This window comes from Bradyrhizobium sp. BTAi1 (assembly GCF_000015165.1).
In the GTDB taxonomy this organism is placed as follows: domain Bacteria; phylum Pseudomonadota; class Alphaproteobacteria; order Rhizobiales; family Xanthobacteraceae; genus Bradyrhizobium; species Bradyrhizobium denitrificans.
The window spans coordinates 1,848,018-1,903,688 of the sequence record NC_009485.1 but is presented as its reverse complement, the minus strand read 5'-3'; the positions used below and the strand labels follow the sequence as shown (position 1 = coordinate 1,903,688).

The window sequence follows — 55,671 nt, the reverse complement described above, 5'->3', positions numbered from 1 at the left end:
CCCGTCCGGCTGCGGCAAGACGACGACTTTGCAGATGATCGCGGGTTTCCTCGATCCGTCCCACGGCACGATTAGGCTCGAAGGCAAGGACCTCGTCGCCATGCCGCCGGCCAAGCGCGGGCTCGGCATCGTGTTTCAGAGCTATGCGCTGTTTCCGCACATGACGGCCGCCGAGAACGTCGCCTTCGGCCTCGAGATGCGCAAAGTGCCGCGCGACGAGCGTGACGAGCGCGTGCGTAAGGCGCTCGCGCTTGTCGGTCTGGCCGGCTACGAAGGCCGGCACCCGCGCCGCATGTCCGGCGGCCAGCAGCAGCGTGTCGCGCTGGCACGCGCGCTGGTCATCCGTCCGTCGGTGCTGCTGCTCGACGAACCCTTGTCCAATCTGGATGCGCGGCTGCGCGAGGACATGCAGATCGAGCTGCGCCAGATCCAGCGCAATCTCGGCACCACGACGATCCTCGTGACCCACGACCAGATCGAGGCGATGTCGCTGTCCGACCGCATCGTCGTGATGAGCAAAGGCAAGATCGAGCAGATCGGCACGCCGCAGCAGGTCTATGAGCAGCCGGCTTCGGCCTTCGTCGCGCAGTTTCTCGGCAAGACCAATGAGTTCGCGGCCGAGGTGGAGCGCACTGCCGGGCTAGCCAGGCTCGTTGCGGGCTCGTGGAGCGCGCCGGCGCCGGCCGGCGCCACCGGGACGGTGACCATCAGCGTGCGCCCCGAGCGCATCAGCTTCGGCAGTTCCGGCCTCGCGGGGCGGATCACCAGCCGCATCTTCCAGGGCAATCACTGGCTGTTCCAGTGCGACACGGAATGCGGCCCCGCGATCGTGATCCGTCAGAATGACGGCCAGCCGCAGCCGGACCAGGGCGAAACAGTGCACCTGATCTGGCAGGACTCCGACATGAGCCTGCGGGCGAGCGTGGCCGCATGAGCACGACCGTCTCCGCGAACCCGTCCGACGCGCGAACCGGGCTGACGCTGGCGCTGCCGGCATTGATGCTGTTCACCGGGGTCGTCGTGATTCCGTTGGCGATGACCGTGCTGCTGTCGTTCCATGATTGGGGCCAGTACAAGGGCATCGAGCCGGTCTTCATCCTGAAGAACTGGATCGAGATCGTCAGCGATCCCTATTACGCCGAGATGTTCTGGCGCACCTTCCGCGTCGCCGTCCTCGCCACCCTGATCACGGCGGTGTTCGGCGTGCCCGAGGCCTACATTCTCAACCGCATGCAGGGACCATGGAAAGGTCTCTTCCTGCTCATCATCATAGGGCCGCTGCTGATCTCGGTGGTCGCGCGGACGCTCGGCTGGGCGCTGTTGTTCGGCGGCAACAACGGCCTCGTCAACAAGCTCTTGATGACCTCCGGACTGATCGCCTCGCCGCTCCGCTTCATGTTCACCGAGACCGGCATGGTGATCGCGCTGGCCCATGCGATGATGCCGTTCATGGTGCTCGCGGTGTGGACCGCGCTGCAGCGGCTCGATCCGCAGGTCGAGAACGCCGCGCTGTCGCTCGGCGCCGGCTCGTTCACCGTGATCCGCCGCATCGTCCTGCCGCAGATCATGCCCGGCGTGCTGTCGGGCGCCATCATCGTGTTCTCGCTGTCGGCGAGTGCCTTCGCCACGCCCGCGATCATCGGCGGACGCCGGCTCAAGGTCGCGGCGACCCTCGCTTATGACGAATTCCTCAACACGTTGAACTGGCCGCTCGGCGCGGCGGTCGCCGTGCTGCTGCTGATCGCGCTGGTGCTGATCGTGGTCGGATCGAATGCGCTGATCGAGCGCCGCTATCAGGAGATGTTCCGATGAGCCGGAATGGTCCCGCCGCGCTGGTCTTCCACACACTGTTCGTGGTGTTCATGGTGGCGCCGATCGTCGTCGTCTGCTGGGTCGCGTTCACACCCGAGGGCTTCCTGTCGATTCCGACGACGAACTTCTCGCTGCGCTGGTTCAAGGCGCTCGCCAATTATCCGGAATTCGTCCATGCCTTCGCCGTGAGCCTGTGGCTCGGGGCGCTGTCGTCCTGTGTCGCGCTGCTGTTTGCGGTGCCGGCCGCGCTCGCGCTCAGCCGGTATCAGTTCCGCGGCCGCGACGCCCTGTCGGCGCTGTTTCTCTCGCCCTTGATGATTCCCCATGTCGTGCTCGGCATCGCCTTTCTGCGCTTCTTCACGTCGGCCGGCATCGGCGGCACATTTCTGGCGCTGGTGATCGCGCATGTGGTGGTCGTGTTTCCCTTTGCACTGCGGCTGACGCTGGCGGCGGCCACCGGCATGGATCGCTCGGTCGAGATGGCAGCGATCTCGCTCGGCGCCGACGGCTGGACCATGTTCCGCCGCGTCACCCTGCCGGCGATCCTGCCCGGCATCGTCTCGGGCTGGATGCTCGCCTTCATTCAATCATTCGACGATCTGACCATGACCATCTTCCTGGCAACGCCCGGCACCGAGACGCTGCCGGTGCGGATGTTCCTGTACATCCAGGACAACATCGATCCGCTGGTGACATCGGTGTCCGCCAGCGTCATCGCCATCACCATGACCGTCCTGATCCTGCTCGATCGCTGCTACGGACTCGACCGGGTGCTCACCGCCAAGGGCGGCGACGCAGGGCGATAGGAGAGACCATGATGAGAGATTACGACGTCGCCATCGTCGGCGGCGGCCTGCTCGGCTCTGCCATCGCCTGGGGGCTGGGCCGGCTCGGCCAGCGCGTCGCGGTGCTCGACGAGGGCGACATCGCCAAGCGGGCGTCCCGCGCCAATTTCGCGCTGGTCTGGGTGCAGAGCAAGGGACTGGGCATGCCGGCCTATACAGGCTGGACCGTGCGCGGCGCCAAGGCGTGGCCGAAGCTCGCGGAGGAGCTGAAGGCGCAGACCGGGCTCGACGTCGTGCTGCAGCAGAATGGCGGCTTTCATCTCTGCCTGGGAGAGGCCGAATACGAGCAGCGCAGCCAGCTCGTCGCGCGCATGCACAACCAGGTCGGTGCGGCCGACTACCACATGGAGATGCTGACCGCCGCAGCGGTGAAGAAGATGTTGCCGCTGATCGGGCCCGACGTGTCCGGCGGTAGCTTCTGTCCGTTCGACGGCCATGTGAACTCGCTGCGCACCTTCCGCGCGCTGCATGCCGGCATGAAGCAGTTCGGGGTCGACTATCTGCCCGAGCGCGCCGTCAGCGCCATTGCGCGCGAGGGCAACGAGTTCAGGCTGACCACGGCGCAAGGCGAGCTGCGGGCCGCCAAGGTCGTGCTCGCGGCAGGCAACGCCAACCAGACGCTGGCGCCGATGGTCGGGCTGTCGGCGCCGATGGGACCGACTCGCGGCCAGATCGTCGTGACCGAGCGCACGATGCCGTTCCTGCCGCATCCGCTGACGACGATCCGCCAGACCGATGAGGGCACGGTGATGATCGGCGACAGCAAGGAGGACGAGCTCGACGATCGCGTCCAGAACCATCCGATCAACGCCGTGATGGCCGACCGGGCCCAGCGCATGTTCCCGCATCTGGCGCGCCTCAATGTCGTCAGGAGCTGGACCGGCATCCGGGTGATGCCGAAGGACGGCTTCCCGATCTACGAGCAGTCCGAGACCCATCCGGGGGCCTTCGTCGCCTGCTGCCATTCCGGCGTGACCTTGGCCGCCAACCACGCCTTCGAGATCGCCCGCATGGTGAAGGACGGCGCGTTGGCGCCCGAACTGGTCGGCGCCTTCACAGCCAAGCGCTTCGCCGACGAAATCGGCGCGGGCGGCAGTGGCTATTACTGAGATCGCGGCGAACGCCGCCACGGAGACGATGATGTTCAAACGAGCTGAGGATGATGGCAGGCGAGCGCTGACCATCCATGTCGAGGGCCAGGCGATCTCGGCGCGCGAAGGCGACACGGTGTCGGCCGCGCTGCTCGCCTCGGGTCTCGACGTCAGGCGCGACACCGCGGTGAGCGGCGCCAAGCGACTGCCCTACTGTATGATGGGCGTATGCTTCGACTGCCTCGTCACCATCGACGGCGTCGGCAACCGCCAGGGCTGCCTCGTGCCCGTGGCCGAGGGCATGCAAATCGAAATCCAGAAGGGCAAGCGGGAGATCGGCAAATGAGCGCCGCGCCGAAGCATGAACAATACGACGTCGTCGTGATCGGCGCCGGTCCGGCCGGACTCGCCGCGACAACCGCAACGGCCCGCGCCGGCCTGTCGACGCTGCTGCTCGACGAGAACGCCGGTCCCGGCGGCCAGGTCTGGCGCGCGATCGGCGCAACGCCGGTCAAGAATGAAGCGCTGCTCGGCGCCGATTACTGGTCGGGCGCCGAGATCGCCAGGGCCGCCCGCGACAGCGGCGCCGAGATCATCCATCGCGCGACGGTGTGGAGTCTCGACCGCAATCTCGAGCTCGGCGTCTCCGTCGGCGGCGGCTCGGCCTTCATCAAGGCCAAGCGGGTCATCATCGCGACCGGCGCCCAGGAGCGGCCGTTTCCGATTCCAGGCTGGACCCTGCCCGGCGTGATGACGGCCGGCGCGGCGCAGACGATGCTGAAATCGTCCGGCCTGGTGCCGGATGGCCCGACGGTCCTCGCCGGCCAGGGACCGCTGCTGTGGCTGCTCGCCGCGCAGATCCTGCGCCTCGGCGGCCGCATCGACCGCGTGCTCGACACCACGCCGCGCGCCAACTACCTGGCCGCGCTGCCCCATGCCTTCGCCTTCATGACCTCGCTTTATTTCGTGAAGGGGCTGGCGATGATGCGTGAGGTCCGCGCCAAGGTGAAAGTCACCACCGGCGTGACGGAGCTGGCGGCGGCGGGCACGGACCGGCTGGAGTCGGTCAGCTATGTCACGGCCGGCGGCCGGCGCGAGAGGCTGCCGGTCGAGCTGCTGCTGCTGCATCACGGCGTGGTACCAAACGTCAACCTGGCGATGGCCGCCGGTGTCGAGCATCGCTGGAACGAGCTGCAATTGTGCTGGACGCCCGTGCTCGATGCCGACGGCAACAGCTCGATTCCGGGCATCACGATCGCCGGCGATGGCGCCGGCATCGGCGGCGCGCAGGCGGCGCTGTGGCGCGGGCGCATTGCGGCAGAACGCGCGATCAAGGCGCTTCGCCCGACCGCCAAGGTCTCCGATCTTTCACCGCAGTTGAAGCGCGCCGAGCGCGGCCGCACTTTTCTCGACGTCCTGTTCCGGCCGGCGAAGCAATTCCGCATTCCGGACGGAGACACCATCGTCTGCCGCTGCGAGGAGATCACCGCCAAAGACGTGCTCGATTCCGTCGCAATCGGCGCGACTGGGCCGAACCAGCTCAAGGCCTATCGCCGCACCGGCATGGGCCCCTGCCAGGGCCGGCTGTGCGGCCTCACCGTCACCGAGCTGATGGCGGAAGCGCGCGGCAAGAGCCCGCAGGAGATCGGCTATTATCGGCTGCGCGCGCCGGTGAAGCCGATCATGCTGTCGGAGCTCGCAAGCCTGCCCAAGAGCGACGAGGCCACCAAGGCGGTGGTGCGCGGATGACGATCAACACGGATGCCATCATCGTGGGTGGCGGCATCCACGGCTGCTCGACCGCGCTGCATCTCTGTCTCGCCGGCTTGAAGCCGGTGCTGATCGAAAAGGACTATGCGGGCCGCCACGCCTCCGGCGTCAATGCCGGCGGCGTGCGCCAGCTCGCGCGCGACGTCGCCGAGATTCCGTTGTCGATCCGGTCGATGGGAATCTGGGAGAGCATCGCCGCACTGGTCGACGATGATTGCGGCTTCGAAAGCCATGGCCAGGTGCTTGTCGCGGAGAACGCGGCCGAGCTCGCCGCCTGCCGTGAGCGGGTCGCCGATCTCAACGCGCGCGGCTTCAGCCATGAGGAGCTGATCGACAGCGCCGAGCTGCGCCGGCTGGTGCCGGCGGTGGCAGAGAGCTGTCCTGGCGGGATCGTCTCGCGCCGTGACGGTGCGGCACAGCCCGCCAGGACCACGACGGCGTTTCGCCGCAAGGCCGAGCAGCTCGGCGCCATCATCCGCGAGGGCGTGACCGCCAGCAACATCCGCAAGGAGGATCGGCTCTGGCGCGTCGATGTCGGCGATGACACCTATGCCGCCCCCATTCTGGTCAATGCCGCCGGCGCCTGGGGCGGCCGCATCGCCGCCGGGCTCGGCGAGCCCGTGCCGGTCACGACCGTGGCGCCGATGCTGATGATCACCTCGCCGGTCCCGCACTTCATCGATCCCGTGGTGATCCTGCGCGGCCGCAAACTGTCATTCAAGCAGTTCAAGAACGGCACCGTACTGATCGGAGGCGGCCATCTCGCGGCGCCGGATCAGGATCGCAACGAGACGGTGCTCGACTGGCGCAGCCTCGCCATCAGCGCGCGCACCGTGTTCGAGCTATTCCCGGTGATGCGCAGCGCCACCATCATGCGGGCCTGGGCCGGCATCGAGGCGCGCATGCAGGACGACATCCCGGTGTTCGGGCCAAGCGCCGTGCATGAGGGCCTGTTTCACCAATTCGGCTTTTCGCTGCATGGCTTCCAGCTCGGCCCCGGCGCGGGCGCCGTGATGGCCGAACTGATCGTGCATGGCGGCACGCAGACCCGGATCGGAGAGCTCAGCATCGAGCGCTTCCGCAACGCTTCCCCTTCAGCAACAGCATGAGGACAGCATGACCATCACCCGCAAGATCCGCTCGGCCATCCATCACCGCATCGTCGAAGCCAATGGCTTCGTCTTCATCGGCGGCACCATCGCCGACGACACATCGGTGTCGATGGGCGAGCAGACCCGCAACATCCTCGGCAAGATCGACGGCTTTCTGAAAGAGGCCGGCACCGACCGGTCGCGTGTCGTCTCCGGCCAGATCTTCGTGACGGACTTGTCGAAGAAGAAGGAGATGGATGCTGCCTGGACCGAATTTTTCGGCGAGGATCTGCCGACCCGTGCCACCGTCGGCGTTGCCGATCTCGGCGGTGGCGCGCTGATCGAAATCGTGGTGACCGCGGTCAAGGGCTGATCGCGCCGCGGCCGTTGCCGGCCCGGCGGTTCGGATCGGCGCAGACGCATTGGGATGACGGGCCGCCCGGCCCGTCCCCCAGACTCATTCCAGATCGATCGGCTGATAGACGCCCGTCTTGTCGAGCTGGGTGCCCCAGACCTTGTGCAGGGCCTGGTGATCGCCGCGGCTCAGATTGAGCGCGGCGCCGAGCCCCATGTCGAGATTCCGCGTGCTCTCCAGCGTCTCCACCAGGCGTTCGGTGTCGAGCTGCGGTCCGCAGCGCTTCAGCGCGTCGATCAGCAGGTTCGCCGCGATATAGCCTTCGAGCGAGATGTAGTCCGGCACCTCGCCGGGCGCCACCTGGGCCAGCGCCGTTTTGAATTCGAGCACGGTGCTCGAATAGCCGGAGACGGCCGGCACGGCCTGCGTCACGATGACATTCTCGGTGAAGCGCGGTCCCAGCAGCATCAATTCCTGCGCCAGCGCCGTGGCGCCGACGATCGACATGTTGGTGTAGATCATGCCGGGAAACAGATCGCGCGTCTTCTCGATGAATTTCGCCGCCGGGCGCGTGGTGCCGACCATCACGATCGCCTTGATCGGCACCCTCTGCTGCTTCAACTGGGCGACCGCCTCGTCCATGTCGATGGAGTTGCGGTTATAGACCAGCCGCAGGATCGTCGAGTCGTTGAGACCGGCGGCACGATAGGCCTTGGCGACACCGGCGAAGCCCTGCTCGCCCAGATCGTCATTCTGGCCAAACACGGCGATCTGGTTCGGCCTGATCTTGCGCATCTTCAGGAGATAGCGCACCGCGGCGTCGGCTTCCTCGACGAAGCTCGGCCGGTAGTTGAAGACATAACGGTCCGGCGGATCGTGCCGCACCACGCTGCCGCCGGTGAACGGCGCGAAGAACAGCACCTTGCGCTCGAGCGCAAATGGCACGGCGACCGCCGCGGTCGGCGTGCCCAAATTGCCGAGAAAGCCGAACACCTGCTCCTTGTCCCAAAGCAGCTTCATCGCGTCCAAGGTCCGCGTCGGTTCGAAACCATCGTCGGCGGCAATCAGCTTGAGCGTCCGGCCATGGACGCCGCCGCCGGCATTGGCCCGCGCGAACGCCACCTCGATACCGCGCTTGTAGCTCTGCCCGTTCTCCTTGGCGCTTCCCGTGTAGGGGATCACCATTCCGAAGCGGATTTCCTGATCGGTCACGCCTCGCACTTGGCCAGCAGCGGCCGGCCGTGCAGGGCTGGCCGCATTGCCGGCGAGCGGCGCGGCGGTCGGCGCCGGCGGCGCGCCGACGCTTCCTTCGAGATCGGCGAGCTGGCGTTCGACCAGCCTGCAATCGGCCCGTCCACGATTCACCGCAGTCCGGCCATCGGCGATGTTCTTCTCGAACTCGCGGGCCAGCTCGTTGCGGTCGTTCGGGTTGGCCGAGGCCTCGCGGATCGCCTGCTGAAACTTGCCGAGCATCACTTGAACGCGGCGTGTCGCGATGCTGGTGCAGGCCTGGGCAGAACCGAGGATCGGGCCGACACGGCCGGCCAGCTCGCGGACCACGTTCACACTGTCGGCCGCGGCGGCCCCACTCGCATGTGCGGCGATGATGACGGCGGACAACACCGCCGGTCGAAGCGAATGCCGCGTGATGCACGAGGCGAAAGACAGATATTGCATCTGGTAGACCGAGACCTCCGTTGCTCTCCGCCGCGCGTCTCGCATAGACCGAACGCAAGGATGAGGCCAACCGGGATGACCATCGATTGCGGTAATTCGGATATCGTCATGACGATGGGGAATGCCGGAAACATCGGGAAGAAAATTCTGCTAGCCGGCCCCGACAGTCGGAGCCGGTCAATTCTTCCTGCCGCCGCTTGGATCGCGCGAAAGCTATTGTTTTCCCGTATCCCGCAGCGTTGATGTCCGAATACCGCCGATTGTGACTTGCGTCCGTGTCTGGGCAAAGACACGACATTCCCGGCATCTACGACCGCTTTGAGTTCAGATGAGGGCAAGCGCGACGCAATGATGCCGCAGCTGCATTGGCCCGGATCGAACTAACACCTCGGGTTTCAACGACAGCTGCGGCCTGATCTCGAGTTGATGAAAGGCGCGCACTCGACGGACCGTCTGACCAGGCGGTCCGTCGAATGATAGGCTCTGAATATCAGTTAGCCTGACGGATTGAGCACGATGGTCTTGTCCTTCGGCCAGCGCACCCGCCACGCAAACGAGATGTCCTTCGTCTCGCCGGGCTTGGCATCGACGATCCATTCGGTCACCCCGCGCCGGTCGCGAACATTGAGCGATGTCGGCGGCGTCGTGGAGGGCAGCATCTCGACCGCGATCTCCTCATTCTCGCTGACCGGCAGCTGATCCTGGATCGCGACCTTCACCGGGAAATCATGCGCGTTCCGAATCGTGGTCTTGAAGGCGCGCTCATCGATCTTCGCGGTCGTCACGATCAGGCCCGCCGAGCCTTCATTGCGTTTGATCACGCTGCGCTCGATCTTGACCTTGTCATCGGCGCCGAAGCCGACGCGAACCGGCTCGCCCTTGCCGGCATGGGCCATGTTCGAGGTGCCGACGAACATGCCGTCCCGATAGATCGAGACCTTGCCCGGCAGCAGCGGCGCGTCCTCGGTCTGCGGGAAGCTCGCTTCGAGATAGGCGGTGGGATCGACGATGGGCGCCGAACGGATGATCAAATCGGGCGTGATCGTCGCGGTCGAGATGCGCAGATTCTTGGCGCCCTCATTCGCCCCGACAGTGACGCGGCCGGGAAGACGGAAGACGGTCTGGAACGCGCTGATCTCCGCGACCGTCTCCTGCTCAAGGGCCTTGTCCGCGACGTCGCCAAAGCTCGTCCCGCCGTTGAACCGGAATTCCTGCCGGATCTCCGGGAATCCGCGTGCCGCGCTGGGAACCGCCGGCCTCGGCGGCGGCGGATATTGCGCGATCACCGTCTTGAGCTCGGGCGCGCTGCCGCCCCGTCCCGTTCGCACCGTCGAGACCGAGAGTGCGACATCGGACCAATCCTCGCCGGTGGCCTGAAGGACCTCCGCGCGTCGCACCAGTTCCAGCGCCGGCTTGCGGTCCTTCGCCGACGTCTCGAGACGCGCGTCGTAAAGCGGCATCCAATGGGCGTTGCGGACCGTGTAGGTCACACGCAAGACAGCCTTGGTCGCGGCCGCGGCCGAGAGCTCGATCTGAACCTCCAGCTTGCTCGGCGGCTTGTCCGCGCGATCCGCCTGCAGCCGCGCAATCTCGCGGTCAATGTCGCGCTGCTTGCGCTCGGCGTCGCGGATCGCGGCATCGGCCTGGCCGACCTCCTCGCCGACCGCGGCAAAGGCGTTGCGCCACTCCGCGACAGGCCGTGCCTCGCCCTTCTCGCCGAGACCGGCCGGCGACGCCGCGGCGAACCGCTCGGCAAACTTCTTGCGCGCAAGGGCGGCAGCAATGGCACCGTCGAGATTGGCACGCTCGTCCTTCAAGCTCTCGATGCGCTTGTCGATCTCCGGCACGTTGGCCGACGGAGCTGCGCGCGGCGGCTTGGCATCGACGGTGCCGATGACGAGTTTTGCACCGGCCTCGCCCTCGACGCGCAGCGAGGACGCATCGAGCCCGAGCGGAAAATCCTTGGCGATCGCCGTCGTATCACCGGCGGGAAGGTCGAGCGCGATGACTCGCGTGACGCTGGCGCCGTCGGGATAGACGGTGACGGCATCGACGGTCGAGGTCACGTCGCGGTTGGCAGCATGGCCGGGCGCAGCACTCAGCGCTGCGCCGAGAACGAGCCCCGTGGCCGTCAGGCCTCTGTGTCGCATGATCATCACTTTCTCCGCAGCCCAGCGCCCACGAGACCGGATCAGCCGGCCCTTCATCGGGCTTTTAGACGTGGGGAAAGTGAAGCGGGTTCAATCAGGTCCGAAGACGATCATTCGAGCGTCGTCGAGAATGAAAAAAGGCAGCGCGGCGATCTTCCGCGCTGCCTTTTTCGGGACGTCGGGATCCCGCCTTGCGGTCAGAACGTCAGCGCCTTGGCCTGCTTGACCTGCGGCAGCGCCTGGATCTTGGCAAGCAGTTCGGCCGGCACGGCGCCGTCGATCTCGACCAGCGCGATGGCGTCGCTGCCGGCGGCGACGCGGCCGAGATGGAAGGTCGCGATGTTGATCTTGGCGTCGCCCAAGAGGCTTGCGAACTTGCCGATGAAGCCCGGCTTGTCCTCGTTGGTGACATAGATCATCGACTTGCCGAACTCGGCGTCGACGCGGATGCCCTTGATGTCCACGAGGCGCGGCTTGCCGTCGGCATAGACCGTGCCGGACACCGCGCGCTCCTGCTGCTCAGTCGTCACCGCGACCGTGATCAGGCTCTCATAGTCGCTCTCGCCGGCACGCAGCACCTCGTCGACGATCATGCCGCGCTCCTTGGCGATGACCGGCGCCGACACCACGTTGACCTCGCCCAGCATCGGCCGCAGCAGGCCTGCCAGCACCGCCGAGGTCAGCGCCTTGGTCTTCATCTCCGCGACCTGGCCCTCATAGGTGATCTGGATCTTGGTGATGCTGCTCTCGGTGAGCTGTCCGGCGAACGAGCCGAGCTTCTCGGCGAGCGCGATGAACGGCTTCAGCTTCGGCGCTTCCTCCGCGGTGATCGAGGGGAAGTTGATCGCATTCGAGATCGCGCCGGTCAGCAGATAGTCGGACATCTGCTCGGCGATCTGCAGCGCGACGTTCTCCTGCGCTTCCGTGGTCGAGGCGCCGAGATGCGGCGTGCAGATGACGGAGGGATGGCCGAACAATGGATTGCTGGTGGCGGGCTCTTCGGCGAACACATCGAGGGCGGCGCCCGCGACATGCTTGCTGTTGAGCGCCGCGAGCAGCGCCTGCTCGTCGATCAGGCCGCCGCGCGCGCAATTGATGATACGCACGCCCTGCTTCATCTTGGCGATCGCGGCGGCGTCGATGATGTTGCGGGTCTTGTCGGTCAGCGGCGTGTGCAAGGTGATGAAGTCGGCGCGCTTCAGCAGCTCGTCGAGCTCGACCTTCTCGACGCCGAGATCGCGCGCACGCTCCTCGGTCAGGAACGGATCGAAGCCGATCACCTTCATGCGCAGGCCCTGGGCACGGTCGCAGACGATCGAGCCGATATTGCCGCAGCCGATCACGCCCAGCGTCTTGCCGGTGATCTCGACGCCCATGAAGCGGTTCTTCTCCCACTTGCCGGCCTGCGTCGAGGCGTCGGCCTGCGGGATCTCGCGGGCCAGCGACAGCATCATGGTGATCGCATGCTCGGCGGTGGTGATCGAATTGCCGAACGGCGTGTTCATCACGATGATGCCCTTGGCGGTCGCCGCGGGAATCTCGACATTGTCGACGCCGATGCCGGCGCGGCCGATCACCTTGAGCCGCTTGGCGCGCTCGATGATCTTGGCCGTCGCCTTGGTGGCCGAGCGAATGGCAAGGCCGTCATAATCGCCGATGATGTCGGCGAGCTTATCCTTGTCCTTGCCGAGATTGGGCTGGAAGTCGACCTCGACGCCGCGATCTTTGAAGATCTGCACGGCGGCCGGGGACAGAGCATCGGAGATGAGAACCTTGGGCTTTGACATGACGATGGTCCTTCACGCCTTCCATCGAGGAGGGCGGCGCAGCGCGCCGGGATGAGGGGAAAGCTCGTGGGGTGGGCAAAGCAAAGCGTGCCCACCGCTCTCTCGCGTCAGGTTACATAGATGTTGGGCACAGCGCGCTACGCTTAGCTCAACTCTCGCAACTTATTTCGTCATTGCGAGGAGCACTTGCGACGAGGCAATCCAGACGTCCTGTTCGGCCCTGGATTGCTTCGCTGCGCTCGCAATGGCGGCGTCGCGCGAACCTCAGGCGGCCTTCGGCAGCGCGGCCTTGGCTTCCGCGAACGCCCAGTCGATCCACTGCGTCAGCAGCGCGACGTCGCTGGCTTCCACGGTCGCGCCGCACCAGATGCGCAGGCCGGCCGGCGCGTCGCGGTAATGCGCGAAATCGAAGCCGGCGTTTTCCTTCTCGACCAGCGACACCAGCTTCTTGGCAAACTCGGCCTGGGCATCGGCCGACAGCGCCGTGATGGCGGGATCGACCACCTTCAAGCACACCGAGGTGTTGGAGCGGATCGCCGGATCCTGGGCGAGGAAATCGATCCAGGGCGTGCGCGCCTTCCAGTCCGCTAGCACCTTGGTGTTGGCGTCGGCGCGCGCGATCAGCGCCTTGAGGCCGCCGATCGACTTGCCCCAGTTGAGCGCATCCAGATAGTCCTCGACGCACAGCATCGACGGCGTGTTGATGGTCTCGCCCTCGAAGATGCCGGCATTGAGCTTGCCGCCTTTGGTGAGGCGGAAGATCTTCGGCAGCGGCCAGGCCGGCTTGTAGGTCTCGAGCCGCTCGACTGCGCGCGGCGAAAGGATGAGCATGCCATGCGCGGCCTCGCCGCCGAGCGCCTTCTGCCAGGAGAAGGTGACGACGTCGAGCTTCGGCCAATCCAGGGCTTGCGCGAAGGCGGCCGAGGTGGCGTCGCAGATCGTCAGGCCTTCACGGCTCGCGCTGATCCAGTCGGCATTCGGCACGCGCACGCCGGAGGTCGTGCCGTTCCAGGTGAAGACGATGTCGGTGGCCGGATCGGCCTTCGACAGATCCGGAATCTCGCCATAGCCCGCATGCAGCTTGGTGACGTCCTTGAGCTTCAGCTCCTTGACGATGTCGCTGACCCAGCCTTCGCCGAAGGATTCCCAGGCGATCGTCGTGACCGGCCGCGCGCCGAGCAGCGACCACAGCGCCATCTCGACCGCGCCGGTGTCGGACGCCGGCACGATGCCGATCTTGTAGTCGGCCGGCACTTCGAGCACGTCGCGCGTCAGCTCGATGGCCTGCTTGAGCTTGGCTTTGCCGATCTTCGCGCGATGCGAGCGGCCGAGCGGGGCGTCCTTGAGATTTTCGGCGGTCCATCCGGGGCGCTTGGCGCAGGGGCCGGAGGAGAAATGCGGCACGGCAGGCCGCTGCGAAGGCTTCGCTGCAGTCATCGTCTATCCTTCCAGATAGTAAGCCTCCCGTTGGGGGGAGGTGTCCCGCTGGCGTGATTAAGGGAACGGCCGTTCCGCGTCAAGGAACTTCGCGGGCTGTTGGTCGCGCGTTCACGCAGAATTGGCTGGCATGCAAACAACCTCATTCCGGCGCCGCGCCGACGGGCGCCTGCCCGCTGGGTGGCCGATGCAGGAAGGTCATCGAGGCGTAGGCGCCGATCCACGAGCCGATGGCCGCAAAGCCAACATAGATCCAGTTCTCGGTGTAGCTGATCACCGCGAATGACGAGAGCATGTACCAGATCGAGCTCCACGTCGCGGCCGAAAGGCGCCGCCGCGCAACGACCGCCGAGGTGAACATGACATAGACTGCGTCGGTGGCCGCAGTCGCCAGCACGACGCCGAGCGCCGTGATTGGATTGATCGCCGACATCTCTGCTTCATCCTCCCCGCTGCCGTGCCGCACAATGCGACGACGTTGTCTCCTCGGGCGATCCATGCAGAATGACGCGAAGCTGCACGCGCCCACACAACAAGAAGGATACAGATATGGAACGCGTCCGTCTCGGCAGGAGCTCGCTCGAGGTCACCCGCCTCGGCCTCGGCACGGCGCCGCTCGGCGGCCTGTTCGAGCCGGTCAGCGACAGCGATGCCGAAGCCACCATCGCAACCGCCTGGTCGCATGGAGTCCGTTTCTTCGACACCGCCCCGCTCTATGGCTTCGGCCTCGCCGAGCAGCGGCTCGGCGCGTTCCTTCGCAAGCAGCCGCGCGACAACTATGTGCTCTCGACCAAGGTGGGGCGGCTGCTGCGACCCGATGTGGGCGCACCGCGCGAGGATCCGCACTACAAGGGCACCCCGCCGCTGAGACCACGGTTCGATTACTCCTATGATGGCGTGATGCGTTCCGTGGAAGAGAGCCTGGTCCGGCTCGGCCTCGACCGGATCGATATTCTGCTGGTGCATGATCCCGACGATCATTACGACGAGGCGGTTGCCGGCGCGTTCCGGGCGCTGCAGCGCCTGCGCGACGACGGCAGCATCAAGGCGATCGGCGCCGGAATGAACCAATCCGAGATGCTGGCGCGCTTCGCGGACGCCGCTCCGGTGGACTGCTTCCTGCTCGCCGGCCGCTACACGCTGCTCGATCAGGGCGCGCTGACGACGCTGTTTCCGATCTGCACGAGGAAGAACATCGCCATCCTGCTCGGCGGCATCTACAACAGCGGCATCCTGGCGAACCCTCATGGCCAGGCGAAGTTCAACTATGAGGATGCCGATGCCAGCCTGGTGGCCCGTGCGCGCGCGCTCGATGCCTTGTGCAAACAGCATGGCATCGCGCTGAAGGCGGCTGCGATCCAGTTCTGCCTCGCCCATCCTGCCGTCACCATCGGCCTGCAGGGGGCTCGCACGGCGCAGGAGGCGGCCGACAATATCGCGATGGCCCATGCCCCGATCCCTGCGGCGTTCTGGCACGCGCTGCGTGCCAGCCAGCTGATCGATGCGCATGCACCGCTACCGGGAGAGGCACGATGAGCCGCACCATCGACGCGCATCAGCATTTCTGGGATCCCGGCCGCGCCGACTATCCGTGGATGGCGGGCGATGCGCTGGCGCCGATCCGTCGCCCATTCGGCCCTGCGGATCTCGCCCCGCTGCTCGCTGAAAACGGTCTCGACGCCTCCATCCTGGTGCAGACCAGGTCATCGCTCGACGAGACCGAGGAGTTCCTGCGCATTGCACAGGAGACGCCGTTCGTTGCCGGTGTCGTCGGCTGGGTCGACCTGACCGATCCGCAGCTCGACGCCACGATCGATCGGCTGCGCCGCCTGCCGGGCGGCGACAGGCTGGTCGGCATCCGCCATCAGGTTCATGACGAAGCCGATCCGGCGTGGATCTATCGCGGCGATGTCAGGCGCGGCCTCGAGCGGGTCTTCGCTCACGACCTGACCTACGATCTCCTGGTCCGCACGCGCGAGCTGCCGGCCGCGATCGCGACGGCGCGCGCCTTTCCGCAGGCGCACTTTGTGCTGGACCACGCCGCCAAACCGCCGATCGCGAACGGGTTCGATCAGAATTGGGCCGATCGCATCGCGGAGCTCGCGGCCTGCGGCAACGTCTGGTGCAAGATCTCAGGGCTGGCGACCGAGGCGATCTGGCGCGATTGGAACGCCGAGCGGCTTTCGCCCTATGTGGCGCATGTGGCGCGCTGCTTCGGCCCCGACAAACTGATCTTCGGTTCGGACTGGCCGGTCTGTCTGCTCGCCGGCCACTATGGTGCCATCAAGCAGGCGCTGGAGCACTGCCTGACGCAGCTCGGCTCCGATATCCGCAACAAGGCGTTCGGCCCCAACACGATCGCTGCCTACCGGCTGCCGGCCTGATCGATCTCAGAACCGCATCACCATGCCGAAATGGCTCTTGGCGAAGCCAAGCCGCTCGTAGAAGCGCTGCGCATCTGTGCGGCTCTGATGCGTCATCAGCTCGACCAGGTTGCAGCCCCGGCCGCGCGCCTCGTCGATCGCCCATTGCAGAAGCAGTTCGCCAATGCCGCGGCTGCGCCGGTCCGCCGCGACGCGGACATCCTCGACCAGCGCGCGCGACGCGCCCTGCGAACTCAGGCCAGGCAGGATGCAGAGCTGCAGGCAGCCGACCACCTTGCCCGCGTCCTCGGCCACCACCAGACTGATATTGGCATCGCCCGAGATCGCCTCGAACGCCACATAGTATGACGCGGGCAACGGATCCTCGACGCGCTCCCGTGCCCGGCCGAGGTGATCGTCGGCGAGCATGGCAACGATGGCGCCGACATCGTCGCGCCGCGCCGCTCGAATGGTGACCGCCATGCGCCCTGTCATTCCCCTGTCATCTCCATGTCGCTCAGCCGGCCGGCCGCAGGCCAAGCGCCTGCTCGGCGTCGCCGATCCAGCGCCTGACCGCATCACGGCCCGACAAATCGAAACCGCCCTCGTGCGCCACGCGCGTATAGGCCAGCAGCGCGATATCGGCCAAGGTCAGGGTTTCACCGACGAGAAAGCGCGAACGCGCGAGCTGACGCTGCAGATGATCGAGCGCCGCATAGCCGCGCTTCACCTTCTCCGGATCGAGCTCGGAGGCCGGCTTGCCGAGATAGACCATGTGGAAGCGGCAGGTCGCGACGTAAGGCTCGTGGCTGTACTGCTCCCAGAACAGCCACTCGTCCATCCGTCCCTGTGCATAGGCGTCCGACGGAATGAGCCGGCTGCCGCGGGCAAGAAAGCGGATGATCGCGTTCGACTGCGCCAGTGGACGGCCGTCATCCAGCACGATCGTGGGGACCTGGCCCCACGGGTTCAGCGCCAGGAAATCCGGGGTGCGGCTCCCGCCGGTCATGATATCGACGTCACCCCAGTCATAGGGCAGCGCCAGATGATCGCACACCCATTTGACCTTCAGACAATTGCCCGATTTGAGATCGCCCAGGATCCGCATTCCATCCTCCGTTGCCGTCGAATGGAGAGCATCAGGCGCAGCCGGCGCTGTCAATCGCCCGGCGATCCGCAGGGCGAAGCAGCCTAGAATTTGTAGCCGACGCCGGCGCGGAACGAGTTGAGCGTCACCGCCGTATCCTTCACCGTCATGAACTTGACGTATTCCCATTCGCCGCGCGCAAACAGCCCGCCCCACATCATGTATTCAAATCCGAGACCGCCCGTCCAGCCGCCGACGAAGCTGTTGGTGCGGCTCTCGCCATAGGTCCTGGAAACGCTTGGCAGATAGGACGGCCCGGTCTGCGAAATGATCGCCCCGGTCGTCTGATTAACAAACGTATCCGTCAGATATACGTTCGTGGTCGCCACTCTCGACGTCTCCATTCGGCCGACGGCCAAGCCGCCAAAGACGTACGGCAGGAAGTTGTCAGCGGCCCAGCCGACCCGCCCGCGCAGTGTCACCACGTCCTTGATCTGTAGCGCAGCCGCGGCCTGGACCGAAGTACTGTAGGTCCGCGTCTCGTTGGCCGCCACCGTCTCGCCCGACGGATTGACGATATTGAGCGCCATCGAGCTTCCGGAGGAGCTCACCATCCGATTCATGTAGTTGTAGTTGACCTCGATGCCCCAGACCGTGTCTTCCCACTGGAAATTGCGGCCGACATAGACGCCGAAGCTCGATCCCTGGACATGGTTCTTGTTGAGGACCGACCATGTCGACGTTGGCGTCTGCAGAACACTGTTGCGGAAGATGAAATTTGTCAGCGACGCCGCGCTGCGGCTGAAATCCATGTCCGATGTCCCGTAGCCGAATTGGCCACCGACATAGTATCCGTCCCAATTGGCGCGTGCGCCGTTGAGCCCTTCGGTCAAGCCACCGCGCAGGACCGGGAGATCCGGCATGTCGGCCGCCTGCGCAGCCGAGACCATGCCAAACACCGAGACCGCCATCACCAGGCTACGCATCGCAACGCTCCAAATCAGCCACTTCACTCTGGAGCGATCATCGCGCGTTAACCTTAATCATTGGTTGCCGCGGCACGCGGACTGACAATTCTTTTACCAAACCTGCCCGCGACTCGGAAAAAGCAAAACGGCGCGGGGGGGCCCCGCGCCGTCAGACCAACTGATGGAGTCGCGCGTCTCTCAGCCCTTGCGGATCAGGGGCATCATCGGCGGAGGCGGCGGCGGCGGATTGTCGAAATTCCAGCGCAGGCCGAGCTTCAGGTCGTGCGAGGTGATGTCCTTGAACTTGAAGATGTTGCCGGTGGTCTGGCCATCATAGGTCGTCAGCACGCCAGTTCGTCCCTCGCCCATATCGACATAGCTGTACGCCAGTTCGAGCACCAGGTTCGGATTGACATTGTAGGCCAAGCCCGCATGTGCGGCCCAGGCGAAATTCCACTTCGAGGAGGTCGGCGCGCTGGCGAGGCTGGGCGCGTTCGTGAAGCTGTTGATGCCCGTGTCGGTGAAGTTCGCGATCGTGACCCGCGCACCGCCGACGCCCGCACCGACGAACGGCGTGATGCACCACCAGGTCCCGAGATCGACATAGGCATTGGCGAGCACAAGCCATTCGGACTTGCTGGCGCTGTAATTGTCGATGCCGCTGTAGGGCACGCCGTTCGCAGTGGCGTTGAAGCGATCGGTGCCCTTGAAGTTCGAATTGCCGCGATACTGGCCGGTGATATCGGCACGGAACCAGCTGTTGAAGCGATAGCCGACGCCGACGCCGTAGATGCCGGCGGTGTCAAACGCGGAGGTCTGATTGAACGACGTCATCGGCGTATAGGCCGATTCGCGCGTGTAATGAACGTCTTTGACCTTCTGATTGCTGAAGCCGATGTCGCCGCGCAGGTACCAGCCGCCAAAGTCCGCCGCCGGTGGCGGCGCATAGACCGGAGGAGGAGCAATCGGCATGTCGGCCGCGAAGGCCAAAGTGGAAAACAGAGAGGCCGCTCCTGCGGCGATCAAAGACTTAACGCTACGCATTGGCTTCGTCCCTTCGGCCGGTGAGGCCATCGGAAAGCGCGGCCCCACATCAAAACTGACCTCCGTACAATCGCAGCAAATGCTTAAGCAGCGCTTAACCCTAATAATTAAGGTTGACGTTTCCTGATCGATCTACAGCTATTCATCGCCCGTCAACGCATCCTAACAAATCGTTAGCGACGCTTCGCGTCAGGCTTGCGGCACACCAACTAATTAGTTGCTGCCGGCGAACCGATCAGGATCCGAAGCGAGCGGAGCGCGCTACGGACGAAGCAACCACGGCGCGATGGAACGAAGCCGACCACACGTCTGCTCCTCGCATGCCGATGCACTGCCGGCTGCGGCAGACGCGAGCCGATCACGGCCTCGGTCATGGACAGATGCGAAAAAGGCCTGCCACCCGATCGGGATGGCAGGCCTCGATTGCCAATCTGGCTGCGGCTGATCAGGCTGCGGCTGCGGCGTTGCCGACGGCGGTGACGATATCGTCGACCACCTCCTCGACCAGATCACGATCATCGCCCTCGCCCATCACGCGGATCACGGGCTCAGTTCCGGAGGAGCGCACCAGCAGGCGGCCATGGCCGTTGAGGCGCTTCTGCCCGGTGTCGATAGCCGATTTCACCGCGTCGGCGTCGAGCGGCTTGCCGCTGCGATAGCGCACGTTCTTCAGGATCTGCGGCAGCGGGTCAAACTTGTGGCAGACCTCGGAGACCGGACGGCGCAGCCGCTGCACGGTCGCAAGCACCTGCAACGCGGCAACGAAGCCGTCGCCCGTCGTCGCATAGTCCGACAGGATGATGTGGCCGGACTGCTCGCCGCCGAGATTGTAGCCGTCGGCCAGCATGCGCTCGAGCACGTAGCGGTCGCCGACCGGGGTGCGTACCAGTTCGAGCCCCTGCCCCTGCAGGAAGCGCTCCAGGCCGAGATTGGACATCACGGTCGCGACGATGCCGGGCCGCGCCAGGCGGCCGTCTTCCTTCCAGCTCTGCGCGATGACGGCGAGCAGCTGATCGCCGTCGACGATATGGCCGCGCTCGTCGACCAGGATGACGCGATCGGCGTCACCGTCGAGCGCGATGCCGATGTCGGCGCGCATTTCACGGACCTTCCGACAAAGAGCCTCCGGCGAGGTCGAGCCGCATTCCTTGTTGATGTTGAAGCCGTCCGGCTCCACGCCGATCGAGATCACGTCGGCGCCGAGCTCCCACAGCGCCTCGGGCACCACCTTGTAGGCGGCGCCGTTGGCGCAATCGACGACCACGCGCAGGCCGTCGAGCGAGAGGTCACGCGGCAAAGTGCGCTTGGCGAATTCGATGTAGCGATCATGCACGCCATCGATGCGGCGGGCGCGGCCGAGGCTCGCGCTCTGCGCCAGCTTCTTGTCGAGCGACTCGTCGAGCAGCTGCTCGATCTGCTTCTCGACATCATCGGACAACTTGAAGCCCTGAGGGCCGAACAGCTTGATGCCGTTGTCCTCGAACAGATTGTGCGAGGCCGAAATCATGACGCCGAGATCGGCGCGCATCGACTTGGTCAGCATCGCCACGGCCGGCGTCGGCATCGGACCGACCAGCAGCACATCCATGCCCACCGAGGTAAAGCCGGCGACCATCGCATATTCGATCATGTAGCCGGACAGGCGCGTGTCCTTGCCGATCACGACCCGATGGCGGTGCTCGCCGCGCTGGAACAGAAGACCCGCGGCCTGTCCGACCTTGAGCGCGAGTTCCGGCGTGATCAGGCCATTGGCGCGGCCACGAATCCCATCGGTCCCGAAATAGTTACGGCTCATACGACCCCCAGCAACAGCTCTCGATAGTCCGGGCCGACCGCGCCGAATCACGGCATCCGGCCGCCCGTTTAGTCCGCGGGTTATAGTCGCCTTAAAGCTAAGATGGCTTCAAAAAATGTGATGAATCATTACCACGAAACCGCCGTCACGTCCATAAGACATTGTTAAGACTAATTTTTCCCTGATGCCGCGACGGCATAGGACGGCGCCTTGACGGCGGCGGCCCGCACTGCGGCAGCTCGCTGGAGGTGCTTATATGCCGCACAACATCCAGAGGTTTGCTGGTTGGGCGCGGTTGCGGCGGATCGCCCGCGCCGGATTTGGCAGCCGCCGCAAAGATGCTAGAGGACTGGCAAGCTGAGCAAGACTGTCGGTGGGGAGCCGAAGACCGCGATGAAACACATTACCTGTATCGAAGACCTGCGTCTGCTGCACAAGCGCCGCGTTCCCAAAGCCTTCTTCGACTATGCTGATCGCGGCTCCTATGCGGAGGAGACGCTGCGCGCCAACCGCGACGATCTGCAGAAGATCAAGTTTCGCCAGCGCATCCTGGTCGACGTCTCCAAGCGCGATCTCTCGACGACGATCCTCGGCGAGCCCTCGTCGATGCCGCTGATCCTCGCCCCGGTGGGCCTGCTCGGCATGCAACATGGCGACGGCGAGATCCACGCCTGCCGCGCCGCGCAGGCCGCCGGCATTCCCTTCACCCAGAGCACGATGTCGATCTGCTCGATCGAGGACATCGCGGGCAGCGTCGAGAAGCCGTTCTGGTTCCAGCTCTACGTCATGAAGGACCGCGGCTTCATCAAGGCGCTAGTCGAGCGCGCCATCGCCGCCAAGTGCACCGCGTTGTGCCTGACGGTCGACCTGCAGGTGATCGGCCAGCGCCATCAGGACATCAAGAATGGCATGAGCGTGCCGCCGGAATGGTCGCTGTCGAAGCTGTTCGACTTCGCCACCAAGCCGGCCTGGGTGCAGGGCGTGCTGCAGGGCAAGCGCCGCACCTTCGGCAACATCGCCGGGCACGTGAAGAACACCGAGGATCTCACCAAGCTCTCGGCCTGGACCGCCTCGCAGTTCGACACCTCGCTGAACTGGAAGGATGTCGACTGGATCCGCTCGATCTGGCCGGGCAAGCTGATCATCAAGGGCATCCATGACATCGAGGACGCCAAGCTCGCGGTCGAAACCGGCGCGCAGGCGATGGTCGTCTCCAACCATGGCGGCCGCCAGCTCGACGGTGCCCCGTCCTCGATCCACGTGCTGCCGGGCATCGCGGACGCGGTCGGCGACAAGATCGAGATCATGTTCGATGGCGGCATCCGCTCCGGACAGGACGTGATGCGCGCGCTCGCGCTCGGCGCCAAGTCCTGCATGATCGGCCGCGCCTATGCCCACGGTCTCGGCGCCGGCGGCCAGGCCGGTGTCGCCAAGGCCATCGACATCATCCGCAACGAGCTGCTGACCACGATGGGCCTGTGCGGCGTCAACACGGTGGCCGAGATCGACCGCAAGGTGCTGGCGGACTAGATCATGATGCGTTTCCACGGAAACGCATCATGATCTTTCCTCTTTGTTTGAGCATGATCTTTTCGGAAAACCGGTTTCCACTTTTCCGGATCATGCTCTAGCAGGCCGTTGAAGAAGTCTGCTTTCGGTCGGATTTGAGTGTCCGGGTCGGCTGGTAAGCGCCGAGTGTCGGCTTTTTGCGGCGCTTGGGCCCTGAGCCGAGGTGCCTCATGCGGTTGCCTCCAACAGTCTTGGCAGGCGGATCAGATTGTAGGCCGCCAGCGCCAGCTTGAAGGCGGCATCGACGCGGGCGCGGCCTCGGAACTTGACCTTGGCAAGGCCGGCCGAGGCCTTGATCCAGCCGAACACCTCCTCGATGCGCTTGCGGCAGCGTTGGCTGACCGCGTAGCCGGCGTGACGCAGCGTTCTCCGGTCGATCGCGGTCTTGCGTGGCTTGCCGGTCTTGCTCAAATGCCCGTCGATGGCGATGTGCGGCGTCACCGAACGGCTTCTCAGCTCTCCGACAAAGTCGGTGACGTCGTAAGCCTTGTCCGCCCCCAGCGTGATCCGGCGCGTGCGATCGCCGCGATGGCGGTCGATCAGTTCCAGCGCCTGATCCCGCTCCGCGGTGCCGGTTGCCTGGCTGACGCCGCCCAGCACGGCGAGGCCATTGCGGTTCTCCATTAAGGTATGAGCCATATAGCAGAGCTTCGCCGGCTGGCCCTCGCCCTTCTTGTACAGCCGCGCCTCGGGATCGGTCGTGCTCTGATGCGTGTCGTTGCTGCGCTTTTCCTTGTGGAAGCTGCGCTCGGCGTTGCGCCCCGGCCCGTCATTGTCCTGATCGCCGCCGTCCTTGCGGCGGAAGCTTTTGATCGACGCCCCACGCCTCGATCAGCGTGCCGTCGACCGAGAAGTGGTCGCTCGACAGCAGCCGCTTCACCTCGGGCCGAGCCAACAGCGCCGTCAGAAACTTCGCCGCGATCTCGCCCTCGAGCAGCCGGTCACGGTTCTTGGAGAAGGTCGAATGATCCCATACCGCGTCGTCCACGCCCAGGCCGACAAACCAGCGGAACAGCAGGTCGAAGTCCAGCCGCTCCATCAATTGCCGCTCCGAGCGAATGCCGTAAAACGCCTGCAGCAGCATCGCCCGCAGCAGTTTCTCCGGCGCGATCGACGGCCGGCCGAACGCGGTGTAGAGCGCTTCGAAGTCCCTTGAAAGGTCAGCCAGCGCCGCATTGGCGAGCCGCCGGATCGTGCGCAGCGGATGGTCGGGCCGAACCCGAGCCTCCAGGTCCACATAGCTGAACAGCGCCCCAGATCGTTCGTCACTTCCCCGCATCGTCTTCCCCACGAAGCATCCGCATCCAAGAGAATCACGATCAGAAGCTTGTGGCCAGCGCCTTTTTCAACAGCCTGCTAGACGGCCGATTCCAAAGTCTGTGTCCTGTTGATAGGGACATTGAGACCCCCGCTGTCATCGTCCGCGAAGGACGATCCAGTACGCCGTGACGGTTCAGCTCGATATCGTCTGCCGCGAATACTGGATGCTCCGCCTTCGCGGAGCATGACAGCGTCGCTCGTCCGCTCGGACATTCGTCAGGATGCGGCGTCGGCAAAGATGAGCTGGATCACATCGGCGGTGTGATGCCGTCGCGGCCGACGCTGACGCGGCTGGTCTCGAAGGAGCCGTCGGGCAGTTGCTTGATCGTGGCCATCACCTTGGCACCGGCCTTCAGCTCGGACTTGTCGCCGGGCACGAAGGTAACGATCGGGGTCTCGGGCGCGATATCGATGCGCTTCTCGCCGCCTTTGTATTTGACCAGCAGCGTATGGCCGTCGGTCGACACCGAGCTTTCGGACACTGTGGCGTTGGTCATGCTCGAATTCGGCTTCAGGTCCCACGACCGCGAGCCTTCGCCGGTGCCGCGCATCTCCTCCGGGAAGATGTGAATCTCGACCGCCTTCGGCGCGCCGTCCGGCCCGGGCACAGTGGTGGCGCCGATGAACGAGCCGGGCTTGATGTCGGCGAGGTCGGCCTTGACGACGCCGGACACGCGCAGATCGCCCGCCATGCGCAGCTTGAAGATCTCGCCGCTGCGCGCTTTGACCGTCATCGTTTCCGCGTCCACGCTTTCGACGGCGCCGCGGACGCGCGTCGGCACGGGGGCCTGCTGCGCGATGGCAAGCATGGAGGTCGTTGCGACCATGGCAAATGCAACAGCGGGGCGTATCAGGGCGAAACGGAAGGACATGCAGGGGACTCCAGGGGCTGTCTGGCTAGGCCTCTCATGCGGGGCCGCACGCGATCCCGCTCGAGAATACGTGGAATGAGACGCTTGTCGGCGGCGCTTATTCCATTCTCAAGTCATTGTGAGAATGACTGCCCCACCGACCGAGCCTTCGCGGACGCCCCTCAACGCGGGCAGACGCTCAGCGCGGCTGCGCCGGCAGCAGCTCCGGCCGATACTCGAAATGCATCGTGTCGTAGTGATACCACCGGCCGCCCCAGATGAATCCGTGCCGCTCGAAGATCTCGACGATCTGCTGCGGAAAACGATTCTTGTAGGGAATGGACACGGACGATCTGGCGTTCCACAGCCAATAGTCGGAATAGTCCAGGTTCAGATCGATCGCCGCCGCGTAGCCGTGCATGCTCATCCGGCCCGTATCGGCCACCGGACGGCAGGACAGAACGCCCGCGATCGGAAAGGCGGCGCGCTTGATCTTGGGGTCGAGATCGTCGATCTCGCTGGATATCTCCGTCAGCCGCTCGGCAATGCCATTGATGCGCGTCACCTTGACTGTCTTGCCAAAACTCTTCGGCAGCCAGGTGATCGAGACGAGATGCCCGGCTACGCCGCCTGCGTTGCAGTCGCCATACATCTTCTTGAAGAAGGCCTCGTTCCTGAAGCGCCCGGGATCGGCGTTGACGGCGGGCGGCGATGGCGCGCCGAGTGGATAGGACAGGCTGAGCTGATCGAGGATGGTCGCGTTGCGGAGCTTGTCGGCGAAGGGGCGCTCCGGATCGAGTTGGCCGACCGGCATGCGCGTGCCGTCGCGCCAGATGACGACCTCGTCGTCATGTCCGGCCAGCGCTTGCGGATAGGCCTGCACCAGCCGGTCCAGCATGCTGCCGATCGTTTCGCAGCGCACGGCCGACGCGGACAGCCACTGCAGGCAGACGCCGATCGCCAGGAGGCGCAGAGCCGAGGGACGGGTCACGGCCGCCTGCTCATCTGATCAATCAGCTTGACGTTGGTCTCCTCGACCCCAGTCAGGGTCGGATTCCAGGTCGACGGCACATACCAGGCGAAGCGACCGAAATAGGCCTTGAGGTCCGGCGCATCGAAGAAGCGCCCGCGCCGGGCAAAGATTTCGTTCTTGGCCAGCCGCAACTCGGCCTTGGACAGCCGCGCCAGTTCGGCCGCGGTCAACAGGCGGCGGTCGGAGTCGGGAAAGATGAATCCGCTGGTCCCGCCATTTTCGGCGCGATCGAGCAAATCGACATTGGCGGCCTCGACCGGGTTCAAGACCGGATCCCAGGTGCGCGGCACGTACCAGGAGAACCTGCCGAAATAGGCCGTCAGCTCGGGCGAGGAGAAATAGCGTCCGCGGCGCGCGAAGATTTCATTGCGGGCAATGCGAAGCTCGTCCTTCGTACGTCCCTGCAGGTCGGCGGCGGACAGCAAGCGCTGGTCGGAGTCCGGGAATACGAACTCGGCCGATCGCGGCGCGCTGGCCATGGCCGGCGCCTGTGCTGGTGGCGGTGAGACGGCTGCAGCGACCGGTGCAGCAGCCAACTGCCCGTCCGCAGGCCCCGCGAAGTAGAAGGAGCCATCGATCGGGGACGAAGCGACCCAGGGCTGCTGCGCGCTGGCCGTGGCCTTCTTCACGGAAAGGCCGACCTGGTTGAAGGCCTGCAGCACGTCCAGCCCTGGCCGCTGCACCGCATCGACCAGCGCGCGCGTGTACGGGCTGTGTCCATCATCGCCATCGAGCGCCACATTGCCGGGCTGCGTCGCGTAGGACAGGATCGTGCCTTCAGGTGCGCGGATCTGCGCCAAGCCGCCATCGCTCGATCGCAGGCCGCGTCCCCCGAACGGATTGTTACGGCAAGCATCGAGGATGACGATGTTCAGCTTGGTGCCGGCCGCTTCCATCTGGCGCAGCACGAGGCCGACATCGACCATCATGAAATCGACATCGGCTTCGCGCGCCGGATTGGCGCTGATCGGCACGAGGTAGTTGGTGCCGCGCACCTGGATGCCGTGGCCCGCGTAGTAGAACACGGCGACCTCAGCACCGAGCAGTTGCTTGCTGAAGGTCTGGATCACCTGGTCGAAACGCGACTTGTCGAGATCGAGCTGTGCAGCTCCGCCGACCAGGGTGAAGCCCAGGCGTTGAAAGGTCTCGGCGACGAGGCGCGCATCATTGGCCGGATTGGCAAGCTTGCCGACACTTTGATAGTCCGAATTGCCGACCACCAGAGCGATCCGGCTCGCGGCCCTGCAGGGCGCCACGCCGAGCAGCACCAAGACCAAAATACCGATCGCCAATCGCCGCATCATCCGTCCTCAAAATCCGGACGTCGTTCTAGCTCGCCGGATCGACCAAATCGACCGTGGCATTGCGGCGATATTGCATCGCGGGCCGATCTCGACAGCCGGGAGACCGCTATCTGTTGCGGAGATCGGCCTCGACGAGTGCGCGCAGCTCAGGCGTCACCTGGGGACGCTCGCCGAACCACAATTCAAAGCCGCGCACGGCCTGATGCAGCAGCATGCCGAGGCCGTCCGCCGTGCGCAGTCCGCGCGCGCGGGCAGCCACGAGCAACTGCGTCTCCAACGGCACATAGACGATGTCGACCACGACGGCCTGCTCCGGCAACCGACCGATCTCGATCGCCAGCGGCGGCTGGCCATGCATCCCGAGCGAGGTCGTGTTGACGAGCAGCCCGGCCTGCGGCAGCAGCGCGCTGACCTGCTCCCAGCCGCCGGCGACGACGCGGGGGCCGAACTGATCGGCCAGCGCCTGCGCGCGCGCGGCGGTGCGATTGATGACGTGAACACGGCCGATGCCGCGCTCGAGCAGGCCGAACACGACGGCCCGGGCGGAGCCGCCCGAGCCGAGCACCAGCGCCACATCGGTGCGGTCCCAGCCAGGCGCCGCGGCATCGAGATTGCCGACGAAGCCTTCGACATCGGTGTTGGTCGCACGCAAGATCCCGTGCTCGTACCACAGCGTGTTGGCCGCGCCGACCGCGCGGGCACGGGAGTCCGGCTTGGTCAGCTCCAGCACCCGCTCCTTGTGCGGAATCGTGACATTGGCGCCGACAAAGCCGCGGCCGTGGAGATGCGTCACGAAGTCAGCCAGCTCTTCCGGCGGCACGGCCTCGATCGTGTAGCCGCCGGCGATGCCGAGCTTGTGCAGCCAATGATGATGGATCAGCGGCGAGCGCGAATGCGCGGCAGGCCACCCGATCAGGCACGCGGCGCGGGGTTTGGCAGCGAGGGTCATGGCGCTGACATCGGACAAGCTCCGGCCGGAGTCAATGCTCGCCGGCCCAGCCCGCCGGCCAAGTGGCGCTGGTGACAATTGCCCGAGACCGCGTCGGTCAGCTCGCCGCCAGCCCGTCGGCGATCTCCTCGCCCGCCGTCTCCCGGCCCTTGATGTCGGCCACGGCGCGCTCGATGGTCTCGCGGTAGCGCACCAGCGGCGGCCGCACGCCGTGGGTCAGCAAGGCCCGGCGCACCGTCGGCGAGGCCCCGGTGATGAACAGCCGGATGCCCTGGCGCTTGGCTTTGGCGGCGACGCGGCTCATGGCATTGGCCGCCGTCGAATCGAGGAACGGCACCGCGGCGAAATCGACCACGAAGGCCTTGCGCCGGTCGGCGATGGAATCGAGCACGGTGCCGACCGTCGAGGCGGCGCCGAAGAAGAACGCGCCGGTGATGCGATAGACCAGCACATCCTTGTCGGCGCTGAGCTTGGCATCATACGGCACACGCGCGCCATCCTCGAAATCGGCGCGGTCCTGCGCGACCAGCGGCGTGCCGTCCTCGACCCCGGTCATCTGCGCCATGCGGTTGATGAACAGCACGGCGCCGAGCGCGAAGCCGACCAGGATGCCTTCGGTGAGGTCGCGAAAGATCGTCAGCCCGAAGGTGGCGAGCAGCACCGTGGCATCGCCCCAGGACGAGCGGATCAGGGTCAGGAATTCGTGCTTCTCGGCCATGTTCCAGGCCACCACGACCAGCACGGCGGCGAGCGCCGACAGCGGGATGTAGCTCGCCAAGGGGGCGGCGATCAGCATGAACACCAGCAGGAACAGCGAATGCAGCATGCCCGAAACGGGCCCACGCGCGCCGGCGCGGACATTGGTCGCGGTGCGCGCGATGGTGCCGGTGACGCAGATGCCGCCGAACAGCGCCGATCCGATATTGGCGAAGCCCTGCGCCACCAGCTCGCAATTGGAGCGATGGCGCCGGCCGGTCATGCCGTCGGCGACGACGGCCGACAGCAGCGACTCGATCGCCCCGAGCAGCGTGAAGGCGATCGCATCGGGAAACACCGCCTGGACCTTGGCCAGCGAAAATGCCGGCAGCGCCGGCGCCGGCAGCTCGCGCGGAATGCCGCCGAAGCGCGTGCCGATGGTCTCCACGGGCAGCTGCAGCGCAAAGGTGATGATGGCGGCAATGACGACCGCGATGAGGATGCCGGGCCAGGTCGGCCGCAGTTGCTTCAGCCAGACGATGATGACGATGGACATCACGGCGAGCGCAACCGCCGGGATGTTCGCGGTCGGCGCGCCATGCGCGAGCGCGACCAGCTTGGGGATCAGCTCGCCCGGCTCCTTGCCGGGCAGCGTGATGCCGAACAGATCCTTCAGCTGGCTGGCGAAGATGATGACCGCGATGCCCGCGGTGAAGCCGACCGTGACCGGATAGGGAATGAACTTGATGTAGGTGCCGAGCCGCAAATAGCCGGCGATCACCAGCATCACCCCGGACATCATGGTGGCGACCAGCAGGCCGTCGAGGCCCTGGCGGTCGACGGTCGCGGCGACCAGCACGATGAAGGCGCCGGCCGGGCCGCCGATCTGGAAGCGGCTGCCGCCGAGCAGCGAGATCAGGAAGCCGCCGACGACGGCCGTGTAGAGGCCACGGCCGGGCGAAACACCGGAGGCGATGGCGATGGCCATCGACAGCGGCAAAGCGACGATCGCGACCGTCAAGCCCGCCAGCGCATCGGCGCGCAGATCGGCCAGGCCATAGCCTTCGCGCAGGACCGTCAAAAGTTTCGGTGAATACAGCTCCGCGAAGGTCGGCTGATGACGTCCGACCGATCCCCGCGCATTATGCTCGCTTGCGATGCTCATGCCCATCACGCTCCCGTCGCGCCATCGGGGCGGACGACCACCGACGATGCGTCTCACACGGAGCTTCAGACCCCCGTGCCGCGCGACAGGCCTCAACCCGCGCTATCGCGCGCAATGTCAGTTTGACGGCCCAAGCGGCGGGGCGATCCCGGGTCCTTCAGGCGAACACCACGCCCGCCATCCTCGCTGCGGGCATGCTCGCCGATCAGATCCACGCCCGCACGATTGAGCGCATCGACGACCTTGGTCAGCGAGTCCACCACGCCGCGGACGTTGCCTGTGGAGGCTTCCATCCGCTGGATCGTCGGCAGCGACACGCCGGCCAGCTCGGCCAAGGTTTTCTGATCTATCCCGAGCAGCGCCCGGGCTGCTCGCATCTGGAACGACGTGATCACGATGGCCTCACGTAGCACACACCATAATTGATGCATGAGACAAAGACAATGATGTAAAATACATCACATCGATCCAAAAGCAAGCGCCGGGCCGGGGATCGCCCGCGGCTGCCGTGCCGTCACGCCGGCTCAGGTCGGACCCCATCGGGGGAATTCGAGCCGGACCGTCGTCCCGCCATCGCTGCTGTAGGTCAACCTGCCGTTGAGCTGGGCCGCCAAGCCCTGACAGATCCGCCAGCCGAGGCTGTCGCCCGCGCCGGGATCGGCATCCGCCGACATGCCCTGGCCGTCGTCCGAGATCGTCAAGGCGTAATGCGTGGCATCGAGCGGCCGCATGTTGACCCGGATGGTCCCCGCTTGTCCCGGGCCAAAGGCGTGTTTCAACGCATTGGTGACCAACTCCACAACCAGCAGCGACAACGCCGTCAGGCGTGTCAGATCGAGTTTCGCCGGCACGAAATCGACCACGCAGGTCACCTCGCGCGCACCGCTCGAGTCCAGGACATCGTTGCAGATCTCCTGCAGATAGGGGCCGATGTCCACGTCCATCCGGCCGGGATCGTGCAGCATGCGGTGGATCCGGGAGATGGTCTGCAGCCGCGCCTGCGCCTCGTCGAGGATCCCGATCGCGCGGCTGGGATCGGCGATCGCCTGCCGCTTCTGCATCATCAGCAGCCCGGCGATGAACTGGATGTTGTTGGCGACCCGGTGCTGCAACTCCTGGAACAGCACACGCTGGTTGTCGTAAAGGCTTTCGGAAACCGCCCGCTCCTGCCGCAGCCGCTGGGCCGCCTCATGCATGATGTGGATCAGCGTGATGTCGACCGCGACGATGATCGCGTAGAAGCCGAGCGCGAGCGCAGTCTGATAGCCGGAGCCCGGAATGAAAACGGACCAGGCGAGCAGGCCGGACAGCACGGCGCAGAGCACGCCCGGCCCGAAGCCGCAGAAGAACGCCGTCAGAATGACGGCCGGGAAGAAGGTCAGATAGGGAAACCCGTCCGGAAGCGTATCGACGAGAGCGAGCCGCAGCACGAAGGCAATGAATGTCGCACCGATGGCGATCGCGTAACCGAGCAGAGCACGCCGGCGGAGCTTTTCAGTGGCGTCGGCGGCGCGCAGATAGAATGGAGCGTGCGGGAGCTTTTTGGTCACGGGACACTTGAGCGGGGACGGACAACCGCGCGGGATAACGCGGGGCCCTCCCGGCCGGGAACCCGCCGCACACGCATGGGATGAGCTGCTGACCTGCATCAGCGGATGGCGGCGGAATATCAGCTCCGCTGCCCTGCATCATAGCACCAACTCGCGGCCGCTGAAGGTGCAGAAGTGCACATTTTGCCGCATTGCGGCCGGCTCCGGCCCGCCCCGATGCCGATCGGAGCCCTGCCCATCACAAGCCGTGGCCGAGCCGCAAAGGCTCGGCCAGCTTCAGGCTTGGTTGCGGCGATGCCGCTACGCCGCGTCGCGGTGCGAAGCAATGATGTGGTCGGCGGCGCGGCCCGTCACCTCGGCCATGTGGTCGAACTGTCGGGTGAAGCTGCCGGCGCCGGCGGTGGCCGAGCGTAGTTCGACGATCAATTCGCCGATCTCCGCCTCCGGCATCATGGCGCGGACGCAGTCCCAGCCCGGCCAGCCGTCGCGGGTGTCGAACGACAGGATCTGGCCGCGCCGTGCCGACAGAATCGCGTTGATCCTGGCGGTCGCCTCGGTCGGACAGACGATCTCGACGGTGTGGATCGGCTCCAACAGCACCGGCTGGCACTGCGGCAGTCCTTCGCTGACACCGACCCTTGCAGCGGTCCGGAACGCAAGATCGGACGAGTCGACGCTGTGATAGGAGCCGTCGGTGAGCGTGACCGCCACATCGATCACGGGAAAGCCCAGCGGCCCCCGTGCCAAGGCGTCGACCACGCCCTCTTCCACCGCCGGGATGTAGTTGCGCGGCACCGCGCCGCCGACCACCTTCTCGGTGAACTGGAAACCTTCGCCGCGCGGCAGTGGCTTGATATCGAGCACGACGTCGCCGAACTGGCCATGGCCGCCGGACTGCTTCTTGTGCCGGCCGCGCTGGGTGATCGGCTTGCGGATGGTCTCCTGATAGCCGATCGCAGGCGCCTGCGATTTGACATGGACGCCGAAACGGTCGCGCAGCCGCTCCAGCGCGACGCGGAGATGCATCTCGCCCTGCCCCCACAGCACCGTGTCATGGGTGCGCGGGTTCTGCACCATGGTCAGCGACGGATCCTCCTCGTGCAGCCGCTGCAGGGCCTGGCCGAGCTTGACGTCGTCCTTGCGGTCGAGGGCGGCGATCGAGAGCGCCAGCACCGGCGGGCATGGATCGATCTTGACCAATGCCTGCGGCGCCGTCTTGCCGGTCGCGATCGTGTCGCCAGTCTTGACCACGTCGAGCTTGCCGAGCGCGACCGTATCGCCGGCCTCCGCAGCGGCGCGCTTGCTTTCATAGGCACCGGTCGCGGCGAGGATGCCGGAGACGCGCGCGGCCTCGCCGGAGGCGGCATGCAGCGTGGCGCCGTCGTCGAGATGGCCGGACAGCACCCGCGTCAGGGACAGCTTGCCGCCGTGCTGCAGATGCAGCGTCTTGAAGACGTAGCCGAGCGCCTCCTTGGTCTCCGTCACGCCGAGCCGCTTTGCAGTCTCCGCGATGCCGGGCGCCTCGTGGCGCAGCGCCTTCATCAGCCGGAGCACCCCGTTTTCGCGCAAGGCCGAGCCGAGCAGCACCGGGCAGATCAGGCCATCGCGCAATTCGCGCGCGAGATCATCGAACACCGCATCACGCGGCGGCGGGATGTCCTCCAGCAGCTGCTCCATCAGCGAATCGTCGTGATCGGCGAGCTTCTCCAGCATCGAGAACCGCGCCTCCTTCTCGCGGTCGAGATTGCCGCCCTCGAGCGCAATCACCTCGGACGCCTTGTGCTCGCGATAGATGAAGGCGCGTTCCAGCGCGAGATCGACGAAGCCCTCGATCAGTTCGCCGTTCCAGATCGGGATCTGGCGCAGCACCAGCGGCACGCGCGACGCCGGCTGCAGGGTTGCGAGCGTCTCTCTGATGCGCGCATTGGCGCGGTCGATCTTGTTGAGAAACAGGAAGCGCGGAATCCGCAGCTCCTCGAGCTCGCGCAGGATGATCTGCAATTGCGGCAGCTTCTTCTCATCCGCCTCGCAGACCACGATCGCGGCATCGACCGCTGGCAGCGCCGCGCGCATGTCGTGCGCGAATTCGATCGAGCCGGGACAGTCGAGGAATGTGTAGCTGTCGCCCATGAAGGTGGTCGTCGCCGCCGTCATTGCGACGCTCATCTTGTGATGACGCGCCTCCGCGCTGGCATCGCCGACGGATGTGCCGGCATCGACGCTGCCGGCGCGCGGAATCGCGCCCGTCCGTGCCAGGATCGCCTCCAACAGGGTGGTTTTACCGCTTTGGAAAGGGCCCACCAGCGCAATGCACCGTGGACCTCGGGGACTTCTCAGGTCTTGTCCCATTCGCCGCCTCCTCGTTGTGGAGCTCGGCCCTTGATTGGGTCGGCAAAGCCGAATGCTCTGCCTGGTCTGCCGCTTTGGCAAGCAGGAGACCCGCGAAAAACGTTGCTGCACTGCGGAGAACGCACCGTTCTTCCCGCACGATAGCGGGAAGAGCGGTGGTCACGGCAAAGGCAGGATCAACGTCCCGGGCGCAATTCGAGACTTTCCAGACCGGCTGATACCGCCAGCCCCACTTGTCCCTGGACGCTCAGCGGCTGCAGCGCGATCGAATTGGCCGAGCCGCCGATCAGCACGTTGCCGCCGAGCCCGACGCCGACCGAGGCCGATCCCTGCGCGCCTGCATAGTCCCCCGAGAGATCGCCCGCCCCGAGCCGCGCCACCGGCGCATAGACCACCCAGGCCAGCAGCGATTCCTGGGTGATGCCGAGATCGACGCCCACCTTGCGGATGGTCGCGACGTAGCGATCCTCCGGCAGCCCGTCGGCGCGCAGCACGCAGCCGAGATGGGTGACCGAACCGACGATGAAGCCGATGCTGGCGCCACCGCGGCATTCGAGCACGCCGACGCGTACGCGATCTTGCGCCTGGGCGGCGCCGGCCATGCAGAGAACCGCAGCAGTGAGCCCGGCGAGGAGGGTCGAGCGCATGAAGAAACTCCGGCTGAGATGAAGGTGTGATGCAGACCCGTCGACCGAACCATGATCACGAGCTGTCACATCTATGGCACAAGCCGTACCGCCGCACCAGATTTGCCACTGAGGCTCAGGCGCCGCGGCCGTTGTCGCGAACGCTGTTGCGACGGGTTCGCTGCAGACGGGCCGTATGCATGCTCAGCGATAGAAGCGCGAGAAGTAGGACGATGAACGGCTCGGGCTCGGATGCATCGGCAGCAGCGGCATGAGCTCGACTTCGGTAACGCCCGCCGCCAGATTGATGCCGGTTTGCCCCTGGAGACTGATCGGCTGCAATGCGGTCGCGCGGCCGGAATCACGAAACAGCAGGCTGCCGCCAAAGCCGACCAGAGCGGCAGCGTTGGCCGTCAGCCCGCCATAGCGGCCGCGCAGCTCACTGCGACCGAAATCGTTGACGGGTGCGTTGACCGCCCACGCCATCTTGGTCTCGTCGGTCAGCCCGAGATCAAGACCATAGCGGCGGACCTTGGCGACATAGCGCTCCGGCTGGCGGCCCTCGCTGCGAAACACGCAGCGCAGTCGAGCCTGGGACATCACGAGCTTGCCCGAGGTCCTGCGCCCCTCGCATTCGAGCACGCCGGCCCGCATGGGCCGGGCTGCATGGGCCTGCGCGAGCGGGGCGAGCACCCCGAGCAACACGATCGACAGCACGAGCAGCCGCATCCCACTCCAACCCCAAGCCAGCACACTTGCCGCCCGACAAGAGAAAGGCGCCATGTTGAAAACATGGCGCCTTTTGGTGCGGAACTTGGCTGCAGGAGAATCGAGAGCGGCTGTTGCCGGATTACCTCAGATTACCGCAGAACCTCTGGATGCGCTTGCAGGCCTCCTCGAGATCCGACGTCTTGGTGGCGTAGGAGATGCGGAACGCCGGGCCGAGGCCGAAGGCCGAGCCGTGCACCACGGCCACGCCCTCGGTTTCCAGCAACTCGGTGACGAATGTCTCGTCATTGTCGATGACCTTGCCGGACGGCGCGGTCTTGCCGATCGTGCCGGCGCAGGACGGATAGACATAGAACGCGCCTTCGGGCCGCGGGCATTCGATTCCGCTCGCCTGGTTCAACATCGACACCGCCAGATCGCGGCGCTCCTTGAACACCTTGTTGTTCGCCGGGATGAAATCCTGCGGACCGTTCAAGGCCTCCACGGCCGCCCATTGCGCGATCGAGCACGGATTCGAGGTCGACTGCGACTGGATCGTCGCCATGGCCTTGATGAGGTTGGCCGGGCCGCCGGCATAGCCGATGCGCCAGCCGGTCATGCAATAGGCCTTGGAGACGCCGTTCACGGTCAGCGTACGGTCGAACAGCGACGGCTCGACCTGCGCCGGAGTCGTGAAGACGAAGTCGTCATAGACGAGGTGCTCATACATGTCGTCGGTCATGATCCAGACATGCGGATGCTTGACCAGCACCTCGGTGAGCGCCTTCAGCTCGGCCTTGGTATAGGCGGCGCCGGTCGGGTTCGACGGCGAGCACAGGATCAGCCATTTGGTCTTCGGCGTGATCGCCTTCTCCAGCGCCTCCGGCTGCAGCTTGAAACCATGCGCGGCCGTGCAGACCACCGGCACGGGCTCGCCGCCGGCGAGCGCCACCATCTCCGGATAGCTGACCCAATACGGCGCCGGGATGATCACCTGGTCGCCCGGATTGATGGTCGCCATCAGTGCATTATAAAGCACCTGCTTGCCGCCGACGCCGACGATCACCTGGTTCGGCTTGTAGGTGAGCCCGTTCTCGCGCTGGAACTTGCCGATGATGGCTTCCTTCAGCTCAGGGATGCCGTCGACCGCGGTGTACTTGGTCTTGCCAGCCTGGATCGCCTTGATGGCGGCGTCCTTGATGTTATCAGGCGTGTCGAAATCCGGCTCGCCGGCGCCGAGGCCGATAACATTGCGCCCCGCCGCTTTGAGGACACGCGCTTTATCCGTGACCGCGATGGTCGCGGACGGCTTCACACGGTCGAGCGCAGCGGCGAGAAAGGACATCATCAGCTCCTATGCAGGCGTCGTGGATCACCCCATTCGGGCCACGACCGGTCATGTCAGGGAAACGCCTGCTTTTAAGGCCCGCAGCGCGGCATCGCAAGAAGCTTGGGCACATGGCTCCCAAGACTTTAGAGAACGTTAAAGCCGCCCCGCTAGGCTGCCTGAACGATTGTCCATTTCTTCAGGCCGAGATGACCGATATCGGGTGCGCCCTGCGATCCGGCGACTGGCTGACGGCCGCGCGGATCAAGTCCTACAGCTGGATCCTGCTGGCCTTCACCATGGCCACGATCGCCGGCTGGATCGCGCTGTCCGACGGACTGATCGACCGTCACGGCAAGCCGATCGGCACGGACTTCTCCAACGTCTATGCGGCAGGCGTGCTGACCCTTCAGGGCAAGGCGGCTGACGCCTACGATCCGCCGCTGCAGCACGCGACGGAAAAGGCCGTCTTCCATGGCCGGGACGTGCCGTTCTTCGGCTGGCACTATCCGCCGTTCTTCTTCGCCGTCGCCGCCATCACCGCCATGCTGCCCTATGCCGGCGGGCTCGCGCTGTGGGTGGTGTCGAGCCTGCTTGCCTACCTTGCCGTCATGCGCGCGATCCTGCCGCGCCCCGAGACGCTGCTGGTTTCAGCCGCGTTCCCGGCGGTGTTCGTAAACATCGGCCACGGGCAGAACGCCTTCTTCACGGCGGCACTGCTCGGTGGTGCGCTGCTGCTGATCGAACGCAGGCCGTGGGTGGCCGGAATTCTGATCGGGCTTCTCGCCTACAAGCCGCAATTCGGCATGCTCATCCCTGTGGCTCTCGTCGCAGGCGGACGCTGGTCGACGATCGCGGCAGCCGGCATCACCGTCTCCGCCCTGGTTGTGATCAGCTTTGCTGCGCTCGGCGGCGATGTCTGGCACGCCTTCTTTCAGTCCATGACGTTCACACAGAACGTGGTGCTCGAACAAGGCGGCACGGGCTGGGAAAAGATCCAGTCGGCGTTCTCAGCCGCGCGCCATTGGGGCGCCGATGTCAAGACCGCCTATACGGTGCAGACCATCATGGCCCTGTCGCTCGCGACCGGCCTCGCCTGGCTATGGCGGAGCGAAGCGGCCTTCGATCTCAAGGCTTCGGCGCTGGCAAGCGCAAGCCTGCTGGCAACCCCCTATGTGCTCGACTACGACCTCGTGGTCACGGCGGTCGCGATCATCTTCTTCGTTCGTCACGGCCTTGCATGCGGCTTTCGCGACTATGAGATCAGCGCGCTCGGCGCAGCCTGGATCGTGCCGCTGCTGTCGCGCAGCGTCGCCGGGCTGACCACGGTGCCGCTCGGCCTCATGGTGCTGATCGCGCTGTTCGCCCTCACTCTGCTCCGCGCGCAGGCTGATCGCGCCTCCGAGATCAGCGGACACGCGCGCATCGCACAAGCGTGATCTCGATTGTTTGACGCTGTTGGAAAGTTGTTGTCTGCGCGTGCACTGCAGTAGCGCTTTTCGACTTTTTCCATCCGCCGGCTCTTGCGGCCTCGGCCCTTCGGCATCATTGTCTGGCCGCATTGCGGGACGATCTGGCGTCCGAATGCATGATTCTGCGACTGAACGATTCCTCGAACTCGATATTGGCCGGATGTACAAGCTCTATTCCATGCAGCGCTCAGGCAATAGCTACAAGGTTCGCCTTGCGCTGGCGTTGCTGAACGCGCCCTATCAGGCGATCGAGATCGACATTCTGCGCGGGGAGAGCCGCACACCTGAATTCCTCGCCAAGAATCCCAGTGGCCAGGTGCCCCTGCTCGAGGTCGGAGAGGATCGTTACATCGCCGAGTCCAATGCGATCCTGTGGTACGTCGCCGGCGGCACGCCGCTGGTGCCGGAATCGCGCATCGAGCGCGCCGAGGCGCTGCAATGGATGTTCTTCGAGCAGCACGCGCTGGAGCCCAACATCGGGGCTGCCTATTTCTGGCTGCTGCTGGTGAAGGGCGGGCGCGACCTGCAGACACATGCGCTGGAGGACTGGATGGAGCGCGGCTATGCAGCGCTGCAGGTGATGGAGAATCATCTCAAGACCAACGACTACTTCGCAGCCAGGCAGCTGACCGTCGCCGACATCGCTCTCTACGGCTACACGCATGTGGCCGACCGCTGCGACTTCGATCTGTCGACCTTTCCAAGAATCCGCAGCTGGCTGCGGCGGGTCGAGCAGGCGCCGGGCTTCGTCGCCATGGATTGGCAACCGGCGATGATCGACTCCGCCGGCATCGCCGCCGATTACGATTGAGCGGACACCGATCGCGCGAGATCCGTAAGACTACCGACCGCCCGTAGAATAGCGGAGAAAACACACGGAATGGTGGGAACAAATACCGCCAGCGCCATTGTTTTGCCGCTTTTGGCCCGCCACCGCCGCATTCCTGCCTGTCATTACTGCAGAATTTACCTCCGCGAGTGATTCGCTCGCGCATGTAGGGGTGAGGGATTCGAGGTCATGTATGGGTGGCATCGTGCTTCCGTTCCGAGTCTGTCAGGGATCCGAGGTCATTCCTCGCTGTCCCTGCTTGAACGTCCCGACGGCTCGTTTCGCGCCGGCGGCTTTCACGGCAATGCAACGCTGACTCTGTCGCCGCGGCTGACCAGCATCGTCGCCGCCTGCATCGCAGCTGGCACGCTATCGCTGGGCATAAGCATCGTCACCATCGCGACGCTCTCCATCCGCGCCCTGATGTCGACTTAGCCGCAGACATTTTTGAAAACCCTTCGCAGTTTTCGCGACAACAGGCGATGATTGTCTCGCGCTCCAAATGGCGATGAAATCAACGGTCGTAATCGTTGCCGTGACCCTGGCACTCGCGATCCTGCTGGCGGCGTCACTGCTGATCCTGATCGAGCGGAAGGGCGAGCTTTCGCTCTCTCCGCTCAGTGAAGGCGGCGGAACGGTTCAAGCGCAACTGACGCAGTTTCCAACAGAGAACGGACTTACTGATTGATCATGGATTGATCACAAGCGATGCAGGACGTATCGAGAGAGCCTTTGGCATAGCAACCGATGGCGGCTCATTGATGCATTCCTCTCCCATGATACGTGCCATCGCGCACGAGGACTATGATCGCTGGCTGCCTTTGTGGGACGGCTATAACAGCTTCTATGGCCGTTCGGGACCGACCGCGTTGCCGCCTGAGGTGACCGCGACAACATGGGCGCGCTTCTTCGATGCTGATGAGCCGGTGCATGCGCTGGTGGCCGAGCAGGACGGCAAGCTGATCGGTCTCGTTCATTACCTGTTTCACCGCACCACCACGACGATCGCACCGATCTGCTATCTCAACGACCTGTTCACGAGCGAAGCCGCACGCGGCAAGGGCGTCGGTCGCGCGCTGATCGAAGCGGTCTACACAGAGGCGCGGCGGGCAGGCTCTCCGCGGGTGTATTGGCAGACGCACGAGACCAACACCACAGCCCAGTCGCTCTACAACAAGGTCGCCGAGCGCTCGGGCTTCATCGTCTATCGCAAGACCTTGTAGACCCGCTGTCACGCAATGGTCACGTCACAGGCCTACGCTTCACGGGGCGCCTGATCACCCCCCGTCACCGATCACGCGTTCAGCGGTCCCCGTCAGTCGCCGTCTCTGACCGGGGCCGCATTTTTTTTGGTGAGAGGGATTGCCTCAGCCGAATGCGATCCCGAGCGACGTCCTACTTCTTTCCGCCGACCGTCTGGCGCACCTCGAAGCCTTCGAACTGCGGCGGTCCGAGATAAAGCGGCTTGTTGTCCCCGGCCCCTTTATGGGCAGCACGGAAGGCTTCCGACTTGGTCCAGTCCTCGAAGGCGGCTTTCGACGCCCAGATCGTGTGCGAGGCATAGAGCGTGTGGTCCTCGGCCTCCGGTCCCTTCAGCAGATGAAACTCGACAAAGCCGGGCACCTTGTCGAGATGGCTGTCGCGCGACAGCCAGACCTGCTCGAAGGCAGACTCCGAGCCCTTGGCGACGCGAAAACGATTCATGGCGATGAACATGCTGATCTCCTGGATGATGTGCCGCTGCGTTCAGGAATAGCAGACTTCGCCGCGCGATGCGCCTGCGGCGATCGTCGGCCATTGCGAGAGGCTCGGATGGGGCGTCCCGCTTTACGCCACCAGCCCCTTGATCGGCTTCACGGCAGCACTGTCCGGAAACACGCTCTCGCCGAGCGCGCGCTCGCCGAGGCCGAGATGATCGGCGAGCATGCCCTTGAAAACCGCGCGCAGATCCGTCGTCGGCGCGAGGTCGCGGCCCTGATAGAGGCTCGCGGTCTTGAGTGTCGGCCAATCGGCGATCACCCGGCCGCCCTTGACTGCGCCGCCGGCCAGCAGCGCGATGGTGCCGGTGCCGTGATCGGTGCCCTGGGTGCCGTTGATCTTCGCGGTGCGCCCGAATTCGGTGGCGACGACGACCACCGTATCGCGCCAGCGCGCGCCCAGCCCGCTCTCGAATTCGGCGAGCGCGCCATCGAGGCCCGACAGCAATTGCGCCAGCCGGCCGACCGCGCCGCCTTCATTGGCATGGGTGTCCCAACCGTCGAACGCCAGCGCCGCGATGCGCGGACCATCATCCGCGGCCATCAGCTTCGCCGCGCCGCGCGCCACCTGGCGCATCGCCGCGATCTGGTTGCCGCCCGGCTTCGGCTTCATGTCGTCGCCGAACGCGACCTTCTCCAGCTTCAGCCCTTGCGACAGCGCCGCCGCCAGCGCGGGATCACGATGCGTATAGAGCTCGACCAGCCGCATCGCGGTGTCGTCGTCGGCTTGCGGCAACGTCACCGGCGCCCAGCCGACGGTCGGCGCGGCACCGCGCAGCACCAGCGGCGCGGTCGGCCCGACCGCGAGCGCGCTCGACACCCGCACGCCACGCGGCAATGCCTCCAGGGCGCGGTTGAGCCAGCCGGACTGCACCCGGCCGGGCCCTGCGAAGCCGCTTTCGAGCACATCCTGGCCATCGAAATGCGAGCGCTCGCGATAGGGCGTCGCGACCGCATGGATCACCGCGGCCTGCTGGTCGCGATACATGCGCGCAAATTCCGGCATCGACGGATGCAGCGCGAAGAACGCATCCAGCGGCAGCGCCGGATGCGGCCCGTCGGCGGTCAGCGCGATCGCGCCATGCAGCCCGGCATAATCGGGATCGCCGATCGGCGCGACGGTAGCGAGCCCGTCGAGCGCGCCGCGCAGGATCACCACGATCAGCCGCGGATCGCGCTGATCGGCGGCGCGGGCGAATTTCGGCAGATAGGCCCAGGCCGCAAAGGAGGCGCCGGCCAGCAGCACGTGGCGGCGCGAGGTCAACAGCGTCGTCCTGATCTGCTCCATCGTCATCTCCTCTGGAATTCCGGCGACATCAGCAGCAGCGCCAGCGCCTGCTGGCGCTGCTCGGCGCGCTCGATCGTGCGTCTTGTATCGGCGGAGGCGGCGTCGCCCGCGACGAGCTCCAGCATGTCGCGCGGATCGAGATTGTTGCCGAGACGCGACGCGAGCTGCGCCGAGAGGTCGAGCCGCAGCTTCATGCCTTCGGGCGCCGCCCACATCGCATTGGTGTCGGCAAATCCGTTCGGCCCCGCCGGCGCCCACAAGGGCTGGCCGAGCGTATTCAAAGCGTTGAGATAGAAGCCGGGATCTTCAGGCACGCGCGACAGCAGCCGGCCGCCTGCGATCAGGAACTCATAAGGCGAGCGGATCTTGGTCAGCGGTGCCGACCAGGCTTCGTCGGCATCGATCAACGCCGATGTCACCGCCCTGAGATCGCCGTCGTGGGTCTTGAACACCGCTTCGAGGCGCGCCACCAGCGCAGGCGGCGGATCGTCGGCCACAAAGTGGCGCGCGAGCTTGGTGGCGATGAACTTCGCGGTCGAGGGATGACGCGCGATGTCGGCGAGCGCCGCCTCGCCCTGGGCCAGGCCGTCATCCGGATAGACCTTGCCGAGCAGGGTCTGCGGCCCCGGCTGATGCGCATTGGCGTTGAAGACGAAACTGCCGGGGGCTGCGTTGCGGCTGTTGCGCCCGGCAAAGCTCCAGCCGGTGATGATGCGCGCCAGCGATGTCACGTCTTCCTGGGTGTAGCCGCCGCCGACGCCGAGCGTATGCAGCTCCATGATCTCGCGCGCGAGATTTTCGTTCAGACCGCGCTTGCGGTTCTGCCCGGCGCGCGACTCCGGTCCGAGCGATTCCTGGTTGTCGAGGAAGAACAGCATCGCCGGATGCTGCTCGACCGCCTTGAGCATGTCGGCGAAGCGCCCGAGCACATGCGGCCGAATCGCCTCGCGCTCGAACGCGCCCGCCCACATCCGCGCCAGCTCGCCCTTGCCAGCCGAGATGCAGAAATGGTTCGACCAGAACGCCACCAGGCGTTCCGTCACGCCGCAATCGGCCAGCACCGCGCGCTGCAGCCGCGCCAGCGCCTCGGCCCGGAAGGTCTTCTGGACGACGTTGGGCGGCTGCTGCGGCTGCGGCTTGGCTTGGACCGCCTGCATCGCCGGCGCGGCCTCGCCAGCCTGAGGCGACAGGCTTGCCGCCTGCGGGGCGGCGGGCGATGGCGACGCCATCGGCAGATCGGCGCCCGTGGCCGGCGGGTTGCGCGTCTGGCCCGGCTGCTCCGGCGACGCATCTGACTTGGCGGCGGCTTCGCGCGCCCGCTTGACCTCGTCCTGATAGGCAAACACGGCCTCGGCGAGGACAGGCGTCGCCTGCAGGCCGGGCAGTTCCAGGAGCGCGCCATTCGGACGGGCCAGCTCGGCCTTGACGAAGCCGCGCGGATCGGACGCCGCATTCATCAGATCGCCGGAGGCGCCGCCGCGCGCGCCGAAGCCGAAGCGGTTCAGGGCGATCAGAGCGCCTTGTGGATCACGCGCCATGGCAAATCCTCATCAGCGAGCCCCCTTGCGCAGATCATCGCGGGGAGCGTGCTCATGCCGCATCCAGACTGCGATAGCGCGGCAGATTGTCACGGACTATACTTGCCGGAGCAGATGAACCGGACATGAAAAGGACTGCCGGGACGTGGTTCCGAACATGACAAATCGTTTAGCAAAGGTTACCGCGCGGCAATTGAGCTGCGAGTCGTGTGGCGCGGAATTCACCTGCGATCCCGGCGGCGCGTGCTGGTGCTTCGAGGAAACCGTGCGCCTGCCGCTGCCGGCCGGCGGACAGAGCCGGTTCAAGGACTGCCTGTGCGCGCGCTGCCTGGCCAGGTTGGCGGGCGAAGCGGAGCCGCGCTCATGACGCGCTGGCACGTCGAAGCCGTTTTGCTCGACATGGACGGAACACTGCTCGACACCGAGCAGGTCTACCTCGAGGCATCGATCGCAGCGCTGAATGCGCTCGGCTATCACGACGGCGTTGTCGAGCTCTGTCACGCGATGATCGGAATTCCCGGGCCTGACAACGAGCGCACCTTGCGCGACCATTTCGGCGACAACTTTCCGCTCGTCGAAGTCAACCGCCTGTTTGCCGCCAAGACCGCCGAGATCCTGCAGGCCGGCATGCCGCTGAAGCGCGGCGTCATCGATCTGCTCGATGCGATCGACGCCGCCGGCCTGCCCAAGGCGGTCGTGACCTCGTCGTCGCGCAACACGGCCGCCGAGCATCTTCGCCTGGCCGGCATCGATCATCGGTTCGATGCGGTATTGACCCGGGACGATGTCAGTCGCGCCAAGCCGCATCCGGATCTGTATCTGCTCGCCGCGCAACGCCTCGGCACGCGCGCGCCAGCCTGCGTGGCGATCGAGGATTCCAATCCCGGCGTCGCTGCGGCGCATGCCGCGGGCGCAATCACGCTGATGGTGCCGGACATCGTGCCGCCGACTGATCGCTCCCGCGCGACATGCGTGGCGGTGCTTCCGCATCTCGACGCCGTCCGCGAACTGCTCGGAGAGCGGCTGCAGCTGGCATCGCCGACGTGACCATCGTCTAGCGGCTGCGGTGTGCAGCGGCCCGCTTGCGCGCCGGACCGGATCTCGAACGCCGCGTCAGCGCCGCCGCCGCCAGCGACCGCGCCGCCTCGCCGGCACTCTCCATGTAGCTGGCGTCCCGGTGCAGCAGCACGACCGCGAACGATCCGTCGAGCAGCAGCAGCATCTGCCGCGCGAGCTCGGCGGCGCCGCTGATCCCTTCGGCTTCGAACACTGCCTGCAGCCAGGCCTCGAACTTCTTCTTGTGCGCGGCGCCGATTCGGATCGCGGGATGACCGGGCAGATTGGCCAGCTCCGCCGTCGTGCGCAGGAAGCCGCAGCCGCGCCATTTGGGATGCCGCGCGGCGCGCGCAAGCTGCCGGAAGAGACCGGCCAGCTTGTCGGGCAGCGCTCCCGGGGTCTCCTCGAACCAGCGCTTGAACAGCTCCAGATTGGGCTGGTCGCGCGCCGCCAGATAGGCCGCGACCAGATCGTCCTTGCTGCGGAAATGATAGTACAGCGTCTTCTTGGTGATCGCTGCCTTCTCCGCCACCGCATCGACGCTGACGGCGCGGATGCCTTCGGCATAGAACAGCCGGCTCGCGGCGGCGAGGATGCGCGTCCGGGTCGCCTCGGAGGAACGGGTCATGACGGCACCTTAAGTATACTGACCAGTGAATATACGTTGAGCGTCACGGCGCCTAGTCTCCCGGCGTTCGCTGCCAGCGCGCGAGGAGCCGCCATGACCGACACCGTTCTGCTCGACATCACCGACCGCATCGCCCTGCTCACCCTCAATCGTCCGGAGCGCCTCAACGCGCTCAGCTACCGATTGATCGACGCGCTGATGGCCATGCTCGACCGCATCGAGACCGACGCCGGCGTCAGGGCGATCATCCTCACCGGCGCCGGCGACCGGGCGTTCTCGGCCGGCGCCGACATCCACGAATTCGCCGCGAGCGTCGGCGATGGCCGCAGCGTCGCCTTGCGCGACTTCGTCCGCCGCGGCCAGGCCATGACATCGCGATTGGAGGCCTTCCCGAAGCCGATCATTGCCGCGGTCAACGGGCTCGCCTTCGGCGGCGGCTGCGAGATCACGGAGGCCGTGCATCTGGCGGTCGCGAGCACGCGCGCCAGCTTTGCCAAGTCGGAAATCCGCCTCGGCATGCCTCCGACCTTCGGCGGCACGCAGCGGCTGCCGCGGCTGGTGGGCCGCAAGCGCGGCCTGGAACTGCTGCTGACCGGCGACGCGATCCCGGCGCAGCGCGCAGCGGAGATCGGCCTCGTCAACGCGGTCGTGCCACACGACCAGATGTTGCCGGCCGCGCGCGAACTGGCAAAGCGCATCATCCGCCATGGCCCCGAGGCCGTCACGAGCGTCATCACCGCCGCGACCCGCGGGCTCAACATGGCCATCGGCGAGGGGCTTCAGGTCGAAGGCGAGCAGTTCGGGCGTCTCGTCGGCGGTCGCGAACTGGAGCATGGATTGGCGGCGTGGCGCGAACGAAGGCCGCGCGCGTCGCTCTAGACCGGATAGCCCGGCGAGTTGCGGGCCAATCCGTCGAGCGCGTCGAGCAGCCGCTCGCGCCAGGCGTAGACGCTGTCGGTCTCCTCCAGCAGCCGGAACGGGCTTACCACTCGCGCCCATTGGAAGCCGCCGAACACGATGTAATCGGCATAATTGGGCGCGTCGCCGCCGAGGAAGGGCTGCGTCTTCAGCGTCTGGCGCAGCGGCTCCAGCGACTTGCGGAACCCCACGACCGCCTGGTCGCGCGGCGCCATGATCTCTTCGAGACGCTTGCCGAACCGCGCCTCGCGCGACTGACGGAAATAAGCGGCGTCGACGGCGGCCAGGTTGTTCGGAATATCGGCGATGATGAGCGGGAAAATGCCGCCGACGATGGCGATGTCGCCCCACGCGTTGAGGAACCGCGCCATCGCGCGGCCGCCGGCGCCACCGAACAGCGACGGCCGGTCCGGATAGGTGTCCTCCAGATAGGTCGCGATGATCCAGGAATCGGCCACCGCGCGATCGCGGTCGAGCATCACCGGCACCTTCTCCGATCCGTACGGCGCCAGCGCGCTCTTCTCGGTGAAGCGCCAGGGGATCGACTCCACGCTCAAGCCCTTATGGGCCAGGGCCAGTCGCGAGCGCCAGCAGAACGGACTGAATGGGCGGCCAGCATCGGTGCCGACAAGTTCGAACAGCTTCAGTGCCATGTCTTCGGTACCATGTCCCGGCCTCTCCCCGTGTCACGGCGTTTTCTAGCCGATGCAGCGGCCATTGTCGCGCAACAGCTGCGCGCCCGCCGCGGTGACCGCGACGACCAGCCCTGCGCCGCCGATGGCCGTGCGGGTCACATAGCCGGCGTCGGCCGCATCCTCCCAGATTGTCAGCCGGGGACAGCTTGTGCGCCAGGTCTCGATCACCTCGGCATGGCGGCGCGGCGCGCGCGCGACCCATTCGACGAAGTCCAGCACCAGGGGATCCACATTCGTGCTCATGCTGTCCTCATTCGGCTGCGATGGATCGCTGGGCGATCAGCATCAGCCAGCCGGCATAAAGAATGTAGTAGCTCGCCACGACCGTGATGATGCGGTTCGCCCAGGTCCTGAACTGCTGCTCGCTCATCGACTCCAACAGCTGCCGCGCCAGTGTCGTGCCGAGCATCGAGGCCATCACCGCGATCATCGCGAGCATGGGGTCGAGACTGGCGGCCTGATCGATGATGCCGCCGAAATAGATCAGCTTGGTCAGGTGGCTTGCGACCTGGCACGTGGCCTTCGTCGCAACGATCGACCTGCGGTCGAAGCGCGCGCCGAGAAAGAAGGTATCGAGCAGCGGACCGGACACGCCGGTCATCAGCATCAGCCCCATGCAGATCGTGCCATAGATCGCGCCCTGCCAGACACTGTCCGGATCGGGCCTGAGTCCGGCCGGCAACAGCCGCGCCATGAATGGCGTGACGCCGAGCAGCAGCAGCGCCACCGGCTTGTCCGGCACGTAGCGCACCAGCGCCCAGAGGCCGAGCGCCAGCGCGCAGCCGATCAGATACACCGCGACCGGCCGCCAGCGGATATGGCGGCGCCACAGCACCGCGCGCCAGCCATTGGACGCCATCTGGGTGATCGCATGCAGGACCATGGCCGCCGGCAGCGGCAGGATCGCGAGCAGAACACCGATCAGGATCAGCCCGCCGGCCATGCCGAACAGACCCGACAGAAAGGCCGTTGCCACCATCAGTAATCCGAGCGCTGCAATCAGGACGGGCGACATGGCTGATCTCCTCTGCAAGCGAGGATGTCGCACTGGCGGCCGCGGCACAAACCGAGTTATCTTGCCCTCCATCAGTTTTCCTGAGGGCTGGCATGCGGCGGCTTCTGTTTCTGAACGGCATCAAGGCATTCGAGGCGGCAGCCCGCACCGGCAGCTTCGCCGCGGCGGGCACCGAGCTCAACGTCTCGGCCGCCGCGATCAGCCGCATGGTCAACCTGCTGGAGCAGCGCCTCGGCGTCGTCCTGTTCGAGCGCAAGGCCAACCGGCTGGCGCTCACCGCGGCCGGCCGCGCCTATCAGAGCGGGCTCACCCCGATCTTCGACGCGTTGTCCAGCCTGACCGCGCAGATCATGGCGCCGTCGTCGATGCGCGTGCTGACGCTGGGCGTCGGACCGACCTTCGCGATGAAATGGCTGATCCCGCGGCTCGCCGATTTCAGCGAGGAGGAGCCCGACATCGAGGTGCGCATCACCACCGGCGGCGCGGCCGTGCCGTTCGGCGACGATTGGAGCTGCGGCATCCGACTGGGCGATGGCGCCTGGCCGGGGCTCGTCGCCGAACCGCTGTTTGCCGCCGACCTCGTGCCGGTATGCACGCCGCGGCTGGCTGCAACCCTGAAGCGACCGAGTGACCTCAAAGGACCAAGCCTGCTGCGGGTGTCCCATGCCGCCGAGGACTGGTCACTTTGGTTGAAGGCTGCCGGAGTCTCGCGCATCACAGCACGAGGTACGGAGTTTCAGTATTACGGCCATGCGCTGCAAGCGGCTATCGACGGGCTTGGCGTCGCGATGGGCATCCGCCCCTACATCGATGACGATCTCGCCGCCGGACGTTTGGTCGCACCCTTTGCTCTGACGGTGCCAAAAGGCGAGCGTTGGTATCTCGTCTATCGCAGCTTTCAAGCTGGCCAGCGCGACTTCACCGCCTTCCGGCGCTGGATCATGCAGGCGGCGGCACTGTCCGCGACACGGAATTCTCAGCGCAAGGAGGCCAGCAAAAAAGATGCAGCGGTGTGAACCCGTTCACATGTAGTTCGACGTATTAATGCTGTCATCGCCGTTCATCATATCCAGGGCTGGACAATGACGAACTTGTACGAAGATTTTGCCATAGAATCCTTCGAAGCAGGGCGCGGCTTGTGGCACGCACGAATCCGCCGCGTCGATATGTCTCCTGTGGTGATTAATGGTGTTTCGTTTCCCTCGGTCGAGGTCGGCTTTGCATGGTCGGATGCAGATAGGGCCGTGGCCGACGCCAAGAGTCATATCGACCGGTTCCGCACGCGGTGGTCATAGTGCGGCGGATTTGCAGCCGATCCAAGATATCGACCAAACCCCGTGAAAAGACGGATAGCGCGGTACGGAGCAATCTCCGACAGTAGGAGCTTACCGAAGCCACGTCGATCCGAGCATTCATACCCATCATTCGAAATGCCAAGCGTATTGGTAATGCGGACTGCAATTCATGGCTGAGCCTGCCCTCAAACACCTGACCTACTCCGTTCGAACGCGATGCCCTGATTGCGATGGGGAACTGAGCATTCTGAGCGTCATCAATGGCCGCGGCGGTTCCGAGTATTGGGCGCTGCAATGCGTCGCCTGCCAGGGCGTCCATCTCGACATCGTCGAGCCTCCGACCCGTCATTAGCGTCGTCGTGGCGGCGCCCTGCGGCGCCGCCACTCCGTCCGGGGATGATCCGGCACCGCCGGGCGCCCTGCGCCGGCGACTTGTCCACAAGCCGTGCTGCTGCCACCATGCTGTCAGCAAGGTGCTGGCTGTCGTGCAATCGCTCTTTCATGTCGGCGCCTCCCGTCCCATATTCGGCGCATGGCGAAGACCTCCGACACTCCCAAGAAGCCTGGCCGAACTCCGAAATCCAAAGCGCACCGCCCGGACGTGCAGCCGATCGCGCCGGCGCTCGCCGAACTGCTCAACCCCGCCATCAATCGGGGTGAGAGCGGCATCGGTTCCTCAACGGGATTGAAGCCGCCGCCCGACAATTCGTGGGACCGTCGCAGCGGCGGCGAGGCGGCCGCGCATCGTGCCCGCGCGTCGACCAAAGGCAAGGGGGCCGATATCGCCGGCCGCGATGCAGCCGACCATCCGATGCCGATGCGGCCCAATCCCCAGCCGGCTGGGGCTCGTCCGCTCGCGGCTGCGGACGGCGCCGCCGCGACGCCGGGAGATGACGGGTCGAGCACCACGGATGAAAGCCAGGCGCTGACCGGCCTCGCTGAAGCTCCGCAGGCGACATACGGCACGGCCGCCACCATCCCGACGCTCGATCCCGAGCTGGCGCGGCAGCTCGGGCTGCCGACCGCCGAGGATGACGAGGAGGCGCTGGCGCGACCGCCGCGCAACAAGATGGAGGCGCTGGGGGTCAAGGCCACGGCCGAGGCGCTGGAGGCCCTGATCCGCGAGGGCCGCCCCGAGTTCCGCAGGGACGACGGCTCGCTGAAACTGTGGACGCCCCATCGGCCGCCACGCCCGGACAAGTCGGAAGGCGGCGTCCGCTTCGAGATCAAATCGGCCTACGAGCCCAAGGGCGATCAGCCGCAGGCGATCGCGGAACTGGTCGAGGGCATCAATCGCAACGACCGCACCCAAGTGCTGCTCGGCGTCACCGGCTCGGGCAAGACCTACACCATGGCCAAGGTGATCGAGGCGACACAGCGCCCGGCGATCATTCTCGCCCCCAACAAGACGCTCGCTGCGCAGCTCTATGGCGAGTTCAAGAGCTTCTTCCCGGACAATGCGGTCGAGTACTTCGTCTCGTATTACGACTATTACCAGCCCGAGGCCTACGTCCCGCGCACCGACACCTATATCGAGAAGGACTCCTCGATCAACGAGCAGATCGACCGGATGCGCCACGCCGCGACGCGTGCGCTGCTGGAGCGGGACGACGTCATCATCGTCGCCTCGGTGTCCTGCATCTACGGTATCGGCTCGGTCGAGACCTACACCGCGATGACCTTTGCGCTGAAGAAGGGCGAGCGCATCGACCAGCGCCAGCTGATCGCCGATCTGGTCGCTCTGCAATACAAGCGCACCCAGCACGATTTCACTCGCGGCACCTTTCGGGTGCGCGGCGACGTCGTCGACATCTTCCCGGCGCACTACGAGGACCGCGCTTGGCGGGTGAACCTGTTCGGCGACACCGTCGAGAATATCGAGGAGTTCGATCCGCTCACCGGCCACAAGCAGGACGAGCTCGAATTCATCAAGGTCTACGCGAATTCGCACTATGTCACGCCGCGGCCGACCCTGGTGCAGGCGATCAAGTCGATCAAGCACGAGCTCAAGATCCGGCTCGACCAGTTGCACGCCCAGGGCCGCCTGCTGGAGGCGCAGCGGCTGGAGCAGCGCACCACCTTCGACATCGAGATGATGGAAGCGACCGGAAGTTGCGCCGGCATCGAGAACTATTCGCGCTATCTGACCGGCCGCCGCCCCGGCGAGCCGCCGCCGACCCTGTTCGAATACGTGCCCGACAATGCGCTGGTGTTCGCCGACGAGAGCCACGTCACCATCCCGCAGATCGGCGGCATGTTCCGCGGCGACTTCCGCCGCAAGGCGACCTTGGCTGAATACGGCTTCCGCCTGCCCTCCTGCATGGACAACCGCCCGTTGCGGTTCGAGGAATGGGACATGATGCGGCCGCAGACGGTGGCCGTCTCCGCGACGCCCGGCGGCTGGGAGCTGAACGAGGCCGGCGGCGTGTTCGTCGAGCAGGTCATCCGTCCGACCGGACTGATCGACCCGCCGGTCGACATCCGTCCCGCCCGCACCCAGGTCGACGATCTGCTCGGCGAGGTCCGCGCCACCGCGCAGAAGGGCTATCGCTCGCTGATCACGGTGCTGACCAAGCGCATGGCCGAGGACCTCACCGAATATCTGCACGAGCAGGGCATCCGCGTCCGCTACATGCACAGCGACATCGACACGATCGAGCGCATCGAGATCATCCGGGACCTGCGGCTCGGCGCGTTCGATGCGCTGGTCGGCATCAACCTGCTGCGCGAGGGCCTCGACATTCCCGAATGCGCGCTGGTCGCCATCCTCGACGCCGACAAGGAAGGTTTTCTGCGCAGCGAGACCTCGCTGATCCAGACCATCGGCCGCGCCGCCCGCAACGTCGACGGCAAGGTGATCCTCTACGCCGACCAGATGACCGGCTCGATGGAGCGCGCCATCGCCGAGACCAACCGTCGCCGCGAGAAGCAGGTCGAGTACAACACGGCCCACGGCATCACGCCGGAGAGCGTCAAGAAGTCGATCGGCGACATCCTCAACTCGGTCTATGAGCGCGACCACGTGCTGGTCGAGACCGGCGGAGGCACCACCACCGATGACGTGATCTCGATCGGGCACAATTTCGAGACCGTGCTGGCCGATCTCGAAACCCGCATGCGCGAAGCCGCCGCGGATCTCAACTTCGAAGAGGCGGCCCGCCTGCGCGACGAGGTCAAGCGCCTGCGCGCCACCGAGCTCGCCGTCGTCGACGATCCCACCGCCAAGCAGCGCACCGTGCAGGGCAAGGCCGGCGCCTATGCCGGCGCCAAGAAATACGGCGACGCCGCCAATTTGCCGACCACAGCGATGAAGGGACGGGGCTCTGCCCGGAGCTCCTCGTCCCGCACCGGCGGTCCCTCCGTTCCCTCCCCCCTCGTGGGGGAGGGTCAGGGAGGGGGGCCCACGAGTCGCGGCGGCCGTGGCAGCGGAAAGTCCGGCAACCGCGACCCGCTCGCGCCATCGCTCGACGATATCCTCAGCGGCGGCTCACGCAGCGCCTCCAAAGTCCACAAGCCCCATCTCGACGAGATGCACGGCCCGGAATCCCTGCCCTACCGTCCCAATGCCAAGCTGCCGCCAAAGCCCTTCGGCGGCAGCAGCAAGATCATCCAGCCGACCAACTCCCGCGAGTCCGGCCCCGAATTCGGCCCCGCCCCGCGCTCGACCGGCGGTGCTCCGGGAAAGCGCGGCGGGTGGAAGAAGCGGTAGACGCAGCTTGAGGGCTCACTCGGAACAGCAAGCAGCTGATCAGAACGTCGTTCCATTGCGGCGGCGCACGGTCACTTCAATGCCGTGGCCTGCCATACAGCTCTTGTAGGCCGCCCCCTGAGCCTCGCTGGCCTGCATGTTCTTCCATTGCTGAGCGGTGACGCCCGCCTGCGCCAGACAGGCGGCCTTGACCTTGCCTGCGTCTGTGCGACCGCCGCTGTCCCGGCACAATCGATATGGCTCGGCCTTTTCGGCCGGTACGGCATAGGCGCGCCACTGCTCCGGAGTGAAGCCGTATTTCTTCATGCAGGCCAAGGCCTGCGGTGTGTCATTGCGTGCCTCGGCGTGCAGCGCCGTTGCCGTCAGTGTCGAGAGCAAAACGATCAATGGAATTGTCTTCAACGAACTGTCCCTTTCAGATTGGGTGGTGATGAAGTGACGCTGCGAGGACAAGCAGCCCAATGACCCACTCGAAACAGCTGCCGGGCCCGTGACCAGAACGACGCCGTTGAGGCGAAACAGACAGACGAACTTCAATGCAAAACGAATTACAAAATTTGATAAACTACCACCGACTCATTCAAGGACCGTATAGCAGGAATCACCCCGAAACGACAGGGCGGCCGTCGATCTCGGCGACCTGATCAGGCGCCGCGCAACAGGCCAGTAGGGCCTCTGCACCGCATCATCAGCACCTGTCCTGTCAGAGACACGCGGGCCCTCCGCCTATCTGTGCAGCGCCAACGAAGGCCGCGTGCCTTTGTCCCCCCGAGAGGGGCTGAGGGCTTGACCCGCCCGTCGGGCAAATCGGCCCGCCCGTTGCAAACGCCGTCCAGCCCTTCGGATAAAAATAAATCCTTTGGCGGCTTCGCCAAATCAGCATTATGGTCCATCCCGTTCCGTTGCGTCGGAGGGGACGTATCGCGGTCGTCACGGACGTCGGCAGCGGAATGCGGTGGGCGTGTCGGCTCGCAGCGTGACTGATGGTTGCGCCGACGAACGATCCGGCTCGCACGGTGAAGTCGCGTGGTCCTGGCCTCCCGGTGCTGAGGTCAAGCCTGCAGGTTTGCGGTGAGCGCTGCCGGCGGGTGATGGGGGCAAGACAGCCGGTCCCCAGGGAGATCGCGTATAAGTCGTAAAGCCATCGCGCAGGGAGGGCCGGACGTTTTCGGCCAGACCTGTGGTGACTGCCGCCTGCTTTCTTTTCTGCAGGCGGGCCACGGGCGCGGCCAGCGCCCGGCCTTCCCTGCCCCCTTCTGTCTGGAGGGCGAAGACGAAATCAAAGCTCGGACGCAAAACGCGCCGCGAGATCGCGGACGTGCGCTGCGGATGGACGTTTAGCGACGGAGGAAAGCTGGTGATCTTCATGAAAGAAGCCGCAGCCGTCGTTGCGAGCAAAGCGACCTGTCCGCGGCGGCTCGCAGAGCGAAGGCGGAAGCGATCGAGAGTCGCGAGCTGGACTCTGGATTGCTTCGTCGCTGCGCTCCTCGCAATGACGGCGTGCGGGGCGGGCCGATCGCAACAACTGAGCTGTCATCGTCCGGCTTGACGAGGCGATCCGGTACGCTGAAACGGCTGTGCGACATCGATGGCCGCAGCGCATTCGATTCCTCGCTTTCGCGGGGGAATACAGCGGAGGTAGCGATACGCTTTGCGCTCAGCTCGCGAGCAAGCTGCGTAGAGCGGGCTGTTTGACACGTTGAGGAGGATCGAGAGCGGCGGGCGGCCACTCACCCCATCGTGAGCGCGGCGATCGACAGCAGCGAGAGCATCACGGTCGACGTCAACAGCTGCAGCGAGACCTTCGGCTGCGTGCGCCAGCGCAGCACCTTGTCGGCGAGGCCGAGCGAGGCATCGAAAAACTCCGCAGCATAGGCCTGTTTGAACAGGCGCGGATGGCGCGGTCCCAGCAGCGCGGTCAGCAGCACGTGGATGACCGTCGCGATCGTCACGAAGCCGATGATGCCCGGTCGCAAGGCGCTGCTGTGCGCGACCTTGAGGATCAGCGCGGCACCGGCATAGGTCGGGATGGCCTGCAACAACGCAGTCAGCGCCATTCCTTCCAACAGATTGAGGGTGGGCGCCTTCGGCGCAGACGAACTGGGAGACGAAGCGGCAAGCATGACGAACATCCGGTTGCGGAGGTCCTCAGGGCGAGGACCGGATCGCAATCGAATAAGCCACACGGGCTGCGTCGAACGTGACGATTGTCACTCACGCTCAAGGGAGGCGCCGGATGAACGCACGCCCGGGCTGGCGCGAGCTACATCCGCCCCTGGCCGTTCACCTGGGTCTGCTGTTGCTGACGATCCTGCTCCTTGGCGCGATGCCGGCCATAGAGGCAGCCGGCGGCGGCACCGAGCATGCCGTGGTGACCGGCATAATGGCCGGCGACGCTGCCGACGATGGCGCCCTTGATGCAGCCCTTGGCCTCGGCAGCCTGGGTGGAAAGCAGCGGCAGCGCCGCGACGGACATGGCAAGCATGGTCTTCATGATCGAGCTCCGCAGATGTTTGCGGTCTAACGACGGGGGCGCAACCCGGTTCCGCGGGGGACCATGACGCCGCGGCGGGCGCGAACCTTTTGGCCGCGCGGGTGACCTACGCCTTGAGAGAACGGACCGCGCCTGCTGCGGGTCGCCAAGCTTCTGTTCACCGTGCCGGCGCTTTTCGCGGCCGGACGTGACGAGAGCCGATTGACGGTCGCGCGCCCCCCTCTTCAGAAAGTCCGGTGCAAGCGTGGGCTTTCCCGT

General features: G+C 65.6%; 54 protein-coding genes and 1 pseudogene (1 of these 55 cut by a window edge). 23 read left to right on the top strand and 32 right to left on the bottom strand.

From position 1 onward, the window contains the following. The 8 genes in view from BBTA_RS08550 to BBTA_RS08515 are tightly spaced (at most 31 nt apart) and all read left to right on the top strand, a layout consistent with a single transcriptional unit that may run on beyond the window. Window positions 1–934, top strand: the 3' portion of a protein-coding gene (locus BBTA_RS08550; RefSeq protein WP_041750489.1) for an ABC transporter ATP-binding protein. The gene continues 107 nt to the left of window position 1, outside the view; the window shows 934 of its 1,041 coding nt (coding positions 108–1,041); the start codon falls outside the window, past its left edge; its stop codon occupies window positions 932–934. Then, on the top strand, window positions 931–1,812 hold the full coding sequence (locus BBTA_RS08545; protein ID WP_012042068.1) for an ABC transporter permease: 882 nt from the start codon (window positions 931–933) through the stop codon (window positions 1,810–1,812). Before BBTA_RS08550 ends, BBTA_RS08545 begins: the two co-directional genes overlap by 4 nt. Then, window positions 1,809–2,618, top strand: a complete 810-nt coding sequence (locus BBTA_RS08540; protein WP_012042067.1) for an ABC transporter permease — start codon at window positions 1,809–1,811, stop codon at window positions 2,616–2,618. The genes BBTA_RS08545 and BBTA_RS08540 overlap by 4 nt, the downstream gene beginning before the upstream one ends. An 8-nt stretch (window positions 2,619–2,626) precedes the next feature. Then, a complete protein-coding gene (locus BBTA_RS08535; RefSeq protein ID WP_041750488.1) occupies window positions 2,627–3,766 on the top strand; it encodes an FAD-binding oxidoreductase in 1,140 nt (379 codons plus the stop codon). 31 nt (window positions 3,767–3,797) lie between these two features. Then, entirely contained in the window at window positions 3,798–4,094 is a 297-nt protein-coding gene (locus BBTA_RS08530) for a (2Fe-2S)-binding protein (RefSeq protein WP_012042065.1), read from the top strand. Then, window positions 4,091–5,497 (top strand): NAD(P)/FAD-dependent oxidoreductase, encoded by a 1,407-nt coding sequence (locus tag BBTA_RS08525; protein WP_041750487.1) that lies wholly within the window; start codon window positions 4,091–4,093, stop codon window positions 5,495–5,497. Before BBTA_RS08530 ends, BBTA_RS08525 begins: the two co-directional genes overlap by 4 nt. After that, on the top strand, window positions 5,494–6,627 hold the full coding sequence (locus BBTA_RS08520) for an FAD-binding oxidoreductase (protein ID WP_012042063.1): 1,134 nt from the start codon (window positions 5,494–5,496) through the stop codon (window positions 6,625–6,627). Before BBTA_RS08525 ends, BBTA_RS08520 begins: the two co-directional genes overlap by 4 nt. A 7-nt stretch (window positions 6,628–6,634) precedes the next feature. Continuing rightward, complete coding sequence (locus BBTA_RS08515; protein ID WP_012042062.1) at window positions 6,635–6,982, top strand: RidA family protein; 348 nt, start codon at window positions 6,635–6,637, stop codon at window positions 6,980–6,982. A gap of 84 nt (window positions 6,983–7,066) precedes the next feature. On the opposite strand, the gene BBTA_RS08510 is transcribed toward BBTA_RS08515, so the two are convergent. The 5 genes from BBTA_RS08510 to BBTA_RS08490 form a co-directional block, all read right to left on the bottom strand. After that, window positions 7,067–8,641, bottom strand: coding sequence for an ABC transporter substrate-binding protein (locus tag BBTA_RS08510; RefSeq protein ID WP_041750486.1), 1,575 nt, complete (start codon window positions 8,639–8,641; stop codon window positions 7,067–7,069). 494 nt (window positions 8,642–9,135) lie between these two features. Beyond that, entirely contained in the window at window positions 9,136–10,791 is a 1,656-nt protein-coding gene (locus tag BBTA_RS08505; RefSeq protein WP_012042060.1) for a mucoidy inhibitor MuiA family protein, read from the bottom strand. A gap of 197 nt (window positions 10,792–10,988) precedes the next feature. After that, window positions 10,989–12,578, bottom strand: a complete 1,590-nt coding sequence (gene serA / locus BBTA_RS08500) for a phosphoglycerate dehydrogenase (protein ID WP_012042059.1) — start codon at window positions 12,576–12,578, stop codon at window positions 10,989–10,991. Between the two features lie 264 nt (window positions 12,579–12,842). After that, complete coding sequence (locus BBTA_RS08495; RefSeq protein ID WP_012042058.1) at window positions 12,843–14,015, bottom strand: phosphoserine transaminase; 1,173 nt, start codon at window positions 14,013–14,015, stop codon at window positions 12,843–12,845. A gap of 142 nt (window positions 14,016–14,157) precedes the next feature. Continuing rightward, window positions 14,158–14,448: a hypothetical protein gene (locus tag BBTA_RS08490; protein WP_012042057.1), complete on the bottom strand. Its 291-nt coding sequence runs from the start codon at window positions 14,446–14,448 to the stop codon at window positions 14,158–14,160. Window positions 14,449–14,564: 116 nt separating this feature from the next. Here BBTA_RS08490 and BBTA_RS08485 point away from each other — a divergent pair, with 116 nt between their 5' ends. Together BBTA_RS08485 and BBTA_RS08480 are read left to right on the top strand one after the other, a co-directional pair. Then, a complete protein-coding gene (locus BBTA_RS08485) occupies window positions 14,565–15,551 on the top strand; it encodes an aldo/keto reductase (RefSeq protein WP_012042056.1) in 987 nt (328 codons plus the stop codon). Next, a complete protein-coding gene (locus BBTA_RS08480; protein ID WP_012042055.1) occupies window positions 15,548–16,399 on the top strand; it encodes an amidohydrolase in 852 nt (283 codons plus the stop codon). Before BBTA_RS08485 ends, BBTA_RS08480 begins: the two co-directional genes overlap by 4 nt. Before the next feature lie 6 nt (window positions 16,400–16,405). Here the strand turns inward: BBTA_RS08480 and BBTA_RS08475 are convergent, their stop codons facing one another. The 4 genes from BBTA_RS08475 to BBTA_RS08460 form a co-directional block, all read right to left on the bottom strand. After that, window positions 16,406–16,861 carry a GNAT family N-acetyltransferase gene (locus tag BBTA_RS08475; protein WP_012042054.1) on the bottom strand — a complete coding sequence of 152 codons (456 nt, stop codon included), beginning with the start codon at window positions 16,859–16,861 and terminating at the stop codon, window positions 16,406–16,408. A 34-nt stretch (window positions 16,862–16,895) separates the two neighbouring features. Then, window positions 16,896–17,486 (bottom strand): glutathione S-transferase family protein, encoded by a 591-nt coding sequence (locus BBTA_RS08470; RefSeq protein ID WP_012042053.1) that lies wholly within the window; start codon window positions 17,484–17,486, stop codon window positions 16,896–16,898. Window positions 17,487–17,569: 83 nt separating this feature from the next. Further along, window positions 17,570–18,451 carry an outer membrane protein gene (locus tag BBTA_RS08465; protein ID WP_041750485.1) on the bottom strand — a complete coding sequence of 294 codons (882 nt, stop codon included), beginning with the start codon at window positions 18,449–18,451 and terminating at the stop codon, window positions 17,570–17,572. Between the two features lie 180 nt (window positions 18,452–18,631). Continuing rightward, entirely contained in the window at window positions 18,632–19,477 is an 846-nt protein-coding gene (locus tag BBTA_RS08460) for an outer membrane protein (RefSeq protein WP_083780627.1), read from the bottom strand. Between BBTA_RS08460 and BBTA_RS40680 the strand changes: the two genes are divergently transcribed. Next, window positions 19,404–19,604, top strand: a complete 201-nt coding sequence (locus BBTA_RS40680) for a hypothetical protein (RefSeq protein ID WP_041750484.1) — start codon at window positions 19,404–19,406, stop codon at window positions 19,602–19,604. The two genes, BBTA_RS08460 and BBTA_RS40680, sit on opposite strands and share 74 nt — an antisense overlap. A 318-nt stretch (window positions 19,605–19,922) precedes the next feature. Here BBTA_RS40680 and glmM read toward each other — a convergent pair whose 3' ends face one another. After that, window positions 19,923–21,272 (bottom strand): phosphoglucosamine mutase, encoded by a 1,350-nt coding sequence (gene glmM, locus BBTA_RS08450; protein ID WP_012042050.1) that lies wholly within the window; start codon window positions 21,270–21,272, stop codon window positions 19,923–19,925. A 393-nt stretch (window positions 21,273–21,665) separates the two neighbouring features. Here glmM and BBTA_RS08445 point away from each other — a divergent pair, with 393 nt between their 5' ends. Next, window positions 21,666–22,802: an alpha-hydroxy acid oxidase gene (locus BBTA_RS08445; RefSeq protein WP_012042049.1), complete on the top strand. Its 1,137-nt coding sequence runs from the start codon at window positions 21,666–21,668 to the stop codon at window positions 22,800–22,802. Window positions 22,803–23,009: 207 nt separating this feature from the next. Here BBTA_RS08445 and BBTA_RS08440 read toward each other — a convergent pair. From BBTA_RS08440 to BBTA_RS08385, 12 genes and pseudogenes are all read right to left on the bottom strand, one after another. Then, window positions 23,010–24,120 (bottom strand): annotated as a pseudogene (locus BBTA_RS08440) (IS5-like element ISBrsp7 family transposase). A gap of 289 nt (window positions 24,121–24,409) precedes the next feature. Beyond that, on the bottom strand, window positions 24,410–24,970 hold the full coding sequence (locus BBTA_RS08435) for a hypothetical protein (RefSeq protein ID WP_012042048.1): 561 nt from the start codon (window positions 24,968–24,970) through the stop codon (window positions 24,410–24,412). Between the two features lie 241 nt (window positions 24,971–25,211). After that, complete coding sequence (locus BBTA_RS08430; RefSeq protein WP_012042047.1) at window positions 25,212–26,003, bottom strand: M15 family metallopeptidase; 792 nt, start codon at window positions 26,001–26,003, stop codon at window positions 25,212–25,214. Continuing rightward, on the bottom strand, window positions 26,000–27,346 hold the full coding sequence (locus BBTA_RS08425; protein WP_148221593.1) for a YARHG domain-containing protein: 1,347 nt from the start codon (window positions 27,344–27,346) through the stop codon (window positions 26,000–26,002). The genes BBTA_RS08430 and BBTA_RS08425 overlap by 4 nt, the downstream gene beginning before the upstream one ends. A gap of 109 nt (window positions 27,347–27,455) precedes the next feature. After that, window positions 27,456–28,298 carry a shikimate dehydrogenase gene (locus tag BBTA_RS08420; RefSeq protein ID WP_012042045.1) on the bottom strand — a complete coding sequence of 281 codons (843 nt, stop codon included), beginning with the start codon at window positions 28,296–28,298 and terminating at the stop codon, window positions 27,456–27,458. A gap of 97 nt (window positions 28,299–28,395) precedes the next feature. Continuing rightward, window positions 28,396–30,159, bottom strand: a complete 1,764-nt coding sequence (locus BBTA_RS08415; RefSeq protein ID WP_012042044.1) for a SulP family inorganic anion transporter — start codon at window positions 30,157–30,159, stop codon at window positions 28,396–28,398. Window positions 30,160–30,251: 92 nt separating this feature from the next. Beyond that, on the bottom strand, window positions 30,252–30,554 hold the full coding sequence (locus BBTA_RS08410) for a helix-turn-helix domain-containing protein (RefSeq protein WP_041751332.1): 303 nt from the start codon (window positions 30,552–30,554) through the stop codon (window positions 30,252–30,254). A 129-nt stretch (window positions 30,555–30,683) separates the two neighbouring features. Then, window positions 30,684–31,709, bottom strand: coding sequence for a sensor histidine kinase (locus BBTA_RS08405; RefSeq protein WP_012042042.1), 1,026 nt, complete (start codon window positions 31,707–31,709; stop codon window positions 30,684–30,686). 300 nt (window positions 31,710–32,009) lie between these two features. Beyond that, window positions 32,010–34,058 carry an elongation factor G gene (locus BBTA_RS08400; RefSeq protein ID WP_041750482.1) on the bottom strand — a complete coding sequence of 683 codons (2,049 nt, stop codon included), beginning with the start codon at window positions 34,056–34,058 and terminating at the stop codon, window positions 32,010–32,012. Between the two features lie 176 nt (window positions 34,059–34,234). Beyond that, window positions 34,235–34,705: a DUF992 domain-containing protein gene (locus BBTA_RS08395; RefSeq protein ID WP_012042040.1), complete on the bottom strand. Its 471-nt coding sequence runs from the start codon at window positions 34,703–34,705 to the stop codon at window positions 34,235–34,237. Window positions 34,706–34,888: 183 nt separating this feature from the next. Further along, complete coding sequence (locus tag BBTA_RS08390) at window positions 34,889–35,413, bottom strand: DUF992 domain-containing protein (RefSeq protein ID WP_012042039.1); 525 nt, start codon at window positions 35,411–35,413, stop codon at window positions 34,889–34,891. Window positions 35,414–35,534: 121 nt separating this feature from the next. Further along, window positions 35,535–36,737, bottom strand: a complete 1,203-nt coding sequence (locus tag BBTA_RS08385; RefSeq protein ID WP_041751331.1) for a pyridoxal phosphate-dependent aminotransferase — start codon at window positions 36,735–36,737, stop codon at window positions 35,535–35,537. A 191-nt stretch (window positions 36,738–36,928) separates the two neighbouring features. Here BBTA_RS08385 and BBTA_RS08380 point away from each other — a divergent pair, with 191 nt between their 5' ends. The 5 genes from BBTA_RS08380 (at window position 36,929) to BBTA_RS08360 (ending at window position 40,243) form a co-directional block, all read left to right on the top strand. After that, on the top strand, window positions 36,929–38,158 hold the full coding sequence (locus BBTA_RS08380; protein WP_012042037.1) for a glycosyltransferase family 87 protein: 1,230 nt from the start codon (window positions 36,929–36,931) through the stop codon (window positions 38,156–38,158). Between the two features lie 193 nt (window positions 38,159–38,351). After that, window positions 38,352–39,002 carry a glutathione S-transferase family protein gene (locus BBTA_RS08375; protein WP_012042036.1) on the top strand — a complete coding sequence of 217 codons (651 nt, stop codon included), beginning with the start codon at window positions 38,352–38,354 and terminating at the stop codon, window positions 39,000–39,002. A gap of 207 nt (window positions 39,003–39,209) precedes the next feature. Then, entirely contained in the window at window positions 39,210–39,455 is a 246-nt protein-coding gene (locus tag BBTA_RS08370; RefSeq protein WP_012042035.1) for a hypothetical protein, read from the top strand. Between the two features lie 67 nt (window positions 39,456–39,522). Beyond that, a complete protein-coding gene (locus BBTA_RS08365; RefSeq protein WP_012042034.1) occupies window positions 39,523–39,708 on the top strand; it encodes a hypothetical protein in 186 nt (61 codons plus the stop codon). Window positions 39,709–39,781: 73 nt separating this feature from the next. After that, the gene (locus tag BBTA_RS08360; protein WP_041750481.1) at window positions 39,782–40,243 is read left to right on the top strand and encodes a GNAT family N-acetyltransferase; all 462 of its coding nucleotides are present in this window, start codon (window positions 39,782–39,784) and stop codon (window positions 40,241–40,243) included. 172 nt (window positions 40,244–40,415) lie between these two features. Here BBTA_RS08360 and BBTA_RS08355 read toward each other — a convergent pair whose 3' ends face one another. From BBTA_RS08355 to BBTA_RS08345, 3 genes are all read right to left on the bottom strand, one after another. Next, window positions 40,416–40,736, bottom strand: a complete 321-nt coding sequence (locus BBTA_RS08355; protein ID WP_012042032.1) for an antibiotic biosynthesis monooxygenase — start codon at window positions 40,734–40,736, stop codon at window positions 40,416–40,418. 111 nt (window positions 40,737–40,847) lie between these two features. After that, window positions 40,848–42,071 (bottom strand): DUF1501 domain-containing protein, encoded by a 1,224-nt coding sequence (locus tag BBTA_RS08350; protein WP_012042031.1) that lies wholly within the window; start codon window positions 42,069–42,071, stop codon window positions 40,848–40,850. Next, complete coding sequence (locus tag BBTA_RS08345; RefSeq protein WP_012042030.1) at window positions 42,068–43,603, bottom strand: DUF1800 domain-containing protein; 1,536 nt, start codon at window positions 43,601–43,603, stop codon at window positions 42,068–42,070. The genes BBTA_RS08350 and BBTA_RS08345 overlap by 4 nt, the downstream gene beginning before the upstream one ends. A 145-nt stretch (window positions 43,604–43,748) precedes the next feature. Here BBTA_RS08345 and BBTA_RS08340 point away from each other — a divergent pair, with 145 nt between their 5' ends. Next, window positions 43,749–43,970, top strand: coding sequence for a cysteine-rich CWC family protein (locus BBTA_RS08340; protein WP_041750480.1), 222 nt, complete (start codon window positions 43,749–43,751; stop codon window positions 43,968–43,970). Then, window positions 43,967–44,650 carry an HAD family phosphatase gene (locus BBTA_RS08335; RefSeq protein ID WP_041750479.1) on the top strand — a complete coding sequence of 228 codons (684 nt, stop codon included), beginning with the start codon at window positions 43,967–43,969 and terminating at the stop codon, window positions 44,648–44,650. The genes BBTA_RS08340 and BBTA_RS08335 overlap by 4 nt, the downstream gene beginning before the upstream one ends. Window positions 44,651–44,657: 7 nt before the next feature. Here the strand turns inward: BBTA_RS08335 and BBTA_RS08330 are convergent, their stop codons facing one another. After that, entirely contained in the window at window positions 44,658–45,287 is a 630-nt protein-coding gene (locus tag BBTA_RS08330) for a TetR/AcrR family transcriptional regulator (RefSeq protein ID WP_012042027.1), read from the bottom strand. Between the two features lie 93 nt (window positions 45,288–45,380). Between BBTA_RS08330 and BBTA_RS08325 the strand changes: the two genes are divergently transcribed. Then, window positions 45,381–46,166 (top strand): crotonase/enoyl-CoA hydratase family protein, encoded by a 786-nt coding sequence (locus BBTA_RS08325; protein ID WP_012042026.1) that lies wholly within the window; start codon window positions 45,381–45,383, stop codon window positions 46,164–46,166. On the opposite strand, the gene BBTA_RS08320 is transcribed toward BBTA_RS08325, so the two are convergent. From BBTA_RS08320 to BBTA_RS08310, 3 genes are read right to left on the bottom strand one after another with little or no spacing between them, the layout of a single operon-like run. Then, a complete protein-coding gene (locus BBTA_RS08320; RefSeq protein WP_041750478.1) occupies window positions 46,163–46,858 on the bottom strand; it encodes a glutathione S-transferase family protein in 696 nt (231 codons plus the stop codon). The two genes, BBTA_RS08325 and BBTA_RS08320, sit on opposite strands and share 4 nt — an antisense overlap. Window positions 46,859–46,903: 45 nt before the next feature. Continuing rightward, window positions 46,904–47,143, bottom strand: a complete 240-nt coding sequence (locus BBTA_RS08315; RefSeq protein ID WP_012042024.1) for a hypothetical protein — start codon at window positions 47,141–47,143, stop codon at window positions 46,904–46,906. Between the two features lie 7 nt (window positions 47,144–47,150). Continuing rightward, window positions 47,151–47,915 carry a sulfite exporter TauE/SafE family protein gene (locus BBTA_RS08310; protein ID WP_012042023.1) on the bottom strand — a complete coding sequence of 255 codons (765 nt, stop codon included), beginning with the start codon at window positions 47,913–47,915 and terminating at the stop codon, window positions 47,151–47,153. Window positions 47,916–48,007: 92 nt separating this feature from the next. Between BBTA_RS08310 and BBTA_RS08305 the strand changes: the two genes are divergently transcribed. The 3 genes from BBTA_RS08305 (at window position 48,008) to uvrB (ending at window position 52,919) form a co-directional block, all read left to right on the top strand. Continuing rightward, window positions 48,008–48,931, top strand: a complete 924-nt coding sequence (locus BBTA_RS08305) for a LysR substrate-binding domain-containing protein (protein WP_012042022.1) — start codon at window positions 48,008–48,010, stop codon at window positions 48,929–48,931. 66 nt (window positions 48,932–48,997) lie between these two features. Beyond that, a complete protein-coding gene (locus BBTA_RS41775; protein WP_041750477.1) occupies window positions 48,998–49,210 on the top strand; it encodes a hypothetical protein in 213 nt (70 codons plus the stop codon). 532 nt (window positions 49,211–49,742) lie between these two features. Then, entirely contained in the window at window positions 49,743–52,919 is a 3,177-nt protein-coding gene (uvrB, locus tag BBTA_RS08295; RefSeq protein WP_012042019.1) for an excinuclease ABC subunit UvrB, read from the top strand. A 39-nt stretch (window positions 52,920–52,958) separates the two neighbouring features. On the opposite strand, the gene BBTA_RS08290 is transcribed toward uvrB, so the two are convergent. The 3 genes from BBTA_RS08290 to BBTA_RS08280 all read right to left on the bottom strand — a co-directional run bounded on the left by BBTA_RS08290 (window position 52,959) and on the right by BBTA_RS08280 (window position 55,413). After that, complete coding sequence (locus BBTA_RS08290) at window positions 52,959–53,321, bottom strand: hypothetical protein (protein ID WP_148221419.1); 363 nt, start codon at window positions 53,319–53,321, stop codon at window positions 52,959–52,961. 1,328 nt (window positions 53,322–54,649) lie between these two features. Next, window positions 54,650–54,976 (bottom strand): hypothetical protein, encoded by a 327-nt coding sequence (locus BBTA_RS08285; RefSeq protein WP_012042017.1) that lies wholly within the window; start codon window positions 54,974–54,976, stop codon window positions 54,650–54,652. 206 nt (window positions 54,977–55,182) lie between these two features. Beyond that, entirely contained in the window at window positions 55,183–55,413 is a 231-nt protein-coding gene (locus BBTA_RS08280) for a hypothetical protein (protein ID WP_041750476.1), read from the bottom strand. Between the last annotated feature and the right edge of the window lie 258 nt (window positions 55,414–55,671).

What these genes read in the sequence shown, in the direction of transcription:
- BBTA_RS08545 (WP_012042068.1), top strand. Translation starts at nt 931, where the DNA reads ATGAGCACGACCGTCTCCGCGAACCCGTCCGACGCGCGAACCGGGCTG.
- BBTA_RS08540 (WP_012042067.1), top strand. Translation starts at nt 1,809, where the DNA reads ATGAGCCGGAATGGTCCCGCCGCGCTGGTCTTCCACACACTGTTCGTG.
- BBTA_RS08535 (WP_041750488.1), top strand. Translation starts at nt 2,627, where the DNA reads ATGATGAGAGATTACGACGTCGCCATCGTCGGCGGCGGCCTGCTCGGC.
- BBTA_RS08530 (WP_012042065.1), top strand. Translation starts at nt 3,798, where the DNA reads ATGTTCAAACGAGCTGAGGATGATGGCAGGCGAGCGCTGACCATCCAT.
- BBTA_RS08525 (WP_041750487.1), top strand. Translation starts at nt 4,091, where the DNA reads ATGAGCGCCGCGCCGAAGCATGAACAATACGACGTCGTCGTGATCGGC.
- BBTA_RS08520 (WP_012042063.1), top strand. Translation starts at nt 5,494, where the DNA reads ATGACGATCAACACGGATGCCATCATCGTGGGTGGCGGCATCCACGGC.
- BBTA_RS08515 (WP_012042062.1), top strand. Translation starts at nt 6,635, where the DNA reads ATGACCATCACCCGCAAGATCCGCTCGGCCATCCATCACCGCATCGTC.
- BBTA_RS08510 (WP_041750486.1), bottom strand. Translation starts at nt 8,641, where the DNA reads ATGCAATATCTGTCTTTCGCCTCGTGCATCACGCGGCATTCGCTTCGA.
- BBTA_RS08505 (WP_012042060.1), bottom strand. Translation starts at nt 10,791, where the DNA reads ATGCGACACAGAGGCCTGACGGCCACGGGGCTCGTTCTCGGCGCAGCG.
- serA (WP_012042059.1), bottom strand. Translation starts at nt 12,578, where the DNA reads ATGTCAAAGCCCAAGGTTCTCATCTCCGATGCTCTGTCCCCGGCCGCC.
- BBTA_RS08495 (WP_012042058.1), bottom strand. Translation starts at nt 14,015, where the DNA reads ATGACTGCAGCGAAGCCTTCGCAGCGGCCTGCCGTGCCGCATTTCTCC.
- BBTA_RS08490 (WP_012042057.1), bottom strand. Translation starts at nt 14,448, where the DNA reads ATGTCGGCGATCAATCCAATCACGGCGCTCGGCGTCGTGCTGGCGACT.
- BBTA_RS08485 (WP_012042056.1), top strand. Translation starts at nt 14,565, where the DNA reads ATGGAACGCGTCCGTCTCGGCAGGAGCTCGCTCGAGGTCACCCGCCTC.
- BBTA_RS08480 (WP_012042055.1), top strand. Translation starts at nt 15,548, where the DNA reads ATGAGCCGCACCATCGACGCGCATCAGCATTTCTGGGATCCCGGCCGC.
- BBTA_RS08475 (WP_012042054.1), bottom strand. Translation starts at nt 16,861, where the DNA reads ATGGCGGTCACCATTCGAGCGGCGCGGCGCGACGATGTCGGCGCCATC.
- BBTA_RS08470 (WP_012042053.1), bottom strand. Translation starts at nt 17,486, where the DNA reads ATGCGGATCCTGGGCGATCTCAAATCGGGCAATTGTCTGAAGGTCAAA.
- BBTA_RS08465 (WP_041750485.1), bottom strand. Translation starts at nt 18,451, where the DNA reads ATGCGTAGCCTGGTGATGGCGGTCTCGGTGTTTGGCATGGTCTCGGCT.
- BBTA_RS40680 (WP_041750484.1), top strand. Translation starts at nt 19,404, where the DNA reads ATGTCGGCCGCGAAGGCCAAAGTGGAAAACAGAGAGGCCGCTCCTGCG.
- BBTA_RS08460 (WP_083780627.1), bottom strand. Translation starts at nt 19,477, where the DNA reads ATGCGTAGCGTTAAGTCTTTGATCGCCGCAGGAGCGGCCTCTCTGTTT.
- glmM (WP_012042050.1), bottom strand. Translation starts at nt 21,272, where the DNA reads ATGAGCCGTAACTATTTCGGGACCGATGGGATTCGTGGCCGCGCCAAT.
- BBTA_RS08445 (WP_012042049.1), top strand. Translation starts at nt 21,666, where the DNA reads ATGAAACACATTACCTGTATCGAAGACCTGCGTCTGCTGCACAAGCGC.
- BBTA_RS08435 (WP_012042048.1), bottom strand. Translation starts at nt 24,970, where the DNA reads ATGCTTGCCATCGCGCAGCAGGCCCCCGTGCCGACGCGCGTCCGCGGC.
- BBTA_RS08425 (WP_148221593.1), bottom strand. Translation starts at nt 27,346, where the DNA reads ATGCGGCGATTGGCGATCGGTATTTTGGTCTTGGTGCTGCTCGGCGTG.
- BBTA_RS08420 (WP_012042045.1), bottom strand. Translation starts at nt 28,298, where the DNA reads ATGACCCTCGCTGCCAAACCCCGCGCCGCGTGCCTGATCGGGTGGCCT.
- BBTA_RS08415 (WP_012042044.1), bottom strand. Translation starts at nt 30,159, where the DNA reads ATGAGCATCGCAAGCGAGCATAATGCGCGGGGATCGGTCGGACGTCAT.
- BBTA_RS08400 (WP_041750482.1), bottom strand. Translation starts at nt 34,058, where the DNA reads ATGGGACAAGACCTGAGAAGTCCCCGAGGTCCACGGTGCATTGCGCTG.
- BBTA_RS08395 (WP_012042040.1), bottom strand. Translation starts at nt 34,705, where the DNA reads ATGCGCTCGACCCTCCTCGCCGGGCTCACTGCTGCGGTTCTCTGCATG.
- BBTA_RS08390 (WP_012042039.1), bottom strand. Translation starts at nt 35,413, where the DNA reads ATGCGGCTGCTCGTGCTGTCGATCGTGTTGCTCGGGGTGCTCGCCCCG.
- BBTA_RS08385 (WP_041751331.1), bottom strand. Translation starts at nt 36,737, where the DNA reads ATGTCCTTTCTCGCCGCTGCGCTCGACCGTGTGAAGCCGTCCGCGACC.
- BBTA_RS08380 (WP_012042037.1), top strand. Translation starts at nt 36,929, where the DNA reads ATGACCGATATCGGGTGCGCCCTGCGATCCGGCGACTGGCTGACGGCC.
- BBTA_RS08375 (WP_012042036.1), top strand. Translation starts at nt 38,352, where the DNA reads ATGTACAAGCTCTATTCCATGCAGCGCTCAGGCAATAGCTACAAGGTT.
- BBTA_RS08370 (WP_012042035.1), top strand. Translation starts at nt 39,210, where the DNA reads ATGTATGGGTGGCATCGTGCTTCCGTTCCGAGTCTGTCAGGGATCCGA.
- BBTA_RS08365 (WP_012042034.1), top strand. Translation starts at nt 39,523, where the DNA reads ATGGCGATGAAATCAACGGTCGTAATCGTTGCCGTGACCCTGGCACTC.
- BBTA_RS08360 (WP_041750481.1), top strand. Translation starts at nt 39,782, where the DNA reads ATGCATTCCTCTCCCATGATACGTGCCATCGCGCACGAGGACTATGAT.
- BBTA_RS08355 (WP_012042032.1), bottom strand. Translation starts at nt 40,736, where the DNA reads ATGTTCATCGCCATGAATCGTTTTCGCGTCGCCAAGGGCTCGGAGTCT.
- BBTA_RS08350 (WP_012042031.1), bottom strand. Translation starts at nt 42,071, where the DNA reads ATGACGATGGAGCAGATCAGGACGACGCTGTTGACCTCGCGCCGCCAC.
- BBTA_RS08345 (WP_012042030.1), bottom strand. Translation starts at nt 43,603, where the DNA reads ATGGCGCGTGATCCACAAGGCGCTCTGATCGCCCTGAACCGCTTCGGC.
- BBTA_RS08335 (WP_041750479.1), top strand. Translation starts at nt 43,967, where the DNA reads ATGACGCGCTGGCACGTCGAAGCCGTTTTGCTCGACATGGACGGAACA.
- BBTA_RS08330 (WP_012042027.1), bottom strand. Translation starts at nt 45,287, where the DNA reads ATGACCCGTTCCTCCGAGGCGACCCGGACGCGCATCCTCGCCGCCGCG.
- BBTA_RS08325 (WP_012042026.1), top strand. Translation starts at nt 45,381, where the DNA reads ATGACCGACACCGTTCTGCTCGACATCACCGACCGCATCGCCCTGCTC.
- BBTA_RS08320 (WP_041750478.1), bottom strand. Translation starts at nt 46,858, where the DNA reads ATGGCACTGAAGCTGTTCGAACTTGTCGGCACCGATGCTGGCCGCCCA.
- BBTA_RS08315 (WP_012042024.1), bottom strand. Translation starts at nt 47,143, where the DNA reads ATGAGCACGAATGTGGATCCCCTGGTGCTGGACTTCGTCGAATGGGTC.
- BBTA_RS08310 (WP_012042023.1), bottom strand. Translation starts at nt 47,915, where the DNA reads ATGTCGCCCGTCCTGATTGCAGCGCTCGGATTACTGATGGTGGCAACG.
- BBTA_RS08305 (WP_012042022.1), top strand. Translation starts at nt 48,008, where the DNA reads ATGCGGCGGCTTCTGTTTCTGAACGGCATCAAGGCATTCGAGGCGGCA.
- BBTA_RS41775 (WP_041750477.1), top strand. Translation starts at nt 48,998, where the DNA reads ATGACGAACTTGTACGAAGATTTTGCCATAGAATCCTTCGAAGCAGGG.
- uvrB (WP_012042019.1), top strand. Translation starts at nt 49,743, where the DNA reads ATGGCGAAGACCTCCGACACTCCCAAGAAGCCTGGCCGAACTCCGAAA.
- BBTA_RS08285 (WP_012042017.1), bottom strand. Translation starts at nt 54,976, where the DNA reads ATGGCGCTGACTGCGTTGTTGCAGGCCATCCCGACCTATGCCGGTGCC.
- BBTA_RS08280 (WP_041750476.1), bottom strand. Translation starts at nt 55,413, where the DNA reads ATGAAGACCATGCTTGCCATGTCCGTCGCGGCGCTGCCGCTGCTTTCC.